Genomic DNA, 56,693 nt, shown 5'->3' on the forward strand with positions numbered 1-56,693 from the left:
GCCGTGTTCGGTTGCAGCGCGCCGGTGGCGCAGGGCAGCGAGGGCATCACCACGATGATCGCGGCCGCACCGCGCCGGCTGGCGATGGGCTATGTCGAGGCGGTGTCCGGATTTCATCCGTCCGCGATCGCGGTTCTGACCGAGCCGGCCGAGGGCGGGCGCATCAAGGTGTTCGAGCAGAAGTCGCGCGGCGCGATCGACCCGGTGCGGTTGAGCCGGACGCTGCAGGCGGTGCTGGCCATCGCCGCGATCGCCGCCGTACTCGGTTCGATCTTCGCGGGCTATCTGGCCGACAGTTTGAGCGCGCAGGAGAGCGAGCTCGAGCGACAGATCACCCAGCGCCGCGCCGCGATCCGCGGTGCCAACGGCGGCGAGCGATCGCCGCTGGCGCTGCTGGAGCGGCGCAAGTACGACACGCCGGCGAGCGTGATCGTGCTGGAATCGCTGAGCCGTCTGCTGCCGGACCACACCTATGTCACCGAGATGCATCTCGTCGGCAACAAGCTCCAGATTGCCGGCATCACCCGCGATGCGCCCTCGCTGATCCCGCTGATCGAGCAGTCCCAGCATTTCACCCGCGCGACATTCTATGCCCCGACTACGCGCAGCTCGACCGATCCCGGCGAGCGCTTTCATATCGAGGCGCAGATCGAGCCGAGGAACGCGCCATGAAAAGCGGCATGAGCAGCGGCGGTCTGACAAGCGGAAATGCGGTCGCGCGGTGGCTGAGCGGCTCGCGGCTGATTGCCGTCACGCTCTATATCGCGGTAACGGCCGGGTTGTTGCTGATGGCGGGGCTGTCGATCGCCGACGTCATCGCCCACCGCCAGGCTCTCGCCCAGACGTCCGATCTGCTCGATCAGCTGCGCGGCCGCAAGGGCGCCGCCAAGAATGCCGCGGCCATCTCGGCCGAACATCCCGGTACGCCGTTCCTGGAGGGACCAACGGTCACGGTCGCAGGCGCCAACCTGCTGCAGCGGGTTGCGGCCGCGGTCGGCAATGTCGGCGGCTCGGTGCAATCCTCCCAGGTCGACGTCTCGGGCGCGCAACTGAAGGACGGCTTCGTCGGCCTCGTTGTCAGCTGCGAGCTGGAGCAGCCCGCGCTGCAGAAGGTGCTCTATGATCTCGAGGCCGGCATGCCGTTCCTGTTTGTCGACCAACTCGACGTCCAGGTGCCGCAAAGCACAGCGGTGAACGAGGCCAGCACCGGCCGTGTCAGGGTGATCTTGGGTGTTTCCGGCCAGTGGCAGGCAGGCAAGTAGGGCGGCGGCTCACCAGCTGTATTTGAACACGCCCTTGCCGGAATAGCTGGTGACGTTGCCGGAGAACTCGCCGTCGAAGGTGCCGGCGATCGAGAAGCCGCTCAGCCATTTCATTTCGGCGCTGGCGCTGACCAAGGCGGAATCGGCATCGACCCCGGCGCCGTTCACGACGAAGCTTGCGCCCGGCAAGGTCTGGAACAGCGCGGTGACGGCGCGGCTCGGATTGTAGTCGTGTGCCCAGGCGGCGCGGCCGCGCAGGGTCAGCACGCCGTTCTGCATCGCGTAGGATTTGTCGGTGCGCAGGCCGAGTTCGGAGCGGGTGTCGGTCAGCGACTGCGCGGCATAGTTCAGTGCGAACAGGCCGCCGCCATTGAGGCTGACTTCTGAATAGTTGGGCAGGTTAAAATTCGTCACCTGCGCGGCTGCGTAGGGCGTGATGCCGATCAGCGGCGTCGTGAAGCGATAGCCGCCCTCGAAGCGGGCCGAGAAGGTATCGGCCTTGAACCGGCCCTGGAGCTGGTCGGCGCCGGTCAGCGCGACGGTGCGGTTGGTGGTGACGTCGTGCCAGCCATAGGCCAGCGCAGCGGCGATATAGGCCGGGCCGAAATTGTGCCGGCCATAGACACCTGCCTGGAACAGGTCGGCGGAGCCTGCGCCCATCGCGTTGGCAAGCGAGTAGTTCAGCCCGCCGCCGCCGAGCGAGAAACCGACGAGCGTGTCCAGCGAAATCCGGTAGTCGACGCCGGCCGCGCCGCCCCAGACCCGCGCGGTGAGGTCCTGCGAGCCGGCCGCGGCATTGCCGCCGACCTGCGCCGAGCCGCCATAACCGGCTGCCCAGACGCTCCAGCGATTGATCGGTTGCGACGACAGCAGCGGCGCCTTGGTCGCCATCGCAAAGGCCTCGCGCTCCCGCGCGGTGGCCGGGCGCATCGACGCATAGGCCGATGCGTCATCGCTCTCGGCGTATTGGGCGACGCTGCCGGCCTTGGCGAAGCCTGCCGAGCGGCCCGCGACCGTCGGATCGAGCATCAAATTGAGGAACTGGCCGTCGGCGTTGATCGCGGACTGGATGATGCCGGTGCCGAGCTCGCCCGAGGCGGTGGTCAGCCCCGCGGGCATCAGCGCGGCGAAGGCGGCGGGAATGCCGCCGGTCGAATTGAAGAAATTGGTCAGCGTGTTGGCGACGTTCTGCTGGTTGACGGTGAGGCCGCCGCCACTCGGCGTGAAGTTGATGCCGATGTTGAGGAACACGTCGTTGATGCCGTAGCTCAGCGTCGCGTTGATCGTCGGCATGTTGGACACGACGGCGGAATTGAAACTGGTGCCGCCGAAGCCGCCGGTCGCAGACAGGATCTTGTACTGCTTCTGAACTGTACCCGAGATGAAGTTCGCACTCACCGTCGCGTTGCCGAGCGTGGCTGCGCCAAGGACGTTGGCGAGGCTGGCAGTGGTCGAGGAGACCTGCACCAGATAAGTCGAGGCCGACGTGAAGCTCAGGCTGCCATTGATCGTCAGCGGCGCGAACGGGTTCGCCGTGCTGCCCGGCGCGAGCGCGCCGCCATTGACGGCGACATTGCCAACCGTGCCGCTGCCGGGGATCGTGCTGCCGCCGGCGAGCGTGCCGCCGGCATTGACAGTGGTCGCGCCGACGATCGAGCCGTCGACCTCCAGCGTGCCGCCGTTCACTGTCGTGGCACCTATATAGGTGTTGGCGCCGGACAGGATTTCCTTGCCGCCAGTCATGGTGAGGCCGCCACCGGCACCGCCATCGCCGATGACACCGGCGAAGGTGCCGTTGCCGTTGGTGATGGTCAGCGTGTTGGCGCCGAGATTGACGTTGCCGGATCCCGACAGCGACTTGATGGAGGTGCCGGCGCTCAGTGCCGTGATATCGAAGATGCCGTTGGCGATGACGTTACTCGATGTCGCGATGCTGCCATTGCCGCCGAAATTGATAAGATCCAGCTCGCCGCCGCTCGCGATCGTCGTGGTGCCGGTATAGGTGTTCGTGCCGTAAAGCTGTTGCGTGGCGCCGTTGGCGATTGCAAGGTTGCCGCCGGCGCCGCCGGCGATGCCGCCATCCTGGATCACGCCACCGAAAAAGCTGCCGTTGGTGATCGTCAGCGTCTTCGATCCCAACGCGACGATTCCCTCACGCGCCAGGGAAAAGAGCCCTGTCACCGATGTGCCGGACGTGGTCTGGGAAATATCGAGCGTTGCTCCTAGATTGGCGAAGCCGACGAACGCGGAGCTCGCGATCGATCCGCTACCCTTTAGCGCCAGCGTCGCGCCCGCGTCGATCTGGGTGGCGTTCGTATAGGTGTTCACGCCCGACAGCGTCTGACTTCCGTTGGAGACGTCGATTCCGCCGGTGCCTTGAATGATGCCCGCGAACTCGGTCGAGGCGTTGAGGACGACGAGCGCCTTGCTGCCGAGGCTCACGACGCCGCTGGAATTGCCGGCCAGCGTCGAGACGGCGGCAAAACTAGAGGAGACCGCGGAGATGTCGAGCGTCGCGTTCACGGTCACGAGCCTGGAGCTCTGGATGCTAGCGAAGCCGGACAGCGCCAGCGTTCCGGCCGAGACCGTCGTGGCGCCCGTATAGGTGTTGATGCCGGTCAGCGTCAGCGTGCCGGTGCCGACCTTGGTCAGTCCGCCGCCGCTGCCGGAGATCACGCCGTCGACCTGGGTCGAGGTGTTGAGGCTGCCTGTGGTGAGCGTGTTGGCACCGAGTACGTAATTGCCCGCGCCTTCGATCGAGCCGGACGTCATGCCGCCGCTGGTCAGGCCGGATATATCGAGCGTGCCGCCGGCATTGGTAACGAAGCGGGCGCTGCCGCCGGTGCTCGTGCCGGTGAAGCTCGTCGTGGCAAGGTTGTTGGTCGTGATGGTGGAGCTGCCGGCGCTAGACGAGGTGTTGAAGGTCACGAGCCCATTGTTTGTGATGCTGGACCCGCCCGCCGAACTGGTGTCGTTGAAATTGATCACCGCGTTATTGACGATGGTCGCGGTGCCGGCGTTGCTGCTGTTGTTGAATTCGATGTCGCCGCCACCGATCGCGCCGTTGGTAATGTTGGCGGTGCCGGCGGTGCTGGTGTCGTTGAAGCTCATCGCGCCGCCGCTGACGCTGTACGTCACGAAATTGCTGCCGCTGCTCGCGCTGCTCGAATTCAGGAACACCATGGTGGAGCCGACGCTGAACGTCTGCGTGTTGGTCGAATTGTTGGCGACGCCCGTGCCGTTCACCACGAAGATGTCGCCGGTGGTGATCGTATAGGCCTGGGCGTTCGGGGTGGTGGAGAAGATCACGCTGCCGATATTGACGAGGCCGCTGGTGGTGACGCTGTTCGGGCCGGTGTTGGTGAAGGTCGCCGTCACGTCCGGGACGGCCGGCGTCGAGCTCCAATTCGTGCCATCCGTCCACTCGTTGGACGAGGAGCCGACCCAGTCGCCGTCCAGGGCGTGCGCGGCGACGACGCCGAGCGCCGTGGTCGCGAGCAGGGTCGCCAGTGAATGGCGGATCACGGAGCGCAGCCGGCGATCCATCCTTCCACGCGCTATGATCGATCTTGCCATCGGCCCTTCGCAAATCGCCAAAATAAATTCAACGCAATCGAGCAAGCGGCAACAGCGTGTCCCGGCGCCATGATCTCATGGCGCCGCAACCGGCCGCAATGAACCGCCATCAATTTGCATAGCGTTCCCGGCCGTTTCGTCTGCAATTTCAGTGATCGTGGCCATTGGGCAACAATTTCATGCGTCGCAACATGCCGGCAGCGCAGCCGTTCCAGCCAAGTCTAAAGGGATGGCGGCGGGTTGATCGCGAGGCCTATCAGAACTAGTTTGCTGCCTCAGGCTTGCCGCGCGCCGGCCGATCGCAGGGGAGTTCGATGTCGGGGTGGCTGAGATCGGTCGGATTGGCCGTGTTGTGCGTGGTCCCCGGCATCACCGAAAGCCTGGCGGCGACCTCTTCGCGCATGGACATCCTGTCTCGACGATGCCGTGGGTAGTCCCGGCGAGAGCGTCGATGTCGGCGCGGTGAGGCCGATCGCCCGGCCGGCGCAGGCCGCGAGCCAACCGATTCCCCGCGGCAATCCGCTGTGGTCGGTGCCGCTGTCGGCGCTAACCGTGACCCAGGAGCGCCCGATCTTCTCGGCCATGCGCCGGCCGCCGCCGCCGCGCGGTCGCCGCCGCCCCGGTCGAAGAGACGCACCCGCAACCGCCGAAGCCGGCCGATGCGCCACCGCCGCTGATGCTGGTCGGAGCAGTGGTGGGCGAGGGTGATGCGATCGCGATCCTCGTTAACCGCACTGACCAGAAGATCGTGCGGCTGCGGCAGGGCGAATCGCTGGACGGCTGGTCGCTGGCCTCGGTCCAGCCGCGCGAGGTGACACTCAAGCAGGGCGATCGCAGCGAGGTGCTGGCGCTGCAGCGGCCGGAGGCCGCATCCGCTCCGACCAGCGCGCCCGGGATGGCAGCCGCTTCCGCGGTGAATGGTCAACTGACGACGCCGGCCCCGGGCGGCCCGTCGTTCGCGCCCTTCGTGCCGCGCTCGAAACCCAAGAATGGCGAACCGGACGGGCTCTAACAGATTTCGTTTTGAGACGTTCCCTGACGCGAACCGGTGTCCTCTTTACTGGAAGGCGCCCTACCGTCCCAGGATCGTCCCAAGCGCATCGCAGATCCGCTCCTGCTGGACCTCCTGCAGCCCCATCCACATCGGCAGCCGGATCAGACGTTCCGAGAGTTCGGTTGTTATCGCCAGATCGCCGTTCGTCCGTCCGAACCGCTGCCCCGCGGGTGAGGAATGCAGTGGGACGTAATGGAAGACTGCGGAGATGTCCTCGTCTCTGAGCTTGCCCAGCACCATGGACCGGTCGATCTCCGGTGGCAGCAGCACATAGTAGAGATGTCCATTATGGCGGCAATGGCCTGGCACGATGGGGCGGCGCAGGAGCCCGCGCTGCTCCATCGGCGCCAGCTTGTCGTGATACCTGTTCCAGATCGTCAGCCGCTCGCGCGTGATGCGCTCGGCCTCCTCGAGCTGGGCCCATAGGAAGGCGGCGGTGATGTCGCTCGGCAGATAGGAGGAGCCGATATCCTGCCAAGTGTATTTGTCGACCTCGCGTCTGAAGAACCGGCTGCGATCGGTACCCTTCTCGCGCATGATTTCGGCGCGCTGCGCAAGCTCGGGGGCGTTCACCAGCAGGCAGCCGCCTTCGCCCGAGATGATATTCTTGGTTTCGTGGAAGCTGAAGCTGCCGAGATCGCCAATGGTGCCGAGCGCCGAGCCCTTATAACTCGCCTCGACCCCCTGCGCGGCATCCTCGACGATCCGCAGATCGTGACGCCGGGCGATCTCGACGATCGCGTCCATCTCGCAGCCGACGCCGGCATAATGCACCGGTGCAATCGCGCGCGTGCGCGGCGTGATCGCGGCCTCGATCTGCCGTTCGTCGAGATTGAGGGTGTCTTCGCGGATGTCGACGAAGACCGGGACCGCACCACGTAGCACGAACGCGTTCGCGGTCGAGACAAAGGTGAACGAGGGCATGATTACCTCGTCGCCGTTCTTGAGGTTGAGCAGCATCGCGGCAAGGTCGAGGGCAGAGGTGCAGGAGTGTGTCAGCAACGCTCGCGCACATCCGGTGCGCTGCTCGATCCATTTATGGCAAAGCTTGCTGAAGCGACCGTCGCCGGACACGTGAAGGCTGTCCAGCGCATTCTGGATGTAGCCGTGCTCTTTTCCGGTCGCGTAGGGCCGATTGAAAGGGATGAACTTGGATGCCATTGCCTAAGCCGTTGAACCACCTTAAGACGCGCGCTAATGCTCTGTTTCGAATCCACACTGACGTTTCCCGTTGCGGAAATCAACGGGTGATCGGGTGCAGTCCGGTGGAACGGCGCAACCCCATCGCGAGCACTCGCGACGGATCGGGGCGTGTTTTCACGGGGAAGGATGCGGCTTGACGGACACGCAAGTTGACGCGCCAGGGAGGACGGGCGGCCCCAAAAGCGAAGAGGGCGGCGGCCGCCTTCACCGGCTCGTTCGCGGCTGGTCGGCGAATCTGGTCCAGATGCTGTTGGGCCTGACCCAGCAGTTGCTGCTGATCCCCGCATTCCTGCACGTCTGGAGCGGCGACGTGCTCGCGGCGTGGCTTGCGATCTACGCCGCCGGCAGTCTCGTCGTCGCGGCAGATGCAGGATTGCAGCTTCGCGCCATCAATCGCTTTCTCGCCTTCAAGTCCTGCGTCGATTGCGACGGTCGCACGGCGAGCGTCTACCACGGGATGCTGCGGATCTATCTTGCCATCGTCGCCGGGCTCGGCGTCCTGCTCTGCGCGGCCGAATATCTCGCGCCGCCGTCTGCCGTGCTCGGTTTTCACGCGATGCCGACATTCGACACGGCGATGCTGGTGATGACGCTGGGAATGCTTCTGAGCTTGCCCGCCAACCTCTGCTCCGGCCTCTATCGCGTCCGCGGCCTGTATGGCCGGGCCGTGTGGCTGCAAAACGCCGCGCTGCTGCTCGGCCAGATCGCGCAACTCGTCGCGCTCGCCACGTTCGGAAGCCTGCTCGCGGTGGCGACCGCCTTCGTGTCGACGCAGCTCCTCTTCACGATCTTCATGGTCGGCTTCGACGCGCCGCGCCGTTTTCCGTTTCTGCGCCGTGCCGCAAGGCCGCCGTTCATCTCGCCCTCCTGGCGCTGGAGCGTCGGGCAGTTCGGCCGCGCGCTGCCCTTCGCGATCGCCAACATCACCGAGCTTGCGCTCGTCAACGTTCCCGTCCTGCTCGTCTCCGCGCTCGTCACTGATCGCGTCGCTGTGGTGCAATGGGGGCTGACGCGCGTGATCGCGAGCCTGGTGCGCGGGCTATGTCTCCAGACCGCCTTGCCGCTCGGTGCCGAGCTCGGGCACGATCATGCAATTGGCGACAAGGAGCGGCTCCGCCGCCTTTACGCTCATGGATCGGCGCTCGTCACCGGGCTTGCGTGTCTGGTCGTCGCGGGCTTTCTGCCGTTCTGGCCCGATTTCTTCGCGCTGTGGACCCATGCCAGCATACCCTACGACCCGCTGCTTGCGGTGACGCTGCTGCTCGGCGCGGCCGCTGGCGCGCCCTCGCTGATGGCGCTGGTCTTTGCCAATCACAGCGATCGCGGCGCGCTTCTGATCCGGACCAAGGGGCTCCAATTCGTCGTATTCCTGCTTGTGGCCTTCTTGCTGATTCCGAGGCTTGGACCGCTTGGCGCGGCGCTCGCGGTGGTCGCGAGTGACATTCTCGTTCAGTTCGGGCTGCTCACGCTGGTGATCATATGGCAGACCTTGCGTCACCCGCTCAGGCACGTCGCGTTCCTGATGCTCACGGCGGCGGGGATCGTGGCGCCGGGCTGGCTGATCGGGTTTTCGATCACCGCGCTCCTGCCGGGGAGCGGGCTCGTGCATTTTGTCCTGGAATGCGCGATCTGGCTGGCGGTGGTCGGCGGGCTCGCGAGCCCGCTCTTGAACGCGGCCCTGCGCGAGCGACTGCGGACGCTGGTTCCGGCGTAGCCGTTGATCTCACCGAGGTCAGCGCCAGCCGGTGTGCTCGTTGCCGATCGCGCGAGCTCGTTTGTCCCGGGCTGGCGAGCCTTGCTTTTGGTCTGATTGAGTGGCATTGCCAGCGATTATTCCCAGCCTATCAAAGGGCCGAGCCGATGGTATCGCGTGTTCCGCTGAATGATCTCGTGCGGCAGAATCTCAAGATCCGTGATGATCTCATCGCCTCGGCCAGCCGAGTGATCGATCGCGGCTGGTTTGTGCTGGGATCGGAAGGGTCGCAGTTCGAAACAGCGTTCGCCGGCTATTGCGGCGCGGCGCACGCCATCGGGCTCGCGAACGGGACCGATGCGATCGAAATTGCGTTGCGCGCCGTCGGCGTCGAGGCGGGCGATGCCGTAGTGACGGTCGCAAATGCCGGCTTCTATAGCAGCACGGCAATACATGCGATAGGAGCGCTGCCGGTCTATGTCGACGTCGACGCGACGACGCACCTCATGGACGTTGAAGCGCTTCGGCGCGTCCTTGCGACGCAGTGGATATCAGCAGTAGTCGTGACCCATCTTTACGGCCGACTTGCGGACGTCGAAGCCATTATTGCTCTCTGCGATACCAAGGGCATTGCGGTTATCGAGGATTGCGCTCAGGCGCATGGGGCTCAACGCAACGGCAGGCGTGCAGGCAGTTTCGCCAAGGCCGGCTGCTTCAGCTTCTATCCGACCAAGAACCTTGGCGCCCTCGGCGACGGCGGCGCGATAACGACAAACGACGCCGCCATTGCCGCTGATCTTCGTGAACTGCGGCAGTATGGCTGGGATCGAAAATACCGTGTAAATCGGGCAGGTGGATGCAACAGCCGACTTGATGAGATGCAGGCGGCGCTATTGTTGACCAAGCTTCCCCATCTCGACGCGTGGAACGAAGAGCGTCGGAACATTGCTCGTCGATATGCGAGCGGCGTCACTCATCCTGCGATCCAATGTCCGCGGCACTTCGGCCTCGACAACGTGGTTCATCTCTTTGTCATGCGCTGCAAGGACCGGGATCGTTTTCGACAGCACCTGGATGCGAATGGAATTGCATCCGACATACACTATCCGATACCGGATCATCGCCAGCCTGCCTATGTGGCGCGGCACAATGATTCGAGTGAGATGCTGACGGAAACGGAGAGTCTGGCTGGTGAAATTGTGACCATACCCTGCTTCAATGGTATGGAGGAGGGCGAGATCGAGCGGGTCATCGCCGTTGCAAATAGCTGGTGACGCGACGTTAAAGCGCAGAAATTCAGGACGGGTTGCTTGTATTGCCGAGTAGCAATTTGGGCGCGCGGTCAGGACCAGGAATGTTGGAGCAGAAGTTGATCAGATTTGACGCACAGCCTGGTAAGAAGTCCGTCCAAGTCATGCCGACGGATCTGCGTGGGGTGACGGTATTTCACTTTCCGTGGGTGAGCGACCCGCGCGGCGACCTCACCGTAGGCGAATTTGGCAAGGACTTTCCGTTCGTGCCCAAGCGCTACTTCATCGTATTCGGCGTATCGCCAGAGACGCTGAGAGGCGAACACGCCCACAAGCAATGCCACCAGTTCCTGATCTGCGCTCAGGGAAGCTGCAACGCGATTGTTGACGATGGTGTTGTTCGCCGTGAATTCGTTTTGGATAATCCAAGCGTCGGCATCTACGTCCCACCGATGATATGGGGTACGCAGTACAATTACAGCAAGGATGGTGCCTTGCTGGTCTTTGCCTCCGACTATTACGATCCGGGCGACTACATTCGCGATTACGACGAATTTCTGGACGCCACGCGAGCGCGCGACGGGTAACGGCCATTATGACAGAGCGCGTCTACTGTACCTACTTCGACCACAATTATCTGTCGCGCGGGGTGGCGCTGTATCATTCGATGCAGCGTCATGCTCCGGGATCTCGGCTGTGGGTGTTGTGCCTGAGCGACGAGGCTTGCAAAATTCTGGCAGCTCTCAACCTGCCTGGCATTGTTGCGGTGTCATTGGGTGACTTCGAAGCTGCGGATCAAGAACTTGCCGCGACACGGTCCAGCCGGAGTATCGTCGAGTATTACTTCACATGCACGGCGGCGTGGATGCTGTACGTTCTTAAGAAAGAGCCGCACGCTGAATGGATCACCTATCTCGACGGCGATCTGTATTTCTATCAGTCGCCCGAGGTCGTGTTCGATGAACTGAAGGACGCTTCAATTGCGATTATCGCTCACCGCTTCGCTCCGAATCTCGAGCAGCGGCGAAGCTTCGGGACCTACAATGTCGGGTGGGTCGGAATGCGCAACGATGCGGATGGAAAGGCTGTCGTGCAATGGTGGCGGGCGAAATGCATCGAGTGGTGCTACGATCATGTCGACGGTAGCCGTTACGCGGATCAAGGCTACCTCGACTCGTTCTCTGCGCTGTCACCGCGTGTGAAGAGCATAGAGAACATTGGCGCAAACCTGGCGCCATGGAATATAGCCAACTACCGGATCGATTTTCGTGGCGGGCGGGTCATGGTTGATCAAACGCCGCTGGTATTTTTCCATTTTCAAGGGCTGCGAGCTGCTGGCCGCTGGTTCATATTCAACAGCCATCGTGTTTTTGGCGCACCTTTATCCCGCCTGACACGCAACTACATCTACCGCCCCTATGTGACCGATTTGATCGCCGTGGAACAAACCGTCCGCCCAATATTGAAATTGATGAAGTGAGACCCCAGGCTCGTTCTCACACTGAAGGGTAGGCTGCGAAGCGTGGGTCTGTTTGGATATCGGTTGCTCGATGTCGTGACCGGACGTGCCTTCCTTGTGATCGGGAGCAAGGTATTCTGAGGCCGTCGACTTTATGCGGGATGAGAAAGCCGCCGCACCTTCCGATCAAGTGACGGATAACAGATAGGTTTCAGTCCACGACGGATCTCCTGTCACTGCAGAGACGTCATAGGGAATGCTGCGCCATTGCCGATCCAAGCGCAATCCTGCAGCCTCGCAGAGTGAGATCAGTTCGTCTCTGTTAAAGACGATCTCAACGACCGGTGAGCCGTATGCGTATTTTTGCAGACATGTGGTCTCACGCTTGCCGAATACCGGCACGCTATGCAGGATGCAATAGCGCTTGGCAACGCGCGCCGCTTCGCGGATCGCGCGTTCGTAGTCGACGATATGCATGAGAGACACGCCGTTGAAGACGATGTCGAAGGCATCATCGTCATAAGGCAGCCGCGTCGCGTCCGCGATCCGGAACGAGCCGGACGGGTACCGCTGCCTTGCGCGCGCGATCATGGCCTCGGAATAGTCGATACCGGTATATCGCAGCCCTACGGGCGCCAGTTCGGCAAACACATCGGAATAGTATCCGCTGCCGCATCCGACCTCGATCAGGCTTGGATTGTCCAGTTGTGTCGCAACGACCGCTTCGGCTGCAATCCTGAGATCGAGCCGCGGCTCTCCCCGCTTCATGGCCTTAAGCAGGCTCAGATAGGCCCGCTCTTGCCGAGTGACCGTTCTGCCGGCGAGCCATCCCGACGATGCGGCCTGAAGTCGGCGTGCTTCATCGATCCCGCTCAGAACACGATAGTCGGTCGAAACCAGGATCTGGCGGCGCAAGACGGGAATCGCGCGGATGATGCGAGCAGCGATTCGTCTGGCAAGCGGGCGGGGCGTCATCGGTGCGAAGGCATCGCGGCGGCCAGTTGGAGAAGAGATTGTACGCGTTCGCGATAGGTATGCTGGGCGAGTTCGAGCCTGGCCGGCCTGTGCGACGGATTGCCGCCAGTCTTCATCGTCGAGCGCGCGCTTGATCTCGGACAGGCAATCGTCAACGGAGGTCCACACTGCGACTTCGCGGTCACGCTCGAACAGGCTGGGCATGTTGTCCTTATCGTCAGTCAACAGGAACGAGCCCGCGCCGGTTGCCTCGAACAGCCGCATGTTGCCTGCTTCGCGGCCTGCCATGTCAATGTGCGAGTTCAGAGTGATCCGAGACGTTCTGAGTACCTGATACATCTCCACACCCCACACCTCGCCCTGGTAGCAGCGGTGGAGCGGCGAGGACGCGGGCAGGGTATGCAGGCCGCTGCCGTACAACTTCAAGTCATAGTGACGGGCCACCAATTCGAGCTGCGCGACCCGCTGCTGGTGATCCACCGACACGGCGCCAACGAACGAGACGTCAATGCTGCGCTCGGGCGCGGGCGGAAGAACGTCGAGAATATCAGGCTCGAAGGCGAGATGGAGCACTTCGCGCGCGCGCCCTTGGCGCGGAAGAAGTTCACGACCTGAGCCAGCTGCGAAATTATCAAATCATAAACGGTCCAGTCCTCGCCGCGTGGTGGTGAGACGCCGATCTGGCCGACCATGATCGGCCTGCCTATCTGTTTGATCCGGCGTGCCAGGCTCGTGTCGACATGAAACAAATCCTGATTGAGCACAAGGTCCGGTTTGAACTCCTCGATCTGCGCAAGGAGGATCCTCTCCGATTGCTCGTCAAGTCGTGGGCTCAGTCCGACTTTGCGCGCCAGCGGCCTCAGAACCGGCTTGAACGGCGCGACCGCGCGGTGCAGCCATCCCGGCACAGCATCGCGTGCGATGGCAGCAGATCGAGACGGCGGCTCGACAGCGATGCCGTGTTCACGCGCCCAGGCCGTTTGCATCCAGGCGTTGTTGACGTGGATGTCGGCGGCGACGTGTCCAAGCTTGGCAAAATTTCGGGAATAGAAATCGGCGACGCCGAACAGGCTGGCGTTGCGGGCCGCAATCTGCGTCGCATACTCAGCGTCCGCAAGGCCTGGATGGCGCCGGTACTGCCAGGCCAGGAAGCGCGCATAGTCGGCATTGAGGATGAGGACGCGCACGAAAATCCGTTGCCGTTCCAGAACAAGCCCAAATCACCGGCTTGGAAGTTTCGAACACCTGCGGCATCGGCGCCGTCTCCGGCCTCGTTATCACCGGCATGGGCGACTTCAAAGCGGAAATTCCCCTGTCCGGGATCGAAGCATCTGGATATCACCGATGAGCCTCCGCTTGAAAGCGGAACATCGTCTCGACGGAGCCTCGCCGGCGGCGGGTAGCTCGGTTTCGATTTTCTCGCACGTCGAACTTGAGGATTTGGCTCGCGAAAAGTGTGATGGGAGATTGGGCGGCCACCTGGACTTTGGAGCGATGCGCGAGAAGCGGGTCCAACGCCGGTCTAAAGCCTTGATTTGCTCCGCCTTTTGCTAATATAGCTCATCCCGGCGAGGCGCGTGGCGCCGCTGTTTCGGTGCCCATTGAAGACCGAGGTCCCATGATCAGATTTGGCCTGCTCGGCTGCGGGCGTATCGCCAAGCGCCACTCCGACCTGCTTGGTGGCAATCACATCGCAGGTGCAACGCTCGTTGCCGTCTGCGATTCCCAGCGCGCCCGCGCGGATGCGATCGCGGCCAAATTCGGAGTCGACGCTTACGACGACATCGACGCGATGCTCGCGCGCGAGGATATCGATGCGGTCGCGGTGCTGACCCCGAGCGGGCAGCATCCGCAGCATGCGATCGCCTGCGCCCGCGCCGGCAAGCATGTGATCGTCGAGAAGCCGATGGCGTTGCGTCTCCAGGACGCCGACGACATGATCCGCGCCTGTGACGAGGCCGGCGTCAAGCTGTTCGTCGTCAAGCAGAACCGTTTCAATGTGCCCATCGTCAAGGCGCGCGAGGCGCTCGATGCCGGCCGCTTCGGCAAGCTCGTGCTCGGCACCGTGCGGGTACGCTGGTGCCGGGACCAGGGCTATTACGATCAGGACTCATGGCGCGGCACCTGGGCTCAGGACGGTGGCGTGCTCACCAACCAGGCCAGCCACCATGTCGACATGCTCGAGTGGTTCTTCGGCGACGTCGTCAGTGTCCATGCGCGCAGCACGACCGCGCTGGTGAAGATCGAGACCGAGGACACCGCGGTCGCGACGCTGAAGTTCCGCAACGGCGCGCTGGGCATCATCGAGGCGACCACCGCGGCGCGCCCGGCCGATCTCGAGGGATCGCTGTCGATTCTCGGCGAAAAGGGAACCGTCGAGGTCGGCGGCTTCGCCATGAACCAGATCCGGCACTGGCGCTTCGTCGACGAGCGTCCGTCGGACAAGGAGGTCATCGAGAAATTCTCGGTCAATCCGCCGAACGTCTACGGCTTCGGCCACCAAGCCTATTACCAGCACGTCGTCGAATGCCTTGCCGATCGCGGCGCCGCCCTCGTCGATGGATTGCAGGGCCGCAAGAGCCTGGAACTGATCTCGGCGCTCTATGAATCGATCGAGACCGGGGAGGAGGTGCCGCTGCACTTCATGCCACGTCGCAGCCGGCTCGGCGTCGCCTCGTGAGCAAGCCCGAACTTGATCGAGCCGCCATTCGCGACGTCGTGTTCGGCAGCGGCGTCAGGGTGGTCGAACCCTGCAATCTCTACGGCTGCACGATCGGCGACGATTGCTTCATCGGTCCGTTCACCGAGATTCAGAAGGGCGTCGCCGTCGGCGCCCGCACGCGCGTGCAGTCGCACAGCTTCGTCTGCGAGCTCGTCACCATCGGCGAGGATTGCTTCATCGGCCATGGCGTGATGTTCATCAACGACACGTTCGCAACCGGCGGGCCGGCGCGCGGCCGCAAGGAATTGTGGCGCGAGACCCGGATCGGCAACCGCGTGTCGATAGGCTCAAACGCGACGATCATGCCGGTGCGGATTGCAGACGATGTCGTGATCGGCGCCGGTGCGGTCGTGACCAAAGACATCACGATCGCCGGCACCTATGCCGGTAATCCGGCGCGGCTCGTGCCACGGAGATAGAGGCGCATGCCAGTCCCTTTCGCTGATCTTCAGCTTCAGTATCAGAACATCAAGAGCGAGATCGACGCGGCGATGGCCGGCGTGATCCGCGACAATGCCTTCATTCGCGGTCCCTTTGTCGATGCTTTCGAGCGCGACTTCGCGACCGCCGCGTCCGTCAAGCATTGCGTCTCCTGCGCCAATGGCACCGACGCGCTCTACCTCGCCATGGCGGCGCTGAAAGTGAAGCCGGGCGACGAGGTGATCACGACCGCGCATTCGTGGATCTCGACCTCGGCGATGATCACGCATGCCGGCGCAACCGTCAGGTTCTGCGACACCGACGGCGCGACCTTCACCATCGATCCCGCGGCGATCGAAGCGGCGATCACGCCGCGGACCGTTGGCATCATTCCGGTGCATCTGTACGGGCAGCCGGCCGACATGGACGCGATCATGGCAATCGCGAACAGGCACGGCCTGTGGGTGATTGAGGATTGTGCGCAGGCGCATCTGGCGCGCTACAAGGGCCGGATGGTCGGAACCTTCGGCGTGGCCGCGACCTATTCCTTCTATCCCGGCAAGAATCTCGGCGCGATGGGGGATGCGGGTGCCGTCGTCAGCAACGACGACGCTCTCGCCGAGCGGATGACCATGCTGGCGCGTCACGGCGGCCTCGTGAAGCATCAGCACCAGATAGAAGGCATCAACAGCCGGCTCGACGGCATGCAGGCGGCGGTCCTGTCGGCCAAGCTCCCGCATCTGGCGGATTGGACCAAGGCCCGCCAGGATGCCGCCGCGTTCTATGACGCGGCGCTGAAGCAGGTGGAGGACGTCGAGCTGCCGCAGGTCGCTGCGGGACGGCAGCATGTTTATCACCTCTACACGATCAAGCATGCAAGGCGCGATGCGCTCGCAAAGCACTTGAGCGCGAAGGGAATCCAGACGGCGATCAATTATCCGACGGCGTTGCCGCTGATGCCGGCCTATCGCCGTTTCGGGCACACGGCCGAACAGTTTCCGCATGCTACGGCCGATCAGGCCAGCATCCTGTCACTGCCGATGTTCGCCGAGATCACGCGCGCGCAGCAGGACGAAGTCGTGCGCGCGATCCGCGAGTTCTAGCGCTCGTCCGCGATCACCTTGCCGTCGTTCGGCAGCGCGCCGGGGCTGACAAGCTCGACTGCGCCCCCGAGCTTGGTCACAGCCCGCAGGCTGGCCGCGATCTCCTCGCGCAGTGCATCGCCCGATGTGCCCGCTTCGGCCTTCAGCGTCATCGCATCGGCCTCGCCCTGGCGGGTGACGACCAGGCGCAGGCGTCCGAGCGCGGGATGGCGCTTGCCGATCTCGGCGACCTGCTCGGGACGGACGAACATGCCCTTGACCTTGGTGGTCTGGTCGGCGCGGCCCATCCAGCCCTTGATGCGCATGTTGGTGCGACCGCATTTGCCTGGGCCCGGAAACGCCGCCGTGAGGTCGCCGAGTGCAAGCCGGATCCAGGGATGGTGCGGATCGAGCGAGGTCACCACGATCTCGCCGACATCGCCGGGGAGACGGGATCGCCGGTGCCGGGCTTGACGATCTCCATGATCAGATCCTCGTTCACGACCATGCCGTCGCGCGCCTCGGTCTCGAAGGCGATGAGGCCGAGATCGGCGGTGCCGAAGGCCTGGTAGGCGTCGATGCCGCGCGCCTTGATCTCGGCCTGGAGCGAGGGCGGAAACGCCGCGCCCGACACCACGCGCGCTTGATCGAGGAGACGTCGCGGCCCGCAGTTGCCGCGGCATCAAGCAGGATCTTCAGGAAGTCCGGGGTGCCATTGTAGCCGACCGGACGGTAGGCCTCGATCAGCTCAAACTGCTGCTCGGTGTTACCTGGGCCGGCGGGGATCACCGCGCAGCCCAAGGTGCGCGCCGAGGCGTCGAAGATGAAGCCGCCGGGGGTGAGGTGATAGCTGAAGGTGTTGAGCACGACGTCGCCCGGTCGAAACCCCGCGGCAAACAGCGCCCGCGCTCCGCGCCAGGGATCGGTCTGGGTGCCCTCCGGCTCGAAGATCGGGCCCGGGGAGGTGAAGAGGCGGGCGAACGACCCCGGGGCCGCCGCCACGAAGCCACCGAAGGGCTGTGAGGCCTTGTGCAGGGCTGGCAGTTCCGACTTGCGCAGCACGGGAAGGCCCGCCAGCGCCGTCCTGGAGGCCACCGAGGCGGGATCGATGCCCTTCAGCCGCTCGGCATAGGCGGGTGCGGTCATCGCGCTGCGCAGGACACCCGGCAGGCGGGCGAACAGCTCGGCCTCGCGTGCCGCTGGCTCGCGCGTCTCGAGGGCGTCGTAATGGGCGGTCATGGCAGGTCTTTCCGGGTTGGCATCCATTGCACGCCGCCGCTCGCATGGGTAACAGACGGCCATTGATGGGGTGTGGAGAGCGCGATGGCGGAGGAGAGCATCATTCCGGCGGAAGAGGCGGCCGATGTCGTCGCGCGCCTGAAGCGCCGCATGGTCGAAGATGCGATCCCGCTGTGGTCGACCATCGGCTGGGACGCCGCCGCCGGCGGTTTCGTCGACCGGCTGCATCCGGACGGTGCGGCGGACGCAGCCGCGCCGCGGCGCGTGTTCGTGCAGGCGCGCCAGATCTGGTGCTATGCCAAGGCGGCCCATATGGGCTGGTACCCCGAGGACGCGCCATCGCGTTGAAGGGGCTCGAGCACCTGCTGGCCAAAGCGAAGGCGCCCGACGGCCGGCCCGGCTACGTGCACCGGCTCGCGCCGGACGGTTCCGTGCTGGACGCCCGGCGCGATGCCTATGACCACGCCTTCATCCTGGTTACGCTGGCGGCCGTTTATGCGCTCGACAATGACGCGCAAGTGCGCGCCGAGATCGACGCGCTGCTCGCCTTCCTCGACGGCCATCTGCGCTCGCCGCATGGCGGCGTCCACGAAGGCCTCCCGGTGTCGCTGCCGCGCCGGCAGAACCCGCACATGCATCTGTTCGAGGCGATGATCGCGTGCTTCGACGCCACCCACGATCTGTCGTTCCAGAATCGCGCCGGTGAGTTCTTCGCGTTGTTCCTCGCCAATCTCTACGACAAGCGGACGTGTGCGCTCGGCGAATATTTCGAGGAGGACTGGTCGAAGATCGAGCCGGTCAGCGTCGAGGCCGGCCACCAGGCGGAATGGGTTTGGCTGCTGAAGGGGTTTGAGCGCATCACGGGGTGCCCGACCGGACAGCGGCGCGCAGAACTGCTGGCGACCGCGTTGCGCTATCGCGACACGGCCACCGGCTGCCTCGTCGACGAGGGCGACGACACCGGCAACATCCGTCGCTCGACGCGCCGGCTGTGGCCACAGACCGAGATCGCGAAGGCGTGGATTGCGCAGGCCGAGTCCGGCGAGGCGCGCGCGGCCCTGGTGCGGCTCGAACGGCATTACCTCAGCCATCCCGTGCGGGGCGGCTGGTATGACCAGTTCGACAGCGACGGCAAATCGCTGATCGACACCATTCCTGCGTCGTCGTTCTATCATGTTCTCTGCGCAGTCACGGAAGCGGAGCAGGTGCTGGAAGGTTAAAGCTCTTTTGTTTTGAGGCGTTTTCTTCACGCGAACCGGTTCCCACTTCGCTCGAAAACGCTATAGCCATCGCTTGCGGCGCTTGAAGCTCTTCAGGTTCTTGAAGCTCTTGCGCTGGTCGCCGGCGCCTCCGAGATAGAACTCCTTGACGTCCTCGTTGTCGCGGAGTTCGTCAGCGGTGCCGTCGAGCACGACCTTGCCCTGCTCCATGATGTAGCCATGGCTCGCCACCGACAGTGCGGCGCGCGCATTCTGTTCGACTAGCAGGATGGTGACGCCGAGGTCGCGGTTGATCTTCTGGATGATGGAAAACACCTCTTTCACCAGCAGCGGCGACAGACCCATCGACGGCTCGTCCATCAAGATCATCTTCGGGCGCGCCATCAGCGCGCGGCCGATCGCGAGCATCTGTTGCTCGCCGCCGGAGAGATAGCCGGCCAACCCCGTGCGCTCCTTCAGGCGCGGGAAATAGTTGAAGACCATGTCGAGGTCGGCATCGACCTCGCGGTCCCTGCGGGTGAAGGCGCCGAGTCGAGGTTTTCCAGCGAGGTCATGTCGGCGACGATGCGTCGGCCCTCCATGACCTGGAAGATGCCGCGGCGGACGATCTTGTCGGGATCGATGCCGGCGATGGGCTCGCCCTCGAACAGGATCTCGCCGCGCGTGACCTCGCCGTCCTCGGTCTTGAGCAGTCCCGAGATCGCTTTCAGCGTGGTCGACTTGCCGGCACCATTGGCCCCCAGCAGCGCCACGATCGCGCCCTTGGGCACGTCGAGGCTGAGGCCGCGGAGCACCAGGATGACGTCGTCATAGACGACCTCGATGTTGCGCACGGCGAGGAGGGGCGGTGCGGGGACGACGCTGGGGGTGGGACGAGGAGCTTCGATGATTTCGGTCATTCTTTATAACTCCGCTGTCGTCGCCCGGCTTGACCGGGCGACCCAGTATTCCACAGACGCCCGACATTCCTTGAGAAGCCGCGGCATACTGGATCCCCGCTTTCGCGGGGATGACAGTGTGTGTGGTGAAAGCCAGGCTCACCAGCCCAGCAGTTCCGGCTTGCGCGGCAGCTCGACGGTCTTGACCTTCTCGAGCTTGATCGTGCCCTTGGCCATGAGGTCGTTGAGGTCGCCGTCAGTCGCGCCCGAGATCTTGGTGCGATAGAGCTCGACCTTCAGCGTGCCGCGATGGTCCTTGTCGGTCCAGGTCGAAGGCGCGCAGACGCCTTCCAGGCCCGACGGCACCCAATCCTTCTTCTGGTAGAATCCCTTCACGACGTTGTCGCCGGTGGCGCCGCCGTTCTTGACGGCCCAGTCGAGCGCCTCCTTCATGTACATCGCCGAGCAGACCGCGGCGACGTAGTGCACGGGGCGATAGACCTTGCCGGTGGGGTCGGACATCCTGGATATCTCCATCACCGTCTTCATGCCGGGCGCATCGCCGCCCCAGCTCACCGCGGTGCGCAGCGGGAAGATCACACCGTCAGCGGCGTCGCCCGCGGTCTTGGCGGCGTTTTCGTCCATGCCCCAGACATTGCCGAGAAATTGCACCTCGGCGCCGGCGGTCTTGCAGGCCTTCATCACCGAGATGTTGGAGGCCGCCGTGTTGCCGAGATAGGCGTAGTTGGCGCCCGAGGATTTCAGGCTCAGGCACTGCGCGCTGTAGTCACCCGGCGCAAGCGCGAACACCAGCGGAGGCAGCACCTCGAAGCCGAGCTCCTGCGCCATGGCTTCGCCGGCGGCCTTCGGCGCGTTCGGGTAAGGGTGGTTGGCGCCCATGTGCACGAATTTCGGCTTGCCGGTCTTGCCCTTGGCCTTCCAGTCCTCGGCCGCCCAGATCAGCATCGCGCGCAGCGAGTCCGAATAGCTCGGGCCGTAGAAGAAATTGTAGGGCGCGGGCTTGGCCTTGCCGCTGGTACCTTCAGGATCGGTCAGGGCCGCGGCATAGGAGCCGGAGAGGTCGGGGATCTTGTCCTGGGCCAGGAAGCCGGTCAGCGCCTCGGTGTCCGCAGTGCCCCAACCCATGATCGCGGCAACCTTGCTGTCCGGCGCCGACCATTTCTTGTATAGCGCGATCGCGCGCGGCACCTGGTAGCCGTAATCGTTGGTGTCGACGCTGAGCTGCTTGCCGCCGATGCCGCCGTTCTTGTTGACCCAGGCAAAGGTGTCTGCGACGGCCTGGCCGTAGGGCGTGCCGACGTCGGAGGTGCCGCCGGAATAATCGGCGAGATGCCCGATCGCGATCTGCGCCTGCGCGCCGGCGGAGAATGCCGCGATCACAAGCGCGAGCGATGCGGTGCTCAAAAGGGACTTCATCGTCATGGGTCGGTTCCTCCGGTTTTTTGTTTAAGTGAAGTTTCCGCGCTCAATGCGAGAACGGGTAGAGTTTCCAGTACGCCTTGATCTGCCGCCAGCGATGCGCGAGCCCGTCCGGCTCGAACATCAAAAACGCGATGATGATCACCCCGATCGCGATCTCGCGCAGGAACGTGATGTTGTTGTTGAGCGACAGCGCCTTGTCGATCGCACCGCCTTTCAGGGAGATGCTGATGAACTCCATGGACTCCGGCAGCAGCACCACGAAGGCCGTGCCCATCAGCGTGCCCGTGATCGAGCCGGTGCCGCCGATGATGATCATGGCGAGGAACAGGATCGAGCGCTCGATGCCGAAACCCTCCTGCGAGACCACTAGCTGGTAATGCGCGTAGAGCGCACCGGCGATGCCGGCGAAGAAGGCGGCGAGCCCGAACGACAGCGTTCGGTATTTCGTGAGGTTGATGCCCATGATCTCCGCGGAGAGATAATGGTCGCGGATCGCGACCAGGGCGCGGCCATCGCGCGTGCGCATCAGATTGGTGACGAGGATGTAGCTCGCCAGCACATAAGCCAGAACGACATAGAAATATTGCCGGTCGCCGCGGAGCGTATAGCCGAAGATCGAGAACGGCTCGGCGCTCGCCGGCACGGAGCCGCCGGAAAACCATTCGGCGCGGGAGAAGAAGTCGAGCAGGATATATTGGGCGGCCAGCGTCGCAATGACGAGGTAAAGGCCCTTCAGCCGCGCCGCCGGAATGCCGAAGATCAGCCCGACCAGAGCGGTGACGACACCCGCGAGCGGAATCGCGAAGAACACCGGGATCGGTGCGTTGTTGGAGATGTAGGCCGAGGTGAACGCGCCGAGCAGGAAGAAGGCGGCGTGGCCGATCGAGATCTGGCCGGTGAAGCCGACCAGGATGTTGAGGCCGAGCGCCGCAATCGAGAAGATGCCGATCTGAATGAGAATGCTGAGCCAATAGCCGCCGAGAAATTGCGGCAGGAGACAGAGCAGCAGCACGCCGAAAATCGCAAAGTTGCGGCTGGTCGTTGTCGGGAAGATCGTGGTGTCGGCCGCGTAAGAGGTGCGGAAATCACCAGCAGGGATGAGGGCAGGGCCGGCCATGGGTCAGATCCGCTCGATGTCGTGGGTGCCGAACAGGCCGTAAGGCTTGATCATCAGCACGATGATGAGGACGTAGAACGGCGCGATCTCATAGAGATTGCCCCAGTGCAGGTACTGGCTGTCGACATATTGCGCGATGTTTTCCAGGAGCCCGATGATGATGCCGCCAAGCACCGCGCCGCCGACGGAATCCAGCCCGCCGAGGATCGCCGCCGGAAACACCTTGATGCCGTAGCCGGCAAGACCCGAGGACACGCCGTTCACCACGGCGACGACGACGCCCGCGACAGCGGAGACGGTGGCCGAGATCGCCCAGGCCATCGCAAACACGCTCTTGACGGAAATGCCGAGCGACTGCGCCACCTGCTGGTTGAACGCAGTGGCGCGCATCGCAAGGCCGTATTTCGAGGCGCGGAAGAACCAGGCCATGCCGATCATCATCGCCACCGAGACGACCAGGCTCATGACATAGACGGTCTGGATCTGGAGGCCGAACAGGCCGACCGACTGGCTCTCGAACACGCGCGGGAACGGCTGCGGGTTGACGCCGAACGTCCATTTCAGCGTCGCCTGCAGCACGGTGGAGAGGCCGATCGTCACCATGATCACGGAGATGATGGGCTCGCCGATCATCGGCCTGAGGATCAGGACCTGGATCGCGATGCCGAACACGAACATGAACACCAGCGTCATCGGCATGCCGATCCAGAACGGCACCTGGTATTTGGCGAGCAGGGTCCAGCACACCCAGGCGCCGACCAGCAGCAATTCACCTTGCGCGAAATTGACGACCTGCGTCGCCTTGTAGATCAGCACAAACGACATCGCGACCACGCCATAGAGCGTGCCGACCACGAGACCGTTGACCAGGAGCTGAATGAGGAAGGCGGTGTTCATGTCGATTCCGTGTTATCTTCGTCTCTCCCCGCAAGCGGGGAGAGGCGAAGGGCGGCAGTGTTTGCAATAGTCTGATTCACTCTGCAGCCTCCGCCAAAGGGCCGTGTCCGCCGAGATCCACCACCCGCAGTGTGGTTCGCACGCGCTGGGTGGTACCGTCCTGGAAGCGGATCACGGTGTCGACGGGGATGTCGGCGATGCCGCGGTAGATGGCGTCGATGATGCCTTCGTATTTCTCGTTGATGACGCTGCGGCGCACCTTTCGCGTACGGGTGAGCTCGCCATCGTCGGCGTCGAGCTCCTTGTAGAGCAGCAGGAAGCGCGAGATGCGTTGCGCCGGGGGCAGCGTCGCGTTGACGGTCTCGACCTCCTTCTGCAGCAGCGCATAGACTTCGGGGCGCGAGGCGAGGTCGCTGTAGGTCGTGAATGAGAGCCGCTTCTTCTCCGCCCATTTCGAGATGATGGAGTAGCGGATGCAGATCATCGCCGCGAGGGCGTCGCGACCGGCGCCAAGCACGACCGCTTCGGCGATGTAGGGCGAAAACTTCAGCTTGTTCTCGATGAACTGTGGCGAGAAGCGTTCGCCGCGCGAGGTCTCGGCGAGATCCTTGATTCGGTCGATGACGATGAGTTGCTTGTTGTCGTTGAAATAACCGGCATCGCCCGACAGCATCCAGCCGTCCCTGATGTCTGCGACGCTCGCCTCGGGGTTCTTGTAGTAGCCGAGAAACATGTTGGGATGCCGCACCACAATCTCGCCGACGCCGTGAACGTCGGCATTGTCGATGCGGATCTCGACGCTGTCCGCCATCGGAACGCCCGTCGTGTCGGGGTCGACCTTGCTCTCGGGGTGCAGGGTGTAGGCCCCGAGCAATTCCGTCTGGCCGTAGAGCGTGCGCAGCGGTACACCCATGGCCTGGAAGAATTTGAAGGTGTCCGGCCCGAGCGCTGCGCCGCCCGTCGCAGCCGAACGCAGCCGCGTGAAGCCGAGCCGGTCGCGCAATGCGCGGAACAGGATGGCGTCGGCGTAGCCCGAGCGCTTGCCCTGCTCGAGCGCAGCGAGACCAGTCTTCATACCGACGTCGAACAGGCGCTGCTTGAAGGGTGTGGCGTCCATCACCCTGGCGCGGACGTCGGCGGCGATGGATTCCCAGACGCGGGGGCAAAGAGAACGAACGTCGGCGCAATCTCGCGCAGATCGTTCATCATGGTGTCCGGCTCTTCGACGAAGTTGATCTTCATCCGACAGAGCAGGCCTTTGCCGAGCACATAGACCTGCTCCATGATCCACGGCAACGGCAGCACCGAAACGTATTCGTCGTCGGGGCCCTTCGGGTCGAAGGCGAGATAGGTCGCGCAATGGCCGAGCACACGGCCAGCGGCGAGCATTGCGAGCTTCGGATGCGACGTTGTACCCGACGTGGTGCAGAGGATCGCGACGTCATCGCCCTTGGTGGCGTCGACGAGCTTGTCGTAAAGCTCCGGCTCGCGGGTCGCGCGGGCACGTCCGAGCTCGGCGAATTTCTCCGCCGACATCAGCCTGGGGTCGTCATATTTCCGCATCCCGCGCGGATCGGAATAGATGATGTGCTTCAGTCGCGGCACGCGCTCGGCCAGAGCCAGCAGCTTGTCCACCTGCTCCTCGTCCTCGGCGAAGACGAGCTGGGCGTCGCCGTAATTGAGTAGATAGGAGGCCTCCTCGTCCAGCACGTCGCGATAAAGCCCGAGGCTCAATCCGCCGATCGCGTGGGCCGCGACTTCCGCCGCAACCCAGTCCGGGCGGTTGTCGCCGATGATGCCGATGACGTCGGCGCGGCCAAGGCCCAGTTCGACCAGTCCGAGCGCGAAATCGCGCACGCGGGCCTGGTAGTCGTTCCAGGTGAAGGGGCGCCAGAGGCCGAGATCCTTTTCACGCAGCGCGATCTCGTTGCCATGCTCCCTCGCATTGAGCCGGAGCATCTTTGGATAGGTGTCGGCCCGGGCGACGCGGCCTGCATAATCCATCATGCCGGGCTCTCCTGCGCCGGCGGCGAATCGTCGGGATCGACCAGAACCTCGTCCTCCTCGCCGAGATAGGCGCGCCTGACGTGGGGATCGGCGAGCACGGCGGCAGGATCGCCCTCGGCGATCTTCCGGCCGAAATCCAGCACCATGACGCGATGAGAGATGTCCATCACCACGCCCATGTCGTGCTCGATCATCACCACCGTCATCCCGAACTCCTCGTTGAGATCGACAATGTAGCGGGCCATGTCCTCCTTCTCCTCGAAGTTCATGCCGGCCATCGGCTCGTCGAGGAGAATGAGGCGCGGCTCCAGCGCCATGGCACGGGCAAGCTCGACGCGCTTGCGCAGGCCGTAGGAGAGGGTGCCGGCGGGCGATTTTCGCACCGACTGGAGGTCGAGGAAGTCGATGATCTCTTCCACCTTGCGGCGGTGCTCGAGCTCTTCCTTGCGCGCGCCGGTGAGCCAGTACAGCGAGCCCGTGAGGAAATTGTTCTTGAGGAGGTGATGGCGGCCGACCATGATGTTGTCGAGCACGCTCATGTGGTGGAACAGCGCGAGATTCTGGAAGGTGCGGCCGATGCCGAGCGTGGGACGCGCATTCGGCGTCAGGCCGGTGATGTCGCGGCCCTGGTAGAACAGCTGGCCTTCAGTCGGCTTGTAACGGCCGGAAATGCAGTTCACGATCGAAGTCTTGCCGGCGCCGTTCGGGCCGATGATCGAGAACAGCTCGCCCTCGTTGATGGCGAAGCTGACGTCGGTCAGCGCGCGAACGCCGCCGAACCGCAAAGACACGCCGCGCACTTCGAGACTGGTAGCCACCAAACGAATCCTTCCCGGTGATGGCGCGTTCAGCGGCGCTCTTCGTCCGTTCCTCCCGGGCAATCCTAGTACGGTCGTGCCGGGGAGGCCATGCAGCACATGGTCCCGACCGGAGCCGCGCCACTTTCGCACCCGTTTGGGGTCAAAAGCCGCATCAACCGAGATGGCTCTCAATAGGGGAAAGCGCTATTTTGAAATGTCTCCGGCCTGACAATTCGGCGACAAAGTTTTTGGGGCGGCAGCGGCTTACACCTTTCGTCGGATGGATGGCCCGGAATACACGTGTTGCAGTGCACAAAGAATGGGTGACGAAACGGTGCGGCTGGCCTCTCGATCATGATTTCAGAGGATCAACTGAAGCGCGTCGCCGCTTGGTCGCGCGAGCTCACGGCGGCGGAGATCGAGGTGGCCCGCGCCGGGATCACGGAGCGGTCCTACGGCCCCGGCGAGACCGTGTTCATGCGTGGCGATAAATTCGATTATTGGGCAGGCATGGTGAGTGGCCTCGCCCGGATGGGCGGGGTCTCGCGCGACGGCAAGGAGACGAGCCTTGCGGGGCTCACGGCAGGCGCCTGGTTCGGCGAGGGCAGCGTGCTGAAGAACGAGGCGCGCCGTTACGACGTGGTCGCGTTGCGCGACAGTCGCGTTGCGTTGATGGAGCGCTCCGCCTTCATGTGGCTGTTCGAGAACAGCGTCGGCTTCAACCGCTTCCTGGTGCGCCAGCTCAACGAGCGGCTCGGACAGTTCATCGGCATGCTCGAGGTCAACCGCACGCTCGATGCCACCTCACGCCTCGCCCGCGGTATCGCCTCGCTGTTCAACCCGATCCTCTATCCGGAATCGACCGCGCATCTGGAGATCACCCAGGAGGAGATCGGTGCGCTCTCCGGCATGTCGCGCCAGAACGCCAATCGGGCGCTGAACCGGCTGGAGAAGGAGGGACTGCTGCGGCTGGAATACGGCGGCGTCACCATTCTCGATATCGAGCGGCTGCGCGGGTATGGCGATTAAGGCGCGACGGCGCCGGTCCGTCAGCCTGCATTGGCCGGGGCGTGCGCCGGCCACAGATCCTCGCGCCAGCGCACCGCGATCGCTGACATCGCGATGATGCCCGCGACCGCATAGACCGAGCCCATCGCGGAATAGCCGATCAGGTCGATCAGGCTGCCTGCCGCAAGCAGGCCGATCGGCAGGCCATAGATCACCATCATCCGCACGCCCATGACGCGGCCGCGCAGATGGGCGCTCGCCGTGCGCATCAGGATCACGGCCGCCGAGATCATCGACATGCTTTGGGCAATGCCGGCGAGCACGAGGCAGGCCGTGGCGACCGGCACGGTCCTGACCTCGACGAACACCAGCAGCATCGCGTACCAGGCCAGTGTCGCGCCGATCAAAAGCCGGGCGATCCGGACCCCGCTGACGAGGCTCAGCGTGATGGAGCCCATCAGCGAGCCGACGGCAAAGCTCGCCGAGAGATAGCCGAGACCGGTCTGGTCGGTGTGGAAGATGTCGCGCGCGACAAAAGGCAGCAATCCGTTGGTGATCGGAAAGGCCGTGAGGTTGGCCAGGAAGGCGACGCACAGCGCCGCGCGCATGCCAGGACCGTTCCAAGCGTAGACGATGCCTTCCTTCAGGTCGCCCAGCAATCGCGAGACCGCATGGCTGTTTGCAGGGAGATCCGTCGTCGTGAGCGACTTTTCCGGCCGGCTCATGCAGAACATCAGAATCGCTGCGATGAGATAGAAGGTCGCGATCGCGGCATAGACGAGGCCGATGCCGAGGAGGGCGAACAAGCCCGCGCCGGTCAACGCGCCGGCAATCCGCGCGCTGTCCTGGGTCGTGCGCGCGAGGCTGATGGCGCCGACAAGTTGCTCGGCCGGCATGATGTCGGCAAGCAGTGCCCCGCGCACGCCCAGATCGGACGGGCGGATCAGGCCCATGATCGCCACGATGATCATGACGTTGAGCGGGGCGAGATGGTGGGTCAGCGCCAGCACCATGATGATCGAAGCGAGCACGGTGTAGGTGAGGCGCAGCACGACCAGGAGGTCGCGATGACCGATGCGGTCGCCGATCATCCCGAGTACGGGCGCGATCAGCGTCCCCACATATTGCAGCGAGGCCATGACGGTCAGCAGCAAGACCGAGCCGGTCTCGACCATGACATACCAGCCGAGCACGAGCGTCTCGACTTCGAACGCCCATGAGGTGAGAAGGTCGGACGGCCACTGGAAGCGGTAGTTGCGGATGCGGAATGGTGCGAGCGCCGAACGCCGCGCGGTTGTGCTCACAACGCGATGACTCGTGTCACGGCGATCTCCTGCCATTGTTGTTTCTTCTTGCTGTTCGGCAAGGTAGCGCCGACGATCCGCGTGTCAATCGCAGCCGCCGCGGGCCGCCCCTGCGTCCGGCTCTTACCTCGCCGGAGCTCTCGGCTTCCGCTCTGCGAGCTCCGCAGCCATCGCCGAGATCAGTGGACGCATGAAATAGGCGTCGTCCGCAGGCGAGATGTCGGTGCGCAGGCCGTGCGCGGCAAGCTCACCTGAGACTGCCGGTCCGACCGAGGCGATCAGCGTGCGCTCGAATCCTGCGCGCAACTTCGCCTCGCTGCCATGGGCCTTGGCGGCCTCGATCAGGCGGCGGACCTGGCCGAGATTGGTCAACGCGATGGCATCGATCCGTCCCTGCGCCATGTCATCGATGGCGGTGACGATATTGGCGTCCGCGGCTTTGGAATCGTAGACGTAAGGTAAGACGGTATCGACCTGGGCACCTTGCGCGGCCAACGCACCGGTCAGTGTGCTGTGATCCTTGTCGGGATAAAGCTGAAGCCCGAGGCGGCGTCTCCTGAGGTCGAGCTTGCTCAACATCTCGATCACGCCCTCGGTGGTCGGCTTCTCAGTGGTCTGCTGCGCCTCAAGCCCGTTCTCGCGCAGCGCCTTGCCGGGCTTCGGGCCGCGCGCGAATTTGCGCGATCTGGCGAGCGAGGCGACGAAAGCCTGGTCTATCTGGCGCGCGCGCGCCAGCTTCATGGTCCGCCGCAGGCCCTCGCCGGTCATCAGCACGAGGTCATCAAGCGGCTTGTCGATGGCGCGGCGGATCCAGGCTTCCACCGGAGCAGGGTCCGGCGCATCCTGGATGGTGAACATCGGGCACTGCACGACCTCGGCGCCTTGCTCGGCCAGAAGTTTTGAGAACTGCGCCTCCTCGCGCGTCTCCAGGATCAGGATGCGGGTGCCGGTCAAACGGTCGGCCATGGGCGTGCTCCGGTCAGCAAAATCGCAGGCGTCCGTTCACCTTGACACCGTCGTCGGGATTGGCGCAAGGGTCTCGTCGGTGCTAGAGCAGGACGCAAATCGCGGGTCGTCCGCGGCCTCTGCGGAAACCGTCATCAAGAGCCATGCCCGATCATCAATATGTACTGACGCTGTCCTGTCCGGATCGCCCCGGAATCGTGTCGGCGGTGTCGACGTTCCTCGCCCATAACGGGCAGAACATTCTCGATGCCCAGCAGTTCGACGACGTCGAGACCAAGAAGTTCTTCATGCGGGTGGTTTTCACCGCGGCAGACCTCGCCGTCGAGCTCGCCGCGCTCCAGACCGGCTTTGCCGCGATCGCGGAACGCTTCGGCATGGAGTGGCGGATGCGCGACCGCGGGGCGCATCTAAAGGTCATGCTGCTGGTGTCAAAATCCGACCACTGCCTGGTCGACATCCTCTACCGCTGGCGCACCGGTGAGTTGCCGATGACCTTGGCTGCGATCGTCTCCAACCATCCGCGTGAGGTTTATGCCGGACTCGATTTCGCCGGGGTCCAGTTCCATTATCTGCCAGTCACCAAGGAGACCAGGAGCGAGCAGGAGGCGCAGATCCTCGATCTCGTCGCCAAGACCGGGACCGAACTCGTGGTGCTCGCCCGCTACATGCAGATCCTGTCGGATGACCTCTCGGCCAAGCTCTCCGGCCGCTGCATCAACATCCATCACTCGTTCCTGCCGGGCTTCAAGGGCGCAAAGCCCTATCACCAGGCTCATGAGCGCGGTGTGAAGCTGATCGGCGCCACGGCCCACTATGTCACGCGCGACCTCGACGAAGGCCCGATCATCGATCAGGACGTCGAACGCATCAGCCACCGCGACACGCCGGAAGATCTCGTCCGCAAGGGCCGCGACATCGAGCGCCGCGTGCTGGCACGGGCGATCCGCTATCACCTCGACGATCGCGTTATTCTGAACGGTCGCAAGACCGTCGTATTTGTGGACTAGGCACGTATCCCAGCACCGATCGGCCAATCCGGCAGGACCGCCGAGGCGGCCCGACCACTGTCGAGCTGCTCGTCGAAATCCGGAAAGCACTTCGCCGGCAACAGCGCTCACCGCGCTCTTGCAATCGTGGACGGCGCCGCCGCTGACGTCGACGCAGCCAAAAGCGTGACGTGGCCGTCGTCGGACGCCGCGTGATGGCACCTGCTCCAGCTTAGATCCGGCCGGGTTCGCCTTCAGTTCGACGGCTGCACGCCGCTTCGGCTGAACATCGCGCGCGGCGTCACGTACCAGAGCAGGAAGAGTAGCCCGGCCCCATGCGTCAGAAGCGCGGTCGCTAGAGGAACGTTGAGCAAGACCTGCGGCAGGATCGCGCTGGAAATCAAGACAAAGCTGGGCGGCAGATCCGCAGACAGCCGATTGCCGAATGCGAAGATCAGCCCGCATGCAAACGCCGCGATCGGTGCAAACAGGGGGCCGACAGAGGCGACCCCTTCCGTCGCAAAAAGCGACGCATTCAAATATCCGAGTTCATAGACCCGGTTCATCACGATCGACAGCGGCTCGTTGTAGGCGCATGGAACGAACGACTTCAGGAATCCGATCTGACAGAAATAAGTCAGCTCGTGCCTGGAGAAATAATCATTGTAGATATCGAGAGCGTTCGACGGGATGGTCATCATCCGAAAATTGACTATGTAAAAGAGGATTGGCAGCATCACGAAAGGAGGTCAGGAGCCCTGCAAGCATCGGCAGCAACAGGGAGAGAATGACTGCCGTCCTGGATCCGAAATATCTGGTGAGAAAGGCAACAAAGACCAGCCAGACCGGCGTAAAAATAGCGAACTTGGTCAGCGTAACCGGATAAAACAGTAGGGAGAGAACCAACGCCGCGCCCGCGCGCCAAACGTTTCTTCGCGCAACGAAACACGCAAAAGCAAAGGGCAGCAAGGTGCTGGAGGTGATCCCGATCGCGTACCTAAGCCCGGCGGGGAAATCGAGCTTGTCACGGTAGCTATAGATGTCCCCTATGGCCACAATTCTGAAATTGTAAACCGCGCCCGCTGTGATCGTCGCCAGAGACAACAGCAGGATGAGCGTCAGCAAGTGCTCGAACATTCTGGCGGGCAGTTCGTAGGCTCTGCCAACGGGTGAGACGATCAGTGCGGCGGGGACAAGGAACGCGGCAGCCGAAAATGCCGCAGACCATCCAGCCAATCTGTGATCATAGTTGAAGTCGCTGAAGCGGTTTAGCCAGAGATAGCCGAGGATCATCGAATAAAGATAGAATCCGACCAGATACCCGAAGCTGAAACGAGCTACCAAGAAGATCATTCCGACCAAGGCGAAGACCGCGACCACCGCGGCTGCCATCGGCAGGCGAGCCGGGTCGTAGAAGATATGGAACGCAGCGGCGCTGAAATAGCGCGGGCTGAAAATTGTGATGGCCCTCAAAGAGAAGCAGGCGGTGACAATGTACAGGCAGATCATGACGCCGATTCCGCCTGGAGCTTCGACGAGAGCGGCTATTGGCCGCCATCTATCCTTTAAAGTCATTCACCGGGATTCCTTTAGGGATCAACGATCTCAATACGGGCGAGGGGAGCGCCTGGCAACCGGGCGGAGCCGGGATCGCCGGCGGGCCGCCATGCCCTGCATCTTCGGGGATGTCATTGCACCCTGCATGCTCTCGATCGCATTGCGCGGGTCAGAACGCAGCACGTTCCGAACGGGTCTTCGCCCAGGCCGGAAAATCTTCGAGCCGCCAGACACCGATAATCCTGCTGACGCTGACGGAGTCATCCGCAATCTCCATGATCGGCGGCCCAAAATTGTATGGAGATATCTGCAGATTGAGAATGCGGAAGTCTCCGCTGTCAATGTCGGAGTTGTACCCGGTCGCTCGTTCTGTCGTCGTCAGAAAGAACCTGCTTCCTGATTTGTAGACGTTTCTGATCAGGCTCATGCTATCCGCAAAGCTCAGGTGGAAAAGCACCTCCCGGCACAGCACCGCATCCGCAGCCGGAATAGTTTCGGCGATGGCGTCCAGGCAAATGAAATTCCGCCGCGGCGTCGAAAACTCCTTCTGGTTGTGCGCAATGACGGATGGAACGATATCGATGCCGGTGTATGAGCAAGGCAGCTCTATCTTCTTCATCCAGGTGAAGTCTCCGCAGCCGATGTCAAGCAGCGACGATATACCGAGCTCCGATATGACTTTTGGAAGAGTCGCGATAACGTTCTGCGCCGAGCGCTCGCTTGATCCGGCTCCCGAAGAGGGCTGGCCCTCATTTATCTTCCACAGATCGTTCCGATAGATTGCAGCAAAGCGATCCCGAACGGGGGCGCGTTTGTCGATGGTGAATCTGTTTCCCCTCGCCTGGCGCAGCCAGTCGATGATTCCGTCAGGCCAAGACGATGAAGTGTTCCTCGCAAGAACTCGCGCGCCGTGACCCTAAGCGTCATTTGCAACTCCAGCCGGGATGTCAGGAATAGAAGACCCAACAGTACTTGAAAGCCAGTCGCTGTAGAAGGGGAGGCGACGCTGGTTTTCGGGGACTGCGAGGCGGCGAATTCGCCGACGTCCATGTCGAAGCGCGGATGCTGCGGAGAGCGCGGCTTGCTCACTTGTCGATGCCCCGATTGATGTATAAACGATCGGCTCTAGCCGCGAATTTGCGCCCGTGTTGCCGCCGAACCGTTCCGGAGGTCGGACCCAGATAGCCCCGATTGTGAGTCTCCTTATAATGCCGAGAAAATTCGTGACGATGCCTGACCGCCACGACTGGGTCCTTGGGGTCGGTTTCGCCTTGTTAGGTGCGGTGCTGGGGGCCGCCGTGCTTCACCAATCGACCATGTTGTACTTCTATCAGGCGTTCATGCCGGAGATGGTCTATTCGGCGTGTGGCCACGGCTTCGTGCGTTCCCCGGTCACTCCCCGATCAATGGTTGATTTCCTGTTCGGGCGCACTGCCGTGTTCGACTGCGCGACGATCGGGATCGCTCCGGAAGAGCCAGCCGGCATTTTCTTTCGTTCGCAACTTTATCTGGCTTGGACGGTGTCTGCCTTGTGGCGCGTGACGTCGATTCGCTACTCGAATCTTTGGCCGCTGGTCTCGACGCTGGTGGGTGCCTATGCGTGTGGTTGCTTCGTTTTAGTTCGTCTTTTTTCGCGAGATGGCCGGCTGCGGCAGGGGCAATTATCCTGGCTCTGTCGCCGGTCATGCTGTCGATGGTTCCGTATTTTCGGGACTTCTCCAAGGCGCCGTTCTTCATCTGGGCTCTCGTGTTTCTGATTTTGACCATTCGCGCCGAGTTGCCGCGCATGGCTTTGTTGTGGGCGGCGCTTTCCGGCGCGGCGGTCGGCTTGGGAGTAGGCTTTCGCTCCGACGTTTTCATCCTATTGCCGATCGGAATCATCGGATTGGTGGTCGGTTCGAGACCGAAGAGATGGAAAGTCGGTGTCGCAACGATCGCCATTTTCGTCGCGTCATCATTGCTGTCCGCGGCCCCGCTGTTGGGGGTCGGAAAGGCCGGAGCATCCGGCACGTTGCTGATGCAGGGCTTGTCCGATCCGTTCCAGAATTACCTGGATTTGGGACCTGTGCCATATTCGCTTGGAGCGCGCTATTCAGACGAGATCGTGCTGTCGTCCGTCGCCGCAGACTTGCGTCCAACTGACCCGGGTTGGGATGCGAGGGAAGGCAACCTTGGCCACACGGTTTCCCAGGCTGCGACACGATCTGGTTCTTACGTGCTCAACTGGCTTCCTTATTTCGCCGGGGACTTAACGACGCAAGCGCTGAAATCCGCCGCCTGGGTGATCCTGTTTCCGGAACTCGTCGCGCCCGGGCGTGTCAATCTGGATCCAGGTGTTCCGGTGCGCGCGGCGCCGTGGATCGCGCGCTTGCTGAATCGGCTCTATGACCGGCTGGCGAACTCATGGGTTGCGATCATATGTGCGGCAGGATTTGTGGCGCTCTTCTGGCGGAGGCGGCAGTCAGGCCGCGTGAAGCGTTCGCTCTGTTTCTGATGTTCGGCGCGCTTTTGACATATCCGGTGTTGCAGTTTTCGGTTCGGCACGTCTTTCATCTCGAGTTCTTCTGGATCCTGTCAGTTCTCTCGTTCTTCAGCGTCCCATTTGAGTGGTCGCGGCTTCGTGGCGTTTTGCCTCGCTTCTTGAGCGTTGCGGCGATCGTGTCGGTCGGACTGTTTTCATTATACGCTGGCATGACGACGTATCAGGATCGCGCCCTGCGACATCAATTCGAAGCGTTGCTGGCTGAGCCGAGAGAGCCAATTGCCCTCGTCGCAAAACCCTCCACAAGCGAGACGACGGTCTTCAGTCTGCCGCTGCCCGACAGATATCGCGCACTTGTCGAGAGCGCCCCGGACAGTATGACCCCAAACTTGGCGAACAAGGCCTGCAATGGGACGTGCGGGCTGCCGGAGATCGTATCCTGCTAACTCTCGGCGGAGAAAACTGCCGACAGGGCATGGTGACGGTTTCATTCCGATACGCGAAGCGCGAGGGCATATGGCAGCCCCTCGATCACAGCATCTCGGTGGACCTTCCGCAGGATCGGGCCTCGTTCAGCACGGTGCTGGTGCCGGCGTTCTATCGTCCCACCCAATATCTGGCCGATATCCAACTGCCGGACGAATATTCGGCCTGTCTTGTCAAGGCTGAGAGAGTGACCGGGCCAACAAAACTTCCGATTCTTCTGGATGCCGCGCTTGCCCCTGGATGGCAGAACCGGCCCCTGCATCGTGCCTTTGGGGGATTCTCCACATTCGGGATCAAATGAGAGGTCGGATCCGCTCAAACCAAGCCTTTGGCTGCCAAATTTTGCGTTTTACCCCGTATCAGCCTGATATGCGGGCAATCGGCGGTTGCGGAAGCGCGGGGCGTTCTGTAGCACTTTTCGGAAGGCTGGGGCGCGCTGGACTGCAGGCTGCTCGCAGCGGCGCCAACTTTTGATAGATCGCTTAGGAACGTCGATGTTCGAAGACAAATGCTTGCTCATCACGGGTGGCACCGGGTCTTTTGGCAATGCAGTATTGCGTCGCTTTCTCTCGTCGGAAATCCGCGAAATTCGCATTTTCAGCCGTGACGAGAAGAAGCAGGACGATCAGCGCAAATTTTACAATTCCGACAAGCTCAAGTTCTATCTTGGCGATGTCCGTGACTACTCGAGTCTTCTCGGCCCGATGCGCGGCGCTGATTTCGTGTTCCATGCTGCCGCGCTGAAGCAAGTGCCATCCTGCGAGTTCCATCCCATGGAGGCGGTCAAGACCAATGTCGTGGGAACGGAAAATGTGCTCGAGGCGGCGATTGCCTCCCAGGTCAAGCGTATCGTCTGCCTCTCGACCGACAAGGCCGTGTACCCGATCAATGCGATGGGAATATCCAAAGCGCTGATGGAAAAGGTCATGGTCGCCAAGTCGCGCAATCTCGATGCGCGATCGACCGTGATTTGCGGAACGCGCTACGGCAACGTCATGGCCTCGCGCGGTTCGGTCATTCCGTTGTTCGTTGATCAAATCCTCGCCGGCAAGCCTATCACCATCACTGATCCGAACATGACGCGCTTCATGATGTCGCTGGGCGACGCAGTGGATCTCGTGCTCTATGCGTTCGAACATGGCGACAACGGCGACATCTTTGTCCAGAAAGCCCCGGCCGCGACGATCGAAGTTCTCGCCAAGGCGATGGTGAAGGTTCTTAGCCGTCCCGATCATCCGATCCAGATCATTGGCACCCGTCACGGGGAGAAACTGTACGAAACGCTGCTCTCCAGGGAGGAGCGCGCCAGCGCGCAGGATCTCGATCTCTACTTCCGTGTTCCGCCCGATCTGCGCGACCTGAACTACACAAAATTCTACGAAGAGGGCGAAACACAGATCTCGATCAGCGAGGATTACAATTCTCACAACACCGAACGCCTTGACGTCGCCGGCATGATCAGGTTGCTCAATAGCCTTGATTACATCCGCACCGTCGTTGCAGGCCGCACACCCGTCAACGAAGGATGACGAAGCGGCGTGGTAAATCCAACGGGACCGGGCCCGCCCATGCTGCTCGCAACCGATGGGTGGTCAAGAGGTTGAGACGGATGATATGCAAGGTATCGGGTTCATGACTGCTGGCAGGCTTAAGGTAGTTACCGTAATCGGCACCAGACCCGAGATCATCCGGCTGTCGCGCGTCATAGCCAAGCTCGATCAGTTCTGCGATCACACGCTGGTTCATACCGGACAGAATTACGATTACGAGCTGAATCAGATCTTCTTCGACGATCTTGGTATCCGAAAGCCGGATGTTTTTCTTGGGGCTGCGGGTGCAACGGCAGCCGAGACGATCGGCAACGTCATCATTGCAGCGGACCGGGTCTTGGCCGAGCGGGGTCCCGAGGCTCTGCTTATCCTCGGCGACACGAACAGCAGCCTCGCGGTGATCGCTGCCAAGCGTCGTAGGATTCCGATCTTTCACATGGAGGCCGGCAACCGCAGCTTCGACGACCGCGTTCCCGAAGAGATCAATCGACGAATTGTCGACCACACCGCGGATATCAATCTCACCTATTCGACCATCGCGCGCGACTACCTGCTCCGCGAGGGATTGGCGCCCGACCGCGTCATCAAGACCGGGAGTCCAATGTTCGAGGTGCTGGAGCACTACCGTCCGCAGATCGATGCTTCCGGTGTACGGGCGCGGCTCGGGCTGGAGACCGGTCGCTATTTCGTCGTCAGCGCGCACCGGGAGGAGAACGTCGATTCAGAGACGAATTTCACCAAGCTCCAGGAGATGCTCAATGCTGTGGCCGCGCAGTTCAACCTGCCGGTTATCGTCTCGACCCATCCGCGCACCCAGAAGCGCATCGACGCGAGGGGCATGTCGTTCCGGCCGGAAGTCCAACTGCTGAAGCCGCTTGGCTTCAGCGATTATGTTAATCTGCAGATCGGAGCCCGCGCCGTACTTTCAGACAGCGGCACCATCACGGAGGAGGCGTCGATTCTTGATCTCCCGGCGCTGAATATTCGAGAGGCGCACGAGCGTCCCGAAGGTATGGAGGAGGGAGCCGTGATGATGGTCGGCCTCGACGTCGATCGCGTCATGCAGGGGATTGCGATTCTCGATGCGCGAGAGCGCGGCAGCGGTCGAGCCCTCCAGATCGTATCCGACTATGCGACGCCTAATGTGTCCGACAAGGTCGTTCGCATCATCCATAGCTATGCCGATTACGTCAAAAGGGTTGTCTGGAGAACGGATCGTTAGAGGATATAGCGCCGGACGCCGCTGGTCGTCCGTACCGTAAGATAGCCTGGATTGGTGCTCCTTGAAGTTGCTTGTCGTCAGCCAGTACTTTTGGCCGGAAAATTTCAAGATCAACGATCTCGTGGAAGATCTCGCGGCTCGAGGTCACGAGGTCACGATCTTGACCGGGACGCCCAGCTATCCCAATCGCAGCGGATTCGGCGGCTTCTACGCTGCGCCCGAACGGTACGAACGGTACAAGGGCGCGCGGATCGTGCGCGTGCCTCTGCTGGCGCGATCTGCCGGGCCCGGGCTCTTGCTGAACTATCTGAGCTTCGTCGTGACTGCGGCTGTTCTTGGTCCTATCAAGCTCCGATCGACGCCGTTCGATTGCATCTTTGTCTTCGAGCCGTCTCCGGTCACGGTCGGCATTCCGGCGATGCTGCTGCGTCGGCTGCGCCGGGTGCCGATGGCCTTCTGGGTGCAGGACCTGTGGCCTGAAACGCTCTCCGCCATCGGCGCGGTGACGTCGCCCCGATTGCTAGCGCTGATCGGTCGTTTGGTCCGGCTCATATACAATCGCTGCGACTTGATCCTGGCGCAGTCGCGCAGCTTTGTTCCGCGGATCGCCGGCAATTGCGATCATCCGGAACGCATCGTCTATTTTCCAAACTGGGCCGAACTGATCTATGAGACGCGCGATCAGGCCGCCGCGCCCGAGGTTCCGCCGGCGAACGGCAAGTTCACCGTCATGTTCGCTGGCAACATCGGTGACGCGCAAGACTTTCCTGCGATTCTCGATGCCGCTGAGCAGTTGCGCGGCCGCCCGGATTTGCGCTGGGTCCTCGTTGGCGACGGCCGCGCGTCCGATTGGGTTGCTTCCGAAATCAGTCGTCGTGGCCTCGGTGACGTGGTTTTGATGCTTGGACGATTTGCAGTCGAGCGGATGCCGTCATTTTTTCACTGCGCCAATGCGTTGCTTGTCTCATTGAAGCCGGACCCGGTGTTGTCCTCAACCATTCCGGCCAAGCTGCAGACCTACCTCGCCGCTGGTATCCCAGTTCTCGCCATGATGGACGGCGAGGGCGCGGCGCTGATCCGGCATTCAGGAGCCGGTCTCGTCTGCTCCGCCGGTGATGCGAAAGGACTCGCCCATGCGGCCGTGCAGCTTGCGAGTTTGACGCCGAATGAGAGGCGCGCGATGGGGGCGCGCGGACGCGATCTTGCAACTGCCGAATTCGATCGCAAGAAGCAGATCGACAAGCTCGTAGGCTGGTTGTCCGAATTGCGTTACTCGGGTGACGGGAACCGGGAGGCGCGTTGATAGGAGCGGCTAACTCAAAAGCGGGCTAACGAAGTAAGAGATTGAAGTACGGGACCTTTGTGCGAAGCACTTGACGTCGAACCGCATTTTAGGTTGAGTCGCGGCGGGGTTGCTGATGGAATTTTCGTGCAACCTGGGAGTGGGTGAAGGATATGTCATCATTGGAGGAACAGCTTCCACTCGACAAGATGGAAGTCTATGCGGGCAAGACTGGCGAGTACAACGGCGCCAAGCCGTTTCCGCATATTGCGATCGATAATTTTCTCCGCCCTGACGTGCTGCGCCGGCTGATCAGCGAGTTCCCGACTCCGAGCGACCCGAACTGGCTGAAGTACAGGGCACCTGCGGAAAAAGACAAACTGCAAAGCACCAGCGAATTGACGATGCCGCCGGCCGTGCGCGATGTCATCGGCGCTCTCAATTCGTCTACGTTCGTTAAATTTCTGGAGCGACTGACCGGAATTGATGGCATCATTCCGGATCCGCATCTGCACGGAGGCGGAATGCACCAGACGATGACCGGTGGTCATCTCAAAATGCATGTCGACTACAACATCCACCAGGAATGGAAGCTGGACCGTCGGCTCAACGTTATCCTGTACCTCAACGAGCACTGGGAAGATCAGTGGGGAGGAGCGCTGGAGCTCTGGGATTCCGACGCGGATAACAACATGACAGCTTGCGTCCAGAAGTTTTTTCCGATCGCCAACCGAATGGTGATCTTCTCGACAACCGAACGATCATGGCACGGCCATCCAGACGCGCTGACATGCCCTCCGGATCAAACTCGAAAATCGATCGCGCTTTACTACTATACCAACGGGCGTCCAAAGGAGGAGTTGCCGGAGTTTCACAATACGATATTTTTGGAGCGCCCTGGCGAGGTATTCAGCTATGTTGGAATTAAGGATCTGATCCGGGACGTTACGCCGCCGATTCTGGCAAAGGCGCTAAGAAGGATGAAGTCGCGTGCGAGAGCTAGTTAAGTCGGCGGCGATCGCTATCTTCCAACGCGCTCTGTTCGATGATCGAATCACCAACTTTGCCCTGAACGGCAGCTTGGCGCGAAGATTTATCGCGAGCGAAGCCGGTGCAAGCTTCGGTGTTTCGGCAGCGGTTCGGTCCGAACTGCTCCGCAGATTCAGGATTATCAATCGAAACGTCCGATCGGCAACGCAATGGCCATCTTACCTAGTGATGGCCGACATTCTGCTGAACATTCCGTCTTCGCTGAAGGGCGATGTCGTTGAGTGCGGCTGCTATAAGGGGGCCAGCACGGCAGCGCTCTCGCTACTTTGCGCAAAAGTCGGCCGAAAGCTGATCGTCTGCGACTCTTTCGAAGGCCTGCCCGCTGACTCGGCCGACGCCCAGCATCGCTATCCGCATCTCGGCGCAACCACGACATACAACGTCGGGGACTTCGCCGGCCGGCTCGATGAAGTAAAGCAGAATATCGCCACGTACGGCGACCTCTCGGTTTGCGAATTTGTACCGGGGTTCTACTCGGAATCGCTAACGGGATTCAGTCGCGATCTGGTCTTCGGATTTTTCGATGTTGACCTGCTCTCATCGATGCAAGACTGTATCCGCTATCTGTGGCCGTGCTTCCGCGATGGCGGTGTCATCTTCACAGACGACTCCTGCGACATGGAAGTCGTCAAGATCTGGTTCGACAGGCAATTCTGGCAAGCCAATCTCGATTGCGAGCCGCCGGGCTATATCGGTTCCGGCTGTGGCCTGCCGTCGATCTCACCTGCGTATTCATCACTGGGCTATACCTTCAAGGGCGTCGGCAAACTGTCTACTGTGAGCTTTACCTAGCTGGCGCTGGCCTGTTGCGATGTGATCTCACTGCGGCCGAACGATGGTATGCTGCCTGCCGTTTGTGTTCGGGTTGGTGGCGTCGCTGGACGAGAAAATAATACCGAGTCCTCGCCAGTGCGAAAATTGTCCGAAGCCGTTCTTGTAGATATCATCGTGCGAGCTGTGCGCGGGTCCGAGCGGCTTGTTGTTTTCGTAGATCACGATCGGAGACCTGGCGCGGTCGTCTGCGGAGTCTGCGAACTCATCAAGCGATGAGATGCATTCCGTGGATGCCCGATACGCCCGCTCGTCGCCGTCAAACTTTGCGAACGGCGCGAGCATGAAGCTCCGGATCACTGGCGGATCCGGCTGCGGGGCGTAGGAATATTCTAGGTAGATCGCGGCCGGAAAATACGGTTGCCAGCAGCCCAGGCACTAGCGTTGCAGTCCTCGAGAACGTCCTGGACTGCATGGGCGCGAGACTACCAGAAACAGCGGATGGCGCAATCGGCCGATCATCGCTGGTGCATCCCGCGTCTCACATGCGACAGGATTGCCGTGGCCTTCTACGACGCTCTGAATCCCGCGGTGATTCCGTAATATGTTTCGCAAACTTTTCGGCGTGTGAGACAACAGCCGACCCACGCGCAATGGATTTATCAGCCTTGCATTCGCAGTGAGTCCGAAGAAGTTCCGGACCAGAACGACATTTACGAGGGCTTGCGTAGTCGAACTCGCGGCATATACGGTCGCGACGCCTAAAATCCCGAATTTGAACATGGCCCAAACAGCCAGCAGCAACGTCACGCTCGCGACGATCAGCGTGCTCACCATTGCGACTTTTTGTTTGCCCAGGAGAATGAGCGCGTAACCGGCGAGGCCGCCTGCCGAAAACATGACCTGGCCAAGCCCCAGGATGAGCGCGGCGCCGAACGCCCGCGAATACGCCTCTCCCCAGATCATCAATATCAAGCTTCGTCCGAAGCCCGCGAACAGCACAACTCCAACAAGTGCTGCGAAGGTCGCGCCGGTGGCCGAGAGAGTTAGCAGCCATTGCAAATACAAGCGGCGGTGACGCGCCCAGTTGGTTACGATGTGAGGCAGGATCGTGAGCGATACGATCGTGAGCGGGACCGCAAACATGCTTCCGATTCTCAGAGCCAATCCGTAACACGCGATGTCTGCAGGGTGGCCGCCGAGCCCCACGACCCAAATGTCGAGCTGGGACACGGCAACGAAGCTCAGAGCCGTTATGAGATTTGGCCAGCTTTCGGCGAAAATGTTCGATGGGGGCGCCGGCGTGACCGGTACCCGCTGCCAGGGGCGCATCATTCGTGCCAATTGCGCCAATCCGAGCACGATCCCGGCTATGGCCGCGAGCACGCTGGCGATAAGTAGGTGCGAGACGTATAAGGGGACTTTGAACGCGAGCGCAGATACGAGATAGGCGCTGACGATCAGCCCCTGAAGGGCGGGCAGGAACGAAGCGGCCATCATGCCGTAGAGTGCGCGATGGATTTCGGCGAGCACGCCGAGCAGAGCGCCGGCTGCAATCATTGGAATTATGAGCGGAACGAGACTCGAGATTTCTGCGCTCAATGCGTTCGCGCCCGGGCCGAAAGCGAACGCACAAATTCCAACCAGGCATCCGACGGCCAAGCCGGAGATGATGGATATCTTTGTCGTTGCGATGGCGGCGGCCCGAGCTCGCCCCGTGTCTCCAACCGCAATCGCATGTGAGATGATCCCGGGGATCGTGACGGGCAGCCCCAGTTGAGCAATGACAACGCTCACGCTGACGATGGCTTGGACGAAAAAGAACACGCCGACGTCGTGCAAACCCAGGCCCAGCGGAAGCAGCAGGCCGATCCCGACGCCAGTCACGAGTTGGAGGACCTTGCCGGCCATGGCTATACCGCCCGATCGGCCCGGATTTCCGCCGCTCGAAGGTCCGTCCGTCGGACGCTTGCGCAAGAAGGTCACGGCCGCATCCCTATGATCCGTTGCCCATGCTGTCGACCTCTTACCCTGACGTGGCGCGAAGGCCGGCTAAAACCGATCCTTGGAAAGGTGATCAAAAGCGTCAGGCGCTGAGGGCGATGTTCTCACGAGATCCAGCTTGAAAAAACCGGCAACGAAAATCAGGGATAGAGCCAGGAAGCCGAAAAGCGTGTCGGCTGACTGCAATAGTTGATTGTTGGCCGGAAAATAAAAGACCATCGTGTTCAGCAGATAGAACATGGATAGAGCAATGACGGACCCTGTCATCAAAAGGCTGCGCCATACCAGGCCATAGAGGGCGCCGATCATCAGAACGACGATCAACGAACCGGATACGCCGAAGTCCGAGATGAACCATGTGAACGCGGAATGCCAGGTTGTCCAGAGACTCCAATCGTATTTCTGTTCGATTACCGGAAGAAGTGTATGGAAGTACCAGCTGTCGCCAAGGAGGAACTTGGCCTTCCTCAAGACGACCAGGGAGTTGGTGAGCCCCCACCCCAGTCCATAGTCGGTTTCTGCCAGCGCGAGGGAAAGTCCATAGTAACCGACGCCGAGGTATCGCGTGACTGTCTCATAGCCCGGGAACAGCGCTGATGGGAGGATTGCATAGACCGCGCCGGATCTCTGCGCGTCAAGATTCAGTGGCGTGAAGTGGCCGACGTTGGAGGCTGGATCGCGGAACGAGATGAAGAAAACGAAGATCCACAAGAACAATGCGGTGCCAACGACTGCCGAGGAGATCAAGATCCAGATGGTGCGGCGCGAGGTCAGTCCTGAAAAGACGTAGTATAACCCCAAGGTCAGCGGTAGCAGCACCGACAATTGGAATAAGCCGCGATTGACGCCAATATGAGTGTAGATCAGCAGAAAAATAAGGCAGGCGAAGATGTACGCAAGCCGGTAGAGCCAACCTAGCCGACGCCAATGTTGTATTGCTCCAGTCAGCGCAACAAAGAAAAACGGGCTGAGCAAGGCGAACGCGTACTCGAAATAGGTCCACCATCCACGCGTGAAGTTCCTCGCAACGAAGATATCGTAGTTGTAGTTCGCGCGCGATAGTTGAAGCGAAACCGGTGGTAGGGGCGAGTCGGTTCGCGCTACCGACAAGATGAGCACACTGAGAACCATGAGCAGAATCGCAACTTTGATCGTTGCAGTTTCGCGATGGCTTGCGATAGGCGACCGCCACGGCGGGGATACGAAGGCCCCACCGATCGCCCCAACGAAGAACAGGGCTATGGCCGCCGTGAGATAGAGGTAAAGGTATTCCGGCTGTTGCACTGGCCAGGGCCACGGGCCGAAACGAAAAGCGAGCACGGTCAGTGCAAGATAGATCGTCATAGCCACTGGAGCGCCGGTCAACCGAAGGGCGCTGATACGCTCGGGAGTCTTAAGAACCATGTGCGCAAAGCCCTGTGACGATTGGAATCATGACGGCATCAGCTGCTGCGTCGAAAGCGTCCAACCAGGCGCGCGATCGGTTGCTTTAGCTGAGGGGGGATCACCGCGCGAACGAGTCTCGACATCGATTTCAGGTTGAGGCTTGCAGGGTCGTATGTGTGGGCGGTCAGGATTGACTGGGCAAATCGGGTCAGGTGACCGTTGCGCAGATGCCCGCGAGCGGCGACGAGGTGGGCGTTGGCTAGCGCGAGGTTCTTGCCTGCCCGCAGGGAGCTGGGACAAAACGGGCCATCGAAGAATTTGTCAGCAACGTAGATGAACTCATCGACCAACTTGTCCGACACGATTCCGCTGATTGAAAGTGATCCGGAATGGACCCTATAGAGCGCCAGCACTTCCGGATTGAAATCAATGCGGCCAAGACATCCCACCCGCATCCAGAATTCGCGATCTGGTCCGAGCCTGCAGCGAGGGTCCCATCCGCCGACCGCGTCATATACGCTCCGACGAAAGATGGCGCCTGGGCCAATGTAGCACTCTTGTTCGATCACGAGCTCTGCCAGAGAAAATGGCCGCCCCCCGTGCTCCCTGACAATCCTGCCGTTCTGATCGATCAGATTCGTGTTTGGGAACGTTGCTACCGCCCCAGGTTCTCCTTCGAGATGCTTGACTAGGGTAGCGATCGCGTCAGGTAGCAGGATGTCGTCGTCGCTCAGGTAACCGAGATATGTTCCGGTCGATGCGCCCCAACCTGCCGTCAACGCTGCGACTTGTCCGGCGTTCGATTGCCGCAAGACCTTGACTCCCGGTGGAAGTGTCGCGAGATACTCTTCGGTCGAGTCGGTCGAGCCATCGTCGACGATGATGAATTCAATGTTGCGATAGCTTTGATTAAGTACCGAGTTCACCGTCTCCGGCAGATATTTGGAGCGGTTGTAGGTGGGCGTCACCAAGCTTATCAGTGGCAGTTCCGTCAACGTATAACTCCAACTTTATCCCTGCCACGCCCGAGAGTTGCCGATGATCCGTGATTACTACAGGCTGGCCATCTGGCGCAATTCCCAGTAAATGAATCAATTCCATCTTGCGACTTTCGGCGCGGGGTAGCCGTTTTGCCTTCGCGACCCTCGTAGTTGCAAATTATTGGTCGGTGACGGTCTGCGTCGTGCGATTGACACATTCGCCCGGAATCTCGATTGCCTTCCTTTTGGAAGGGATACTCAGCGCCTTACGTTGCCAATCATCGATATTGTCGCGACAGTGTCGTTCCCTTCCAGCGCGCGAAACCAGATCATGATGAAAGTCTTGGGATTTACCAGGCACTATCTGCCGGGATTTAAAGCGGGCGGTCCGATCAGGTCGCTGGCGAACATGGCGGAAGCGCTCGGCGACGAGATCAGATTTTTCATCGGGACACTTGATCGCGATCTGGGCGACGCCGAACCTTATCCGGAGCTTGATGCGAATGCCTGGATCAAAATGGGCAAGGCCGAGGTTCGATATTTTGGGTCCGAAAATATCTCCATCCGGGCCATCCGCGCCTTGATTGAAGAGGTTCGGCCTGACTGCATTTACCTCAACAGTTTTTTCGATCCGGTCTTTAGCTTGCGTGTCCTGATCGCTCGGCGAGCAGGTCTTATTCCACGCATACCATTGCTTCTTGCTCCGCGTGGAGAGTTCTCGCCTGGAGCCCTGACGCTAAAGAGCCTGAGGAAATCAGCATATATCAAGGGCGCCTCAATGTCTCGGTTGACCCGGGACGTCATGTGGCATGCTTCGACGGAAATCGAGGCTGAAGATATTTGCCGAGCTATGTCGATCGGCTCGTCTTCGATTGCAATCGGATCTGATCTGGCCACCGCGCCGCCGGCAAACGCAGCTTCAACGTGGGAGCCACGTGAGAGTGGTAGTCCATTTCGTCTTTGTTTCCTGTCGCGCATATCGCCCAAGAAGAACCTGACCGGCGCGTTGCGGGCTGTTAGCCTCGCAAAGGCGCGAGTAGTTTTCGATATCTACGGGCCGAAAGAGGACGAGACCTATTGGGCGGAATGCCAGAAGCTCATCGACGAGTTGCCGCCACATGTCAGCGTCGCCTATCGCGGTGAAGTTGCGCACCAGGATATCGCATCGGTCTTTGCTTGCTATGACCTGTTCTTGTTTCCGACTTTAGGCGAGAACTACGGGCACGTCATTTTCGAGGCAATGAGCGTAGGGCTCCCTGTGCTCACCAGCGACCAGACCCCGTGGAACGATCTGCGTGAATCGGGCGCAGGATGGGCGATCGCGCCAGATCCCGGCTCCGTCGCGGCTTGCATCGATGAGGCGTCGCGTTGGACGTTGGCCGAACAGTCCACAGCGAGAACTGCGTGCATGCAATATGCTGAACGTATCTTGCAGGATTCGCAAAGCATCGAGCAGAATCGCCAGTTGCTTTTTGCCGCCGCGGGGATTGCCGTCCGGTGATCGACCTCCATGCCAGATCTCCTGTGAGTTCCACTGCGATGGGGTGCGCCGCAGGGGCATTCCATCCTGCAAAATTATATGGGAGACAGGCTGGCCGGAGGACCGCCGGGCCGGGAGAGGAGGGCTCCTCGTCCGGTGATCGTCGCTCCAGGCGGGCAAGGCCGATGTTCGGATGCGTTGCCAGCTATCTTGGCGTTTGGGCCAGGCTGGCTGTCAGGTTCATGGCGATGGAACATATCTCGAGGATTTTGAGTGCCTACCGTGATTCTCGGCTCAAACGCTCACGATGCTTCGGCTGATTCGAGGCAGGCTGCAGGCGGGCTCGTCAATGGCGTTGAGCCACGATCAATCCAGTCGAGGGTGCGGACATTTGGTCGTATCGGACCTTTACCGTGGGTTGCATATCCGGTTTAAGACATTCTGCAGAAGCTGTGAGCGGTTCAGGACGATAGGATGGCATTTCGAATACTGGTCACCGGCTCTTCAGGCTTCATTGGCGAAGCGGTTTGTTCCGTCTTGGCGTCCGCCGGGCATCATGTGAGGGCGGCTTCGCGCCAGCCGGGCAGGGCGGGGAACAACCTGGAATGTGTGAAATTGCCCGATCTCGAATCCCAGGTGGACTGGCATCCGCTCCTTGAGGGCATAGACATCGTCGTGCACTTGGCAGCAATTGCCCACCGCAGCCGCGTCGATAGCGGCAATTACACGCGAGCCAATCGTGTCGCGACAAAAGGCTTGGCAGAGGCCTGTCGGCATCACGGGATCAAACGCTTGATTTTCATGTCGTCTATTGGTGCCCAGGCGGGCTCGGCGGCGGATGGCGTCGTTACGGAACATGACAAAGCGTGCCCGGTCACGGCTTACGATCGAGCGAAGCTTGAGGCGGAAGAGGAAATTAAACGCTCTGGCGTGCCGTATACGATTCTCCGGCCCGTGATCGTCTACGGGCCGGGAGCCAAGGCCAATATCGCGTTGATCATACGAATTGCGGCGCTGCCCATTCCGCTACCCTTTGGTGCGTTCCGCAATCGACGCTCTCTTCTATCAATCGGGAATCTATCAGAAGCAGTCTTGTTCTGTCTCGATGGATCCGCCACGTTGAACCAGACCTTCGTCGTTTCCGATCCGGAGCCTGTCACTATCGCTGAAATCTTTGCCGCGCTACGAGAGGGAATGGGACGTTCGCCAGGACTTGTTTCCATACCGCCGCTGACACTCAAGGTCATGATGATTGCAACTGGGCGCCGGTCGCTTTGGGACCGGATCGGACGGGAGCTGGTTGTAAGCTCGGCTAGCTTGCAGAAGGCTGGATGGTGTCCTCGAGTTGAGACCAAAGCGGGCCTCCGTGCGATAGTCGAGCCGCGGTCGGGATCGTTGGAGTGATTGATCAATGAAGCGGGCGTTCGATTTTGCAGCCTGCGCGCTGTTTCTTTTGATTTCCTGGCCGGTGCTTCTCGCAATCGTGGTCGCCATTCGGCTCCAGAGTCCGGGTGGAGCGATCTTTGCGCAGGTTCGCGTCGGAAGAGGCGGGCATCCATTTACCTGTTACAAGTTTCGAACGATGCATACGGGAACCGCGAATGTTCCTACGCATCAGGTCGAGGCCTCGTCGGTCACCGCGCTCGGTGAGTATCTTCGGCGTTTCAAGGTCGATGAAATCCCACAGCTCTATAACGTGTTGGCCGGTGATATGAGCCTTGTCGGACCTCGGCCTTGCTTGCCGTCCCAAGCGGCTCTGGTTGAGGCGCGCAAGCGATTAGGGGTCTTGACGGTCCTGCCTGGTATTACGGGCCTTGCGCAAAGCCGAGGTATCGATATGTCTGACCCCAAGCGTCTGGCCGAAGTGGATGCCGAATATATCCACAGCCAGAGCTTTGCCGGAGATCTGAAGCTGATCTGGTCGACCCTTCGCGGGCACGGCGTGGAGTCGATCGTGTTGTCCGGGACAAGACCTATGGCTAGCAACCCACAATCGGACCCTGCATTCAAGTGACGATCAAGATGGCTTCTTGACGGGCGGTTGATCAAACAACGGATGAAAGGTCCGGGGTGTCCAGCCGAAGTCCTGTGACGCAGGTTTCGAATCGAAAATCATGTCCTTCGACATGCGAGTGCCCATCGCTACGTTCGCACCTGGAAAGAGTGGTTTCGCGAAAACAAAGGCGGCCTTCCAGAGGGAAGCAGGAATCGGAATGGTTCGTTGGGGTAACCCCATTCCTTCAAAAATCCGACCGATCATTTCACGATAGGTCAGCGTCTCGCCGCCGGGGAGAGAATAGAACTTGTTCGCAGCGGACGCGGTTGATGCGGCCGCGATGGCTCCGATGGCCAGATCCTCCGCATGTACCGGCTGTCGGAGACCGAGCCGCCGCCGACCAGGGCATGAAGCCAAATCGCCGGATGAGGCGCGAGAGCGGCGTAATGTTTGTGTCGCGGCCGGGATCGTAGATCAATGTCGGACGCAAGATCGTCCATTCGACAGCGTTCCGTGCGCAAGCCAGCACGATCCTGTCTTCAGCCTCGGCGAGCCTTCCAAGCAACTCTCGCTCTTCAGCGACCTCGCTGTCTCGCTTGGTCATGACGCTGGTAGAGCTGAATACGACGATCCGCTTCAGCGAAGGACTGAAGATATGGGGAAGCGCGTCCGCCAACAGAATGGCATCGGCGGTACAGTAGAGGGTCGTGAATGCCGGGAAATTCAGGGCGTCAGGCTTTGCCAGGTCACCGCAAAACCAGTCAACATTTGCAGCGCTCTTTCGTGATCTGGAGAGGGCGAGCGGTCGCTGTCCGCTCTGCAGCAGCAGCCGGAGAATATGGCCGCCGACCAGCCCCGTGGCGCCAATGACCAGGCATCTTTTTTCGTCCGCCGAACTCATTTGGTCGATCATTTCTTGAGTGATCCAGATTCGCACGCTCAAAGGGCAGCGTCCAGTGGCGCGCTTCGGAACTTGACGGACGCCGTGTTGCTTCAACGTCGTCAGGCAGTCAATCCGCGCGCGATGGAGTCCGGCCGCGAACTCCTCCTTCCTCCGCTTTGCAACTGCTCTAGCTCGACTTCGCCGGCGCTGCTCTAGCGAACCCCGTCCTTGCGATTAGTCGCTCCGGTCGATTGTTCGGCCTGCTCCGCCTTCTCGCGTTCGGCAGCCGGGACCTGGCGCAGGCGTTGGCGTTCCTTCATCCATGCCTCGTATTGCGGCGTCCCCGGTCGCGGTGGGGCATCCGCGGGCAGGCCGCCGGCCCATTGCGGGACATAGTCGCCCATGCCTGCTGACAGCTTCTCGTTGACGGTGCCGCAGCCGGACAGGCCCGCCGCAAGCCCGACGAGAAGCAGGAGAGAATGGAAACGCGTGGACATTGTACTGCGCCGGGTTCGGAACTGGGAGGTCAGACGCCGGAAAACCAGCGGGTCAGGAAGCTAGTCTTCAACAAGATAAAATTGGCTTATTCGAGGTGGGTATCTAAACACCGAATAAGACGAGCGCCTCGGTCGCCAATGTTCAAATTCGGCAAACGAAAGACGAAATCCTTCATCCATCCGCCAAGTCGCACTTCTAGACTGCGGCCATCTGCTCGCGACAATCTGGCTTGGTCGGCGACTGGGCTTTTCGTTGACAAGTCCATTTCATTTGTACAATCGTCCAAATGATAGCAGCCAGGCTCGGGTGCTCGGGCTACCCGGCGTGACCGCGACGTGGTTCTCGACGATAGGTCATTGTGACGGGTGGCTTGCGCCGAATGGTCGCCAAACGTCCGATTGACAATGAGGGCGCGAAAGACACCTTGTGACGCGCGACATCGCTCGCGCGTGGATTAAGGTGAGGCAAGGACCGGGCACTCGGTCCGGCGCACAAGAGGTCAGGAATAAAGGGAGGGACATCTGATGTTCGAACGCAAACAGTTTACGCAAACGGTCTCTTGGGTCGCCGCGGCTGCCGCCATCGCGGGCCTTGCGGCTGTCGTACCGGCCAAGGCGGATGACACCGTCAAGGTCGGCCTGATCCTGCCGATGACCGGCGGCCAGGCCTCGACCGGGAAGCAGATCGAGAACGCGATCAAGCTCTACATGCAGCAGAAGGGCGACACCGTCGCCGGCAAGAAGATCGAGATCATCGTCAAGGATGACGCGGCAATCCCGGACAAGACCAAGACCGCCGCGCAGGAGCTCATCGTCAACGACAAGGTCAATTTCATCGGCGGCTTCGGCGTGACGCCGGCGGCGCTCGCCGCCGCGCCGCTGGCGACCCAGGCCAAGATTCCGGAAGTCGTGATGGCGGCCGGCACATCCATCATCACCGAGCGCTCGCCGTACATCGTGCGCACCAGCTTCACGCTCGCGCAGTCCTCGACCATCATCGGCGACTGGGCAGTGAAGAACGGCATCAAAAAGGTGGCGACGTTGACCTCGGACTACGCGCCGGGCAATGACGCGCTCAACTTCTTCAAGGCGCACTTTACCGCTGGCGGCGGCGAGGTGGTCGAAGAGGTCAAGACGCCGCTCGCCAACCCCGATTTCGCGCCGTTCCTGCAGCGCATGAAGGATGCCAAGCCCGACGCGATCTTCGTGTTCGTGCCGGCGGGCCAGGGCGGCAATTTCATGAAGCAATATGCCGAGCGCGGCCTCGACAAGGCCGGTATCAAGGTGATCGGACCGGGCGACGTCACTGACGACGACCTGCTCAACAACATGGGCGACGCCGTGCTCGGAACCGTGACCGCGCATATCTACTCGGCCGCGCATCCTTCGCAAATGAATAAAGACTTCGTCGCCGCCTACAAGAAGGCGTTCGGTACGCGTCCCGGCTTCATGGCGGTGAGCGGCTATGACGGCATCCACCTGATCTACGAGGCGCTGAAGAAGACCAATGGCGACACCGACGGCACCAAGCTGGTCGAAGCCATGAAGAGTCAGAAATGGGAGAGCCCGCGCGGCCCGATCTCGATCGATCCGGAGACGCGCGACATCATCCAGAACGTCTACATCCGCAAGGTCGAGAAGGTCGACGGCGAGCTCTACAACGTCGAGTTCGCGACCTTCGAGGCGGTCAAGGATCTCGGCAAGACCAAGAAATAAGGACGTATTGTTTGCGTAGCGCGTGCCGCGTACTCGCTGCACCTCGCCCGCAAGCGCTTGCGGGAGGGGTCGGCGCAAAGCGCCGGGCGAGGGTTCCCTCCACGTTGGGAGCGTTCATTGCGGAGGCACCCCCACCCCAGCCCTCCCCGCAAGCGGAAGAGGGAGTGCAGCATCGTACGCGGCTAGACCTCATATGATCTCGACGGCGATCGATCCACGATGACCTCAATCCTCACCAACCTGTTCGATGGCGTCGCCTACGGCATGCTGCTGTTTGTGCTCGCCTGCGGGCTCGCGGTCACGCTCGGCCTGATGAACTTCGTCAACCTCGCCCATGGCGCCTTCGCCATGGCGGGCGGCTATGTCTGCATGGTGCTGGTCAACAGGATGGGATGGCCGTTCTTCGCCGCGCTGCCGCTCGCTTTTGTCTCCGCGGCCGCGATCGGAATTGCGCTGGAGCGTACGCTCTATCGCCACCTTTATGCGCGCAGCCATCTCGACCAGGTGCTGTTCACGATCGGCCTGACCTTCATGTCGGTCGCGGCCGTCGACTACATCCAGGGCTCGTCGCGGGTCTTCATCAACCTGCCGGCCGCGCTGCAGGGCCAGTTCGACGTGTTCGGCGTCGGCATCGGCCGCTATCGGCTGATGATCATCGTGATCTGCGGCCTGCTCACCATTGGTCTCCAGATGGTGCTGGCCAAGACCCGCTTCGGCAGCCGTCTTCGCGCCGCCGTCGATGATCCCCGCGCCGCGAGCGGCCTCGGCATCAACGTGCCGCAGGTGTTCGCCTTCACCTTTGCTTTTGGATGCGGGCTTGCGGGTCTCGGTGGTGCGCTGAGCGCCGAGATCCTCGGCCTCGATCCGTATTTCCCGCTGAAGTTCATGATCTACTTCCTGATCGTGGTCACCGTCGGCGGCTCGTCCTCGATCACCGGACCGTTTCTGGCCTCGCTCCTGCTCGGCATCGGCGACGTCGCCGGCAAATATTACGTGCCGAAGATGGGACCGTTCGTGATCTACACCATGATGATCGTGATCCTGATCTGGCGCCCGAACGGCCTGTTCGGCCGCACGGCTGCGCGTTGAGTTTGCCGATGAACGCTTCTTCCGACGTCGGTCATCACGCCCAGCGGCGGGCACGCTGGCATTATGGCGAGGCCGCCTTCTGGCTCGTCTTGCTCGCTTGCGGCTTTCTGTTTCCCACGCGCTATCTGATCATGACCGACATCCTGCGGCTGGCGCTGTTTGCGATGTCGCTCGATCTCGTCCTTGGCTATGCCGGCATCGTCTCGCTCGGCCACGCCGCCTTTTTCGGCGTCGGCGCCTATGCCGCGGGGTTGCTGGCGCTGCACGGCTTCATCAACGAACCGGTGCTGGCGCTGATTGCCGCAGGTCTTGCCGCGATGGTGCTCGGCTTCGCCACCAGCTTCCTGGTGATCCGCGGCGTCGACCTGACGCGGCTGATGGTGACGCTCGGCATTGCGTTGCTGCTGGAAGCGCTCGCCGAGCGCTTCTCCAACGTCACCGGCGGCACCGACGGCCTGCAGGGCATCGAGATGCAGCCGATCCTCGGTGAGATCCCGTTCGATATGTTCGGCAAGGCCGGCTTCTTCTATTCACTGGCTGTGCTGTTCGTACTGTTCCTGCTCGCCCGCCGCATCGTGCATTCGCCGTTTGGCCTGTCGCTGCGCGCGATCAAGAACAATCCGCTTCGCGCCGCTGCCATTGGCATTCCCGTCAACCGCCGCCTGATCGCGATCTATACGCTCGCGGCGTTCTATGCCGGCATCGCAGGCGCGCTGTTCACCCAGACCACGGCGATCGCTTCGCTCGATGTGTTCGCCTTCGACCGCTCCGCCGATCTGATGCTGGTGCTCGTGATCGGCGGCACCGGCTATCTCTATGGCGGGCTGATCGGCGCGGTGATCTTCCGCATGCTCCAGGAAGTGTTTTCCACGATCACCCCGCAATATTGGCAGTTCTGGATCGGTCTCGTGCTGGTCGTGATCGTGCTGGTCGGCCGCCAGCGCCTGCATCGCTGGGTGCTTTATATGCCGAACCTGATCGTCAAGCAGGTCGCCGGACGCAAGGCCGTTGTCGCCGTGCCGGAGAACGACGCATGACCATCGCGCTCGAAACCCAGAATCTCGAGAAGACATTTGGCGGCCTGCGCGTCACCCGCGACCTGTCGCTGAGGATCGAGCAGGGCGCCCGCCATGCACTGATCGGTCCGAACGGCGCCGGCAAGACCACTGTCATTAACCAGCTCACCGGCGTGCTCAAGCCGAACTCGGGCCGCATTCTGCTCGAAGGCCAGGACATTACCGATCTCCCGGTGCACAGGCGCGTGCTGCGCGGCCTGTCGCGCACCTTCCAGATCAACCAGCTCTATCCTGATCTCACCCCGCTCGAGACCATCGGCCTTGCCGTTTCCGAACGCCTCGGGCATGGCGGCGACTGGTGGCGGCGGATGGGCACGCGCAACGATGTCAATGACGAGATCGCCGATCTGTTGACGCGCTTCCATCTGCTCGATGTCATGAACGAAGAGACCGTGACGCTGCCTTACGGCAAGCAGCGCCTGCTCGAGATCGCGGTCGCGATCGCCGCCAAGCCGCGCGTGCTGCTGCTGGACGAGCCCGCCGCCGGCGTGCCGGAGAGCGAGCGCCACGACATTCTCGCTGTCGTAGGCAGCCTGCCGCGCGACGTGACCGTTCTGCTGATCGAGCACGACATGGACCTCGTGTTCTCCTTTGCCGACCGCATCTCGGTGCTGGTGTCCGGCGCGCTGCTGACCGAAGGTGCGCCAGACCAGGTCGCGCGCGATCCGCAGGTGAAGGCGGTCTATCTCGGCGAGGAGGCGGTCAATGTCTGACCTGCTCGCAATCGATTCACTTCGCGCCGGCTATGGCGAGGCGGTGGTGCTGCCCAACATGTCCCTGCGCCTTGCCGAAGGGCAGGTGCTGGCGCTGCTCGGGCGCAACGGCACCGGCAAGACCACACTGATCAACTCCATCGTCGGCGTCACCCGCCGGTTCTCCGGCAACGTCACCCTCGGCGGAGCCGATGTCACGACCATGCGGCCGGACCAGCGGGCGCGCGCCGGCATTGGCTGGGTGCCGCAGGAGCGCAACATCTTCCGCTCGCTGACGGTGGAGGAGAACATGACCGCGGTGGCGCAGCCCGGTCCCTGGACTGTCGGGAAAGTCTACGAGATGTTCCCGCGGCTGAAGGAGCGGCGGAGCAACTTCGGCAACCAGCTCTCCGGCGGTGAGCAGCAGATGCTGGCGATCGGCCGTGCGCTGATCCTCAACCCCAAAGTCCTGCTGCTGGACGAGCCGACCGAGGGTCTGGCCCCCATCATCGTCGAGGAGCTTCTGAAGGCGATCGGGACCATCACCCGGTCCGGCGGCATCTGTTCGATCATCGTCGAGCAAAACGCCCAAAAGATTCTGGGGCTCGCCGACCGTGTTGTGATATTGGAGCGCGGAACGATCGTCCACGACGCCCCGAGCGCCGCGCTGAAGGCCGACCCGTCGGTCCTGGAGCGCCACCTCGGCGTCGCAGGGGCGGCGGCCCACTAAAAAATCCTCGGGAGTTCAAGAATGCAGCGAACCAAAGCCCCCTTCCGCGCCGACGAGGTCGGCAGCCTCCTTCGTCCCGCAAAGATCAAGGAAGCCCGCGCGAGGCTCGAGAAGGGCGAGATTTCGGCCGACGATCTGCGCAAGATCGAGGACATGGAGATCGAGAAGGTCGTGCACAAGCAGGCCTCGCTCGGCCTGAAGCTCGCGACCGACGGCGAATTCCGCCGCTCCTGGTGGCATTTCGATTTCCTGGCCAAGCTCACCGGCTGCGAAATGTTTCATCCAGACACTGGCATCCAGTTCGCAGGCGTCGAGACGCGGCATGACGCGGTCCGCGTGATCGGTAAGCTCGATTTCCCCGACCACCATCCCATGCTGGATCACTTCCGCTTCCTGAAGAAGTCCGCCGACCAGGCCCACGTCACCGCCAAGATGACGATCCCCTCGCCAGCCGTGCTGCACTTCCGTGGCGGCCGCAAGGCGATCTCCAAGGACGTCTATCCGGATCTCGATGCCTTCTACGAAGATCTCGGCAAGACCTACCGCAAGGCCGTGAAGGCGTTCTACGACGCCGGCTGCCGTTATCTGCAGTTCGACGACACCGTGTGGGCCTATCTCTGCTCGCCCGACGAATTGCAGAAGGCGCGCGAGCGCGGCGACAATCCGGAAGGCCTGCAGCAGATCTACGCGCGCATCATCAACTACGCGCTGGCCGAGAAGCCCGCCGACATGGTGGTGACCACGCATGTCTGCCGCGGCAATTTCCGCTCGACCTGGATTTCATCGGGCGGCTACGAGCCGGTTGCGGAGACCATGCTGGCCGGCACCAACTACGACGGCTACTTCCTGGAATACGACAGCGATCGTGCCGGCGGATTCGAGCCGCTGCGCTTCCTGCCCAAGGGCAACAAGGTCGTCGTGGTCGGCGTCATCACCTCGAAGTTCGGCGAGCTCGAGAAGAAGGACGACATCAAGCGCCGCCTCGAAGAAGCCTCCAAGTTCGCTCCGCTGGAGCAGCTCGCGCTGTCGCCGCAGTGCGGCTTTGCCTCGACCGAGGAAGGCAACATCCTCTCCGAGGAGGAGCAGTGGGCCAAGCTCAGCCTCGCGGTGGAGATCGCCAAGGAAGTGTGGGGCAACTGAGGCGCGACTAGTCTTGCTCTTGTCCCGAACGCGCTGCAACGCTCTTGCGTTGCTGCGCAGAGC

Annotated in this window: 50 protein-coding genes and 4 pseudogenes (1 of these 54 running past the window's edge); 31 read left to right on the forward strand and 23 right to left on the reverse strand. The window is 61.7% G+C overall.

Going from position 1 to position 56,693, the window contains the following annotated elements:
* Both ACTGJ9_RS18670 and gspM read left to right on the forward strand, forming a co-directional pair.
* Positions 1-672 carry the 3' portion of a PilN domain-containing protein gene (locus ACTGJ9_RS18670; protein ID WP_456678244.1) on the forward strand. It extends 366 nt beyond the left edge of the window, so 672 of the gene's 1,038 nt are visible here — the last part of the coding sequence; its start codon lies off the left edge, out of view; it ends in the stop codon at positions 670-672.
* Entirely contained in the window at positions 669-1,262 is a 594-nt protein-coding gene (gene gspM, locus ACTGJ9_RS18675; protein ID WP_456678245.1) for a type II secretion system protein GspM, read from the forward strand. The genes ACTGJ9_RS18670 and gspM overlap by 4 nt, the downstream gene beginning before the upstream one ends.
* A 9-nt stretch (positions 1,263-1,271) precedes the next feature.
* Here the strand turns inward: gspM and ACTGJ9_RS18680 are convergent, their stop codons facing one another.
* Both ACTGJ9_RS18680 and ACTGJ9_RS18685 read right to left on the reverse strand, forming a co-directional pair.
* Positions 1,272-4,808 (reverse strand): autotransporter domain-containing protein, encoded by a 3,537-nt coding sequence (locus tag ACTGJ9_RS18680; RefSeq protein WP_456678246.1) that lies wholly within the window; start codon positions 4,806-4,808, stop codon positions 1,272-1,274.
* 292 nt (positions 4,809-5,100) lie between these two features.
* Positions 5,101-5,241, reverse strand: a complete 141-nt coding sequence (locus ACTGJ9_RS18685) for a hypothetical protein (protein ID WP_456678247.1) — start codon at positions 5,239-5,241, stop codon at positions 5,101-5,103.
* A 273-nt stretch (positions 5,242-5,514) separates the two neighbouring features.
* Between ACTGJ9_RS18685 and ACTGJ9_RS18690 the strand changes: the two genes are divergently transcribed.
* Complete coding sequence (locus ACTGJ9_RS18690; protein ID WP_456678248.1) at positions 5,515-5,850, forward strand: hypothetical protein; 336 nt, start codon at positions 5,515-5,517, stop codon at positions 5,848-5,850.
* A 60-nt stretch (positions 5,851-5,910) separates the two neighbouring features.
* Here ACTGJ9_RS18690 and rffA read toward each other — a convergent pair whose 3' ends face one another.
* On the reverse strand, positions 5,911-7,053 hold the full coding sequence (gene rffA / locus ACTGJ9_RS18695; RefSeq protein WP_456678249.1) for a dTDP-4-amino-4,6-dideoxygalactose transaminase: 1,143 nt from the start codon (positions 7,051-7,053) through the stop codon (positions 5,911-5,913).
* Between the two features lie 175 nt (positions 7,054-7,228).
* Here rffA and ACTGJ9_RS18700 point away from each other — a divergent pair, with 175 nt between their 5' ends.
* From ACTGJ9_RS18700 to ACTGJ9_RS18715, 4 genes are all read left to right on the forward strand, one after another.
* The gene (locus ACTGJ9_RS18700; protein ID WP_456678250.1) at positions 7,229-8,809 is read left to right on the forward strand and encodes a hypothetical protein; all 1,581 of its coding nucleotides are present in this window, start codon (positions 7,229-7,231) and stop codon (positions 8,807-8,809) included.
* 146 nt (positions 8,810-8,955) lie between these two features.
* Positions 8,956-10,062 (forward strand): DegT/DnrJ/EryC1/StrS family aminotransferase, encoded by a 1,107-nt coding sequence (locus tag ACTGJ9_RS18705; RefSeq protein ID WP_456678251.1) that lies wholly within the window; start codon positions 8,956-8,958, stop codon positions 10,060-10,062.
* A 140-nt stretch (positions 10,063-10,202) separates the two neighbouring features.
* On the forward strand, positions 10,203-10,625 hold the full coding sequence (locus tag ACTGJ9_RS18710) for a sugar 3,4-ketoisomerase (RefSeq protein WP_456678252.1): 423 nt from the start codon (positions 10,203-10,205) through the stop codon (positions 10,623-10,625).
* Positions 10,626-10,633: 8 nt separating this feature from the next.
* Entirely contained in the window at positions 10,634-11,518 is an 885-nt protein-coding gene (locus ACTGJ9_RS18715) for a hypothetical protein (protein WP_456678253.1), read from the forward strand.
* Between the two features lie 165 nt (positions 11,519-11,683).
* Here the strand turns inward: ACTGJ9_RS18715 and ACTGJ9_RS18720 are convergent, their stop codons facing one another.
* Positions 11,684-12,958 (reverse strand): glycosyltransferase family protein, encoded by a 1,275-nt coding sequence (locus ACTGJ9_RS18720; RefSeq protein WP_456678570.1) that lies wholly within the window; start codon positions 12,956-12,958, stop codon positions 11,684-11,686.
* Positions 12,895-13,659, reverse strand: coding sequence for a hypothetical protein (locus ACTGJ9_RS18725; RefSeq protein WP_456678254.1), 765 nt, complete (start codon positions 13,657-13,659; stop codon positions 12,895-12,897). The genes ACTGJ9_RS18720 and ACTGJ9_RS18725 overlap by 64 nt, the downstream gene beginning before the upstream one ends.
* A gap of 431 nt (positions 13,660-14,090) precedes the next feature.
* Between ACTGJ9_RS18725 and ACTGJ9_RS18730 the strand changes: the two genes are divergently transcribed.
* Genes ACTGJ9_RS18730 through ACTGJ9_RS18740 form a run of 3 tightly spaced genes read left to right on the forward strand, consistent with a single transcriptional unit; the run spans position 14,091 to position 16,717 of the window.
* A complete protein-coding gene (locus tag ACTGJ9_RS18730) occupies positions 14,091-15,152 on the forward strand; it encodes a Gfo/Idh/MocA family protein (protein WP_456678255.1) in 1,062 nt (353 codons plus the stop codon).
* Positions 15,149-15,613, forward strand: coding sequence for an acyltransferase (locus tag ACTGJ9_RS18735; protein ID WP_456678256.1), 465 nt, complete (start codon positions 15,149-15,151; stop codon positions 15,611-15,613). The genes ACTGJ9_RS18730 and ACTGJ9_RS18735 overlap by 4 nt, the downstream gene beginning before the upstream one ends.
* Positions 15,614-15,619: 6 nt before the next feature.
* Positions 15,620-16,717 (forward strand): DegT/DnrJ/EryC1/StrS family aminotransferase, encoded by a 1,098-nt coding sequence (locus ACTGJ9_RS18740; RefSeq protein ID WP_456678257.1) that lies wholly within the window; start codon positions 15,620-15,622, stop codon positions 16,715-16,717.
* Here the strand turns inward: ACTGJ9_RS18740 and ACTGJ9_RS18745 are convergent.
* Positions 16,714-17,935, reverse strand: a pseudogene (locus ACTGJ9_RS18745) (phenylacetate--CoA ligase family protein). The gene ACTGJ9_RS18740 and the pseudogene ACTGJ9_RS18745 overlap by 4 nt on opposite strands.
* A gap of 84 nt (positions 17,936-18,019) precedes the next feature.
* Between ACTGJ9_RS18745 and ACTGJ9_RS18750 the strand changes: the two are divergent.
* Positions 18,020-19,155: pseudogene (locus tag ACTGJ9_RS18750) on the forward strand (AGE family epimerase/isomerase).
* Positions 19,156-19,215: 60 nt separating this feature from the next.
* On the opposite strand, the pseudogene ACTGJ9_RS18755 reads toward ACTGJ9_RS18750, so the two are convergent.
* The 6 genes and pseudogenes from ACTGJ9_RS18755 to ACTGJ9_RS18780 form a co-directional block, all read right to left on the reverse strand.
* Positions 19,216-20,054 (reverse strand): annotated as a pseudogene (locus ACTGJ9_RS18755) (ABC transporter ATP-binding protein).
* A 138-nt stretch (positions 20,055-20,192) separates the two neighbouring features.
* Positions 20,193-21,476, reverse strand: a complete 1,284-nt coding sequence (locus tag ACTGJ9_RS18760; protein WP_456678258.1) for an ABC transporter substrate-binding protein — start codon at positions 21,474-21,476, stop codon at positions 20,193-20,195.
* A gap of 43 nt (positions 21,477-21,519) precedes the next feature.
* Complete coding sequence (locus tag ACTGJ9_RS18765; RefSeq protein WP_456678259.1) at positions 21,520-22,593, reverse strand: branched-chain amino acid ABC transporter permease; 1,074 nt, start codon at positions 22,591-22,593, stop codon at positions 21,520-21,522.
* Between the two features lie 3 nt (positions 22,594-22,596).
* The gene (locus tag ACTGJ9_RS18770; protein WP_456678260.1) at positions 22,597-23,490 is read right to left on the reverse strand and encodes a branched-chain amino acid ABC transporter permease; all 894 of its coding nucleotides are present in this window, start codon (positions 23,488-23,490) and stop codon (positions 22,597-22,599) included.
* Between the two features lie 76 nt (positions 23,491-23,566).
* Positions 23,567-25,497 (reverse strand): annotated as a pseudogene (locus ACTGJ9_RS18775) (AMP-binding protein).
* Complete coding sequence (locus ACTGJ9_RS18780) at positions 25,494-26,315, reverse strand: ABC transporter ATP-binding protein (protein ID WP_456678261.1); 822 nt, start codon at positions 26,313-26,315, stop codon at positions 25,494-25,496. The pseudogene ACTGJ9_RS18775 and the gene ACTGJ9_RS18780 overlap by 4 nt, the downstream one beginning before the upstream one ends.
* A gap of 336 nt (positions 26,316-26,651) precedes the next feature.
* Here ACTGJ9_RS18780 and ACTGJ9_RS18785 point away from each other — a divergent pair, with 336 nt between their 5' ends.
* Positions 26,652-27,326, forward strand: a complete 675-nt coding sequence (locus tag ACTGJ9_RS18785; RefSeq protein ID WP_456678262.1) for a Crp/Fnr family transcriptional regulator — start codon at positions 26,652-26,654, stop codon at positions 27,324-27,326.
* Positions 27,327-27,346: 20 nt separating this feature from the next.
* On the opposite strand, the gene ACTGJ9_RS18790 is transcribed toward ACTGJ9_RS18785, so the two are convergent.
* Positions 27,347-28,609 carry an MFS transporter gene (locus ACTGJ9_RS18790; RefSeq protein ID WP_456678263.1) on the reverse strand — a complete coding sequence of 421 codons (1,263 nt, stop codon included), beginning with the start codon at positions 28,607-28,609 and terminating at the stop codon, positions 27,347-27,349.
* Between the two features lie 123 nt (positions 28,610-28,732).
* Positions 28,733-29,575 carry a uroporphyrinogen-III synthase gene (locus ACTGJ9_RS18795; RefSeq protein ID WP_456678264.1) on the reverse strand — a complete coding sequence of 281 codons (843 nt, stop codon included), beginning with the start codon at positions 29,573-29,575 and terminating at the stop codon, positions 28,733-28,735.
* 143 nt (positions 29,576-29,718) lie between these two features.
* Here ACTGJ9_RS18795 and purU point away from each other — a divergent pair, with 143 nt between their 5' ends.
* The gene (purU, locus tag ACTGJ9_RS18800) at positions 29,719-30,582 is read left to right on the forward strand and encodes a formyltetrahydrofolate deformylase (RefSeq protein WP_456678265.1); all 864 of its coding nucleotides are present in this window, start codon (positions 29,719-29,721) and stop codon (positions 30,580-30,582) included.
* Positions 30,583-30,815: 233 nt separating this feature from the next.
* On the opposite strand, the gene ACTGJ9_RS18805 is transcribed toward purU, so the two are convergent.
* The 3 genes from ACTGJ9_RS18805 to ACTGJ9_RS18815 all read right to left on the reverse strand — a co-directional run bounded on the left by ACTGJ9_RS18805 (position 30,816) and on the right by ACTGJ9_RS18815 (position 32,737).
* Complete coding sequence (locus ACTGJ9_RS18805) at positions 30,816-31,262, reverse strand: hypothetical protein (protein WP_456678266.1); 447 nt, start codon at positions 31,260-31,262, stop codon at positions 30,816-30,818.
* Positions 31,222-32,070 (reverse strand): hypothetical protein, encoded by an 849-nt coding sequence (locus tag ACTGJ9_RS18810; protein ID WP_456678267.1) that lies wholly within the window; start codon positions 32,068-32,070, stop codon positions 31,222-31,224. The genes ACTGJ9_RS18805 and ACTGJ9_RS18810 overlap by 41 nt, the downstream gene beginning before the upstream one ends.
* Positions 32,071-32,287: 217 nt before the next feature.
* Entirely contained in the window at positions 32,288-32,737 is a 450-nt protein-coding gene (locus ACTGJ9_RS18815) for a methyltransferase domain-containing protein (RefSeq protein ID WP_456678268.1), read from the reverse strand.
* 604 nt (positions 32,738-33,341) lie between these two features.
* Between ACTGJ9_RS18815 and ACTGJ9_RS18820 the strand changes: the two genes are divergently transcribed.
* The 9 genes from ACTGJ9_RS18820 (at position 33,342) to ACTGJ9_RS18860 (ending at position 40,982) form a co-directional block, all read left to right on the forward strand.
* The gene (locus ACTGJ9_RS18820) at positions 33,342-33,875 is read left to right on the forward strand and encodes a hypothetical protein (protein WP_456678269.1); all 534 of its coding nucleotides are present in this window, start codon (positions 33,342-33,344) and stop codon (positions 33,873-33,875) included.
* Entirely contained in the window at positions 33,803-34,612 is an 810-nt protein-coding gene (locus ACTGJ9_RS18825) for a hypothetical protein (RefSeq protein ID WP_456678270.1), read from the forward strand. The genes ACTGJ9_RS18820 and ACTGJ9_RS18825 overlap by 73 nt, the downstream gene beginning before the upstream one ends.
* Complete coding sequence (locus ACTGJ9_RS18830; RefSeq protein ID WP_456678271.1) at positions 34,612-35,046, forward strand: hypothetical protein; 435 nt, start codon at positions 34,612-34,614, stop codon at positions 35,044-35,046. The genes ACTGJ9_RS18825 and ACTGJ9_RS18830 overlap by 1 nt, the downstream gene beginning before the upstream one ends.
* A 29-nt stretch (positions 35,047-35,075) precedes the next feature.
* A complete protein-coding gene (locus ACTGJ9_RS18835; RefSeq protein WP_456678272.1) occupies positions 35,076-35,387 on the forward strand; it encodes a hypothetical protein in 312 nt (103 codons plus the stop codon).
* 193 nt (positions 35,388-35,580) lie between these two features.
* Entirely contained in the window at positions 35,581-36,615 is a 1,035-nt protein-coding gene (locus ACTGJ9_RS18840) for a polysaccharide biosynthesis protein (RefSeq protein ID WP_456678273.1), read from the forward strand.
* A gap of 103 nt (positions 36,616-36,718) precedes the next feature.
* Positions 36,719-37,858 carry a non-hydrolyzing UDP-N-acetylglucosamine 2-epimerase gene (gene wecB, locus ACTGJ9_RS18845; protein WP_456678274.1) on the forward strand — a complete coding sequence of 380 codons (1,140 nt, stop codon included), beginning with the start codon at positions 36,719-36,721 and terminating at the stop codon, positions 37,856-37,858.
* A 121-nt stretch (positions 37,859-37,979) separates the two neighbouring features.
* Positions 37,980-39,161 (forward strand): glycosyltransferase family 4 protein, encoded by a 1,182-nt coding sequence (locus ACTGJ9_RS18850; RefSeq protein WP_456678571.1) that lies wholly within the window; start codon positions 37,980-37,982, stop codon positions 39,159-39,161.
* Positions 39,162-39,322: 161 nt separating this feature from the next.
* A complete protein-coding gene (locus tag ACTGJ9_RS18855; protein ID WP_456678275.1) occupies positions 39,323-40,147 on the forward strand; it encodes a 2OG-Fe(II) oxygenase in 825 nt (274 codons plus the stop codon).
* Complete coding sequence (locus ACTGJ9_RS18860) at positions 40,131-40,982, forward strand: TylF/MycF/NovP-related O-methyltransferase (protein ID WP_456678276.1); 852 nt, start codon at positions 40,131-40,133, stop codon at positions 40,980-40,982. The genes ACTGJ9_RS18855 and ACTGJ9_RS18860 overlap by 17 nt, the downstream gene beginning before the upstream one ends.
* A gap of 27 nt (positions 40,983-41,009) precedes the next feature.
* On the opposite strand, the gene ACTGJ9_RS18865 is transcribed toward ACTGJ9_RS18860, so the two are convergent.
* The 4 genes from ACTGJ9_RS18865 to ACTGJ9_RS18880 all read right to left on the reverse strand — a co-directional run bounded on the left by ACTGJ9_RS18865 (position 41,010) and on the right by ACTGJ9_RS18880 (position 45,346).
* A complete protein-coding gene (locus ACTGJ9_RS18865) occupies positions 41,010-41,306 on the reverse strand; it encodes a hypothetical protein (protein WP_456678277.1) in 297 nt (98 codons plus the stop codon).
* A 93-nt stretch (positions 41,307-41,399) separates the two neighbouring features.
* Positions 41,400-42,872, reverse strand: coding sequence for a lipopolysaccharide biosynthesis protein (locus ACTGJ9_RS18870; protein WP_456678278.1), 1,473 nt, complete (start codon positions 42,870-42,872; stop codon positions 41,400-41,402).
* Between the two features lie 141 nt (positions 42,873-43,013).
* Entirely contained in the window at positions 43,014-44,369 is a 1,356-nt protein-coding gene (locus ACTGJ9_RS18875; RefSeq protein ID WP_456678279.1) for a hypothetical protein, read from the reverse strand.
* A gap of 38 nt (positions 44,370-44,407) precedes the next feature.
* Positions 44,408-45,346 carry a glycosyltransferase gene (locus ACTGJ9_RS18880; protein ID WP_456678280.1) on the reverse strand — a complete coding sequence of 313 codons (939 nt, stop codon included), beginning with the start codon at positions 45,344-45,346 and terminating at the stop codon, positions 44,408-44,410.
* 316 nt (positions 45,347-45,662) lie between these two features.
* On the opposite strand from ACTGJ9_RS18880, the gene ACTGJ9_RS18885 reads away from it, so the two are divergent.
* The 3 genes from ACTGJ9_RS18885 to ACTGJ9_RS18895 all read left to right on the forward strand — a co-directional run bounded on the left by ACTGJ9_RS18885 (position 45,663) and on the right by ACTGJ9_RS18895 (position 48,825).
* Positions 45,663-46,832, forward strand: a complete 1,170-nt coding sequence (locus tag ACTGJ9_RS18885; protein ID WP_456678281.1) for a glycosyltransferase — start codon at positions 45,663-45,665, stop codon at positions 46,830-46,832.
* Between the two features lie 453 nt (positions 46,833-47,285).
* On the forward strand, positions 47,286-48,215 hold the full coding sequence (locus tag ACTGJ9_RS18890) for an NAD-dependent epimerase/dehydratase family protein (RefSeq protein ID WP_456678282.1): 930 nt from the start codon (positions 47,286-47,288) through the stop codon (positions 48,213-48,215).
* A 7-nt stretch (positions 48,216-48,222) separates the two neighbouring features.
* Positions 48,223-48,825, forward strand: a complete 603-nt coding sequence (locus tag ACTGJ9_RS18895; RefSeq protein WP_456678283.1) for a sugar transferase — start codon at positions 48,223-48,225, stop codon at positions 48,823-48,825.
* 247 nt (positions 48,826-49,072) lie between these two features.
* Here the strand turns inward: ACTGJ9_RS18895 and ACTGJ9_RS18900 are convergent, their stop codons facing one another.
* Complete coding sequence (locus ACTGJ9_RS18900) at positions 49,073-49,720, reverse strand: SDR family oxidoreductase (protein WP_456678284.1); 648 nt, start codon at positions 49,718-49,720, stop codon at positions 49,073-49,075.
* Positions 49,721-49,902: 182 nt separating this feature from the next.
* Positions 49,903-50,187 (reverse strand): hypothetical protein, encoded by a 285-nt coding sequence (locus tag ACTGJ9_RS18905; RefSeq protein WP_456678285.1) that lies wholly within the window; start codon positions 50,185-50,187, stop codon positions 49,903-49,905.
* 525 nt (positions 50,188-50,712) lie between these two features.
* On the opposite strand from ACTGJ9_RS18905, the gene ACTGJ9_RS18910 reads away from it, so the two are divergent.
* The 6 genes from ACTGJ9_RS18910 to ACTGJ9_RS18935 all read left to right on the forward strand — a co-directional run bounded on the left by ACTGJ9_RS18910 (position 50,713) and on the right by ACTGJ9_RS18935 (position 56,630).
* A complete protein-coding gene (locus ACTGJ9_RS18910; RefSeq protein WP_456678286.1) occupies positions 50,713-51,903 on the forward strand; it encodes an ABC transporter substrate-binding protein in 1,191 nt (396 codons plus the stop codon).
* Between the two features lie 219 nt (positions 51,904-52,122).
* The gene (locus ACTGJ9_RS18915; RefSeq protein ID WP_200473121.1) at positions 52,123-52,992 is read left to right on the forward strand and encodes a branched-chain amino acid ABC transporter permease; all 870 of its coding nucleotides are present in this window, start codon (positions 52,123-52,125) and stop codon (positions 52,990-52,992) included.
* 8 nt (positions 52,993-53,000) lie between these two features.
* Positions 53,001-54,029: a branched-chain amino acid ABC transporter permease gene (locus tag ACTGJ9_RS18920; RefSeq protein ID WP_456678287.1), complete on the forward strand. Its 1,029-nt coding sequence runs from the start codon at positions 53,001-53,003 to the stop codon at positions 54,027-54,029.
* The gene (locus tag ACTGJ9_RS18925) at positions 54,026-54,781 is read left to right on the forward strand and encodes an ABC transporter ATP-binding protein (RefSeq protein ID WP_456678288.1); all 756 of its coding nucleotides are present in this window, start codon (positions 54,026-54,028) and stop codon (positions 54,779-54,781) included. The genes ACTGJ9_RS18920 and ACTGJ9_RS18925 overlap by 4 nt, the downstream gene beginning before the upstream one ends.
* The gene (locus ACTGJ9_RS18930) at positions 54,774-55,490 is read left to right on the forward strand and encodes an ABC transporter ATP-binding protein (protein ID WP_456678289.1); all 717 of its coding nucleotides are present in this window, start codon (positions 54,774-54,776) and stop codon (positions 55,488-55,490) included. The genes ACTGJ9_RS18925 and ACTGJ9_RS18930 overlap by 8 nt, the downstream gene beginning before the upstream one ends.
* A 21-nt stretch (positions 55,491-55,511) precedes the next feature.
* Positions 55,512-56,630 carry a cobalamin-independent methionine synthase II family protein gene (locus ACTGJ9_RS18935; RefSeq protein ID WP_456678290.1) on the forward strand — a complete coding sequence of 373 codons (1,119 nt, stop codon included), beginning with the start codon at positions 55,512-55,514 and terminating at the stop codon, positions 56,628-56,630.
* The last annotated feature ends 63 nt before the right edge of the window (positions 56,631-56,693 follow it).

Origin of the sequence: Bradyrhizobium sp. RDM12, assembly GCF_051917485.1 — a bacterium.
GTDB lineage: Bacteria > Pseudomonadota > Alphaproteobacteria > Rhizobiales > Xanthobacteraceae > Bradyrhizobium.

What these genes read in the sequence shown, in the direction of transcription:
- gspM (WP_456678245.1), top strand. Translation starts at nt 669, where the DNA reads ATGAAAAGCGGCATGAGCAGCGGCGGTCTGACAAGCGGAAATGCGGTC.
- ACTGJ9_RS18680 (WP_456678246.1), bottom strand. Translation starts at nt 4,808, where the DNA reads ATGGATCGCCGGCTGCGCTCCGTGATCCGCCATTCACTGGCGACCCTG.
- ACTGJ9_RS18685 (WP_456678247.1), bottom strand. Translation starts at nt 5,241, where the DNA reads ATGCGCGAAGAGGTCGCCGCCAGGCTTTCGGTGATGCCGGGGACCACG.
- ACTGJ9_RS18690 (WP_456678248.1), top strand. Translation starts at nt 5,515, where the DNA reads ATGCTGGTCGGAGCAGTGGTGGGCGAGGGTGATGCGATCGCGATCCTC.
- rffA (WP_456678249.1), bottom strand. Translation starts at nt 7,053, where the DNA reads ATGGCATCCAAGTTCATCCCTTTCAATCGGCCCTACGCGACCGGAAAA.
- ACTGJ9_RS18705 (WP_456678251.1), top strand. Translation starts at nt 8,956, where the DNA reads ATGGTATCGCGTGTTCCGCTGAATGATCTCGTGCGGCAGAATCTCAAG.
- ACTGJ9_RS18710 (WP_456678252.1), top strand. Translation starts at nt 10,203, where the DNA reads ATGCCGACGGATCTGCGTGGGGTGACGGTATTTCACTTTCCGTGGGTG.
- ACTGJ9_RS18715 (WP_456678253.1), top strand. Translation starts at nt 10,634, where the DNA reads ATGACAGAGCGCGTCTACTGTACCTACTTCGACCACAATTATCTGTCG.
- ACTGJ9_RS18730 (WP_456678255.1), top strand. Translation starts at nt 14,091, where the DNA reads ATGATCAGATTTGGCCTGCTCGGCTGCGGGCGTATCGCCAAGCGCCAC.
- ACTGJ9_RS18740 (WP_456678257.1), top strand. Translation starts at nt 15,620, where the DNA reads ATGCCAGTCCCTTTCGCTGATCTTCAGCTTCAGTATCAGAACATCAAG.
- ACTGJ9_RS18760 (WP_456678258.1), bottom strand. Translation starts at nt 21,476, where the DNA reads ATGACGATGAAGTCCCTTTTGAGCACCGCATCGCTCGCGCTTGTGATC.
- ACTGJ9_RS18765 (WP_456678259.1), bottom strand. Translation starts at nt 22,593, where the DNA reads ATGGCCGGCCCTGCCCTCATCCCTGCTGGTGATTTCCGCACCTCTTAC.
- ACTGJ9_RS18770 (WP_456678260.1), bottom strand. Translation starts at nt 23,490, where the DNA reads ATGAACACCGCCTTCCTCATTCAGCTCCTGGTCAACGGTCTCGTGGTC.
- ACTGJ9_RS18785 (WP_456678262.1), top strand. Translation starts at nt 26,652, where the DNA reads ATGATTTCAGAGGATCAACTGAAGCGCGTCGCCGCTTGGTCGCGCGAG.
- ACTGJ9_RS18795 (WP_456678264.1), bottom strand. Translation starts at nt 29,575, where the DNA reads ATGGCCGACCGTTTGACCGGCACCCGCATCCTGATCCTGGAGACGCGC.
- purU (WP_456678265.1), top strand. Translation starts at nt 29,719, where the DNA reads ATGCCCGATCATCAATATGTACTGACGCTGTCCTGTCCGGATCGCCCC.
- ACTGJ9_RS18805 (WP_456678266.1), bottom strand. Translation starts at nt 31,262, where the DNA reads ATGATGACCATCCCGTCGAACGCTCTCGATATCTACAATGATTATTTC.
- ACTGJ9_RS18810 (WP_456678267.1), bottom strand. Translation starts at nt 32,070, where the DNA reads ATGATCTGCCTGTACATTGTCACCGCCTGCTTCTCTTTGAGGGCCATC.
- ACTGJ9_RS18815 (WP_456678268.1), bottom strand. Translation starts at nt 32,737, where the DNA reads ATGAAGAAGATAGAGCTGCCTTGCTCATACACCGGCATCGATATCGTT.
- ACTGJ9_RS18825 (WP_456678270.1), top strand. Translation starts at nt 33,803, where the DNA reads ATGCTGTCGATGGTTCCGTATTTTCGGGACTTCTCCAAGGCGCCGTTC.
- ACTGJ9_RS18830 (WP_456678271.1), top strand. Translation starts at nt 34,612, where the DNA reads ATGTTCGGCGCGCTTTTGACATATCCGGTGTTGCAGTTTTCGGTTCGG.
- ACTGJ9_RS18835 (WP_456678272.1), top strand. Translation starts at nt 35,076, where the DNA reads ATGGTGACGGTTTCATTCCGATACGCGAAGCGCGAGGGCATATGGCAG.
- ACTGJ9_RS18840 (WP_456678273.1), top strand. Translation starts at nt 35,581, where the DNA reads ATGTTCGAAGACAAATGCTTGCTCATCACGGGTGGCACCGGGTCTTTT.
- wecB (WP_456678274.1), top strand. Translation starts at nt 36,719, where the DNA reads ATGACTGCTGGCAGGCTTAAGGTAGTTACCGTAATCGGCACCAGACCC.
- ACTGJ9_RS18865 (WP_456678277.1), bottom strand. Translation starts at nt 41,306, where the DNA reads ATGCTCGCGCCGTTCGCAAAGTTTGACGGCGACGAGCGGGCGTATCGG.
- ACTGJ9_RS18870 (WP_456678278.1), bottom strand. Translation starts at nt 42,872, where the DNA reads ATGGCCGGCAAGGTCCTCCAACTCGTGACTGGCGTCGGGATCGGCCTG.
- ACTGJ9_RS18875 (WP_456678279.1), bottom strand. Translation starts at nt 44,369, where the DNA reads ATGGTTCTTAAGACTCCCGAGCGTATCAGCGCCCTTCGGTTGACCGGC.
- ACTGJ9_RS18885 (WP_456678281.1), top strand. Translation starts at nt 45,663, where the DNA reads ATGATGAAAGTCTTGGGATTTACCAGGCACTATCTGCCGGGATTTAAA.
- ACTGJ9_RS18890 (WP_456678282.1), top strand. Translation starts at nt 47,286, where the DNA reads ATGGCATTTCGAATACTGGTCACCGGCTCTTCAGGCTTCATTGGCGAA.
- ACTGJ9_RS18895 (WP_456678283.1), top strand. Translation starts at nt 48,223, where the DNA reads ATGAAGCGGGCGTTCGATTTTGCAGCCTGCGCGCTGTTTCTTTTGATT.
- ACTGJ9_RS18900 (WP_456678284.1), bottom strand. Translation starts at nt 49,720, where the DNA reads ATGATCGACCAAATGAGTTCGGCGGACGAAAAAAGATGCCTGGTCATT.
- ACTGJ9_RS18905 (WP_456678285.1), bottom strand. Translation starts at nt 50,187, where the DNA reads ATGTCCACGCGTTTCCATTCTCTCCTGCTTCTCGTCGGGCTTGCGGCG.
- ACTGJ9_RS18910 (WP_456678286.1), top strand. Translation starts at nt 50,713, where the DNA reads ATGTTCGAACGCAAACAGTTTACGCAAACGGTCTCTTGGGTCGCCGCG.
- ACTGJ9_RS18915 (WP_200473121.1), top strand. Translation starts at nt 52,123, where the DNA reads ATGACCTCAATCCTCACCAACCTGTTCGATGGCGTCGCCTACGGCATG.
- ACTGJ9_RS18920 (WP_456678287.1), top strand. Translation starts at nt 53,001, where the DNA reads ATGAACGCTTCTTCCGACGTCGGTCATCACGCCCAGCGGCGGGCACGC.
- ACTGJ9_RS18925 (WP_456678288.1), top strand. Translation starts at nt 54,026, where the DNA reads ATGACCATCGCGCTCGAAACCCAGAATCTCGAGAAGACATTTGGCGGC.
- ACTGJ9_RS18930 (WP_456678289.1), top strand. Translation starts at nt 54,774, where the DNA reads ATGTCTGACCTGCTCGCAATCGATTCACTTCGCGCCGGCTATGGCGAG.
- ACTGJ9_RS18935 (WP_456678290.1), top strand. Translation starts at nt 55,512, where the DNA reads ATGCAGCGAACCAAAGCCCCCTTCCGCGCCGACGAGGTCGGCAGCCTC.